The organism is Pseudomonas mosselii, assembly GCF_003205295.1.
Taxonomy (GTDB): domain Bacteria; phylum Pseudomonadota; class Gammaproteobacteria; order Pseudomonadales; family Pseudomonadaceae; genus Aquipseudomonas; species Aquipseudomonas mosselii_B.
On record NZ_QJRP01000004.1, the window covers coordinates 1 to 57,671 of the forward strand.

The 57,671-nt window shown below is 63.7% G+C and carries 38 protein-coding genes and 1 pseudogene (1 of these 39 running past the window's edge); 17 read left to right on the plus strand and 22 right to left on the minus strand.

Translation table 11 applies throughout. From position 1 onward, the window contains the following. The first annotated feature begins 144 nt into the window (after positions 1-144). Positions 145-5,502 (plus strand): dermonecrotic toxin domain-containing protein, encoded by a 5,358-nt coding sequence (locus DMX06_RS05005; RefSeq protein ID WP_309147756.1) that lies wholly within the window; start codon positions 145-147, stop codon positions 5,500-5,502. 36 nt (positions 5,503-5,538) lie between these two features. Here DMX06_RS05005 and hutG read toward each other — a convergent pair whose 3' ends face one another. The 7 genes from hutG to hutC all read right to left on the minus strand — a co-directional run bounded on the left by hutG (position 5,539) and on the right by hutC (position 13,946). Further along, positions 5,539-6,342 carry an N-formylglutamate deformylase gene (hutG, locus tag DMX06_RS05010; protein ID WP_110735194.1) on the minus strand — a complete coding sequence of 268 codons (804 nt, stop codon included), beginning with the start codon at positions 6,340-6,342 and terminating at the stop codon, positions 5,539-5,541. Positions 6,343-6,352: 10 nt separating this feature from the next. Further along, positions 6,353-7,558, minus strand: a complete 1,206-nt coding sequence (gene hutI, locus DMX06_RS05015) for an imidazolonepropionase (RefSeq protein ID WP_110735197.1) — start codon at positions 7,556-7,558, stop codon at positions 6,353-6,355. A gap of 18 nt (positions 7,559-7,576) precedes the next feature. Then, positions 7,577-8,980 carry an amino acid permease gene (locus DMX06_RS05020; protein WP_110735200.1) on the minus strand — a complete coding sequence of 468 codons (1,404 nt, stop codon included), beginning with the start codon at positions 8,978-8,980 and terminating at the stop codon, positions 7,577-7,579. A gap of 135 nt (positions 8,981-9,115) precedes the next feature. Next, on the minus strand, positions 9,116-10,648 hold the full coding sequence (gene hutH / locus DMX06_RS05025; RefSeq protein ID WP_110735203.1) for a histidine ammonia-lyase: 1,533 nt from the start codon (positions 10,646-10,648) through the stop codon (positions 9,116-9,118). Between the two features lie 87 nt (positions 10,649-10,735). Next, positions 10,736-12,409, minus strand: coding sequence for a urocanate hydratase (hutU, locus tag DMX06_RS05030; protein WP_028688392.1), 1,674 nt, complete (start codon positions 12,407-12,409; stop codon positions 10,736-10,738). A gap of 257 nt (positions 12,410-12,666) precedes the next feature. Further along, the gene (locus DMX06_RS05035; RefSeq protein WP_110735205.1) at positions 12,667-13,239 is read right to left on the minus strand and encodes a HutD/Ves family protein; all 573 of its coding nucleotides are present in this window, start codon (positions 13,237-13,239) and stop codon (positions 12,667-12,669) included. Further along, the gene (gene hutC / locus DMX06_RS05040) at positions 13,236-13,946 is read right to left on the minus strand and encodes a histidine utilization repressor (protein ID WP_181427786.1); all 711 of its coding nucleotides are present in this window, start codon (positions 13,944-13,946) and stop codon (positions 13,236-13,238) included. Before hutC ends, DMX06_RS05035 begins: the two co-directional genes overlap by 4 nt. A gap of 144 nt (positions 13,947-14,090) precedes the next feature. Between hutC and DMX06_RS05045 the strand changes: the two genes are divergently transcribed. After that, positions 14,091-15,455: a formimidoylglutamate deiminase gene (locus DMX06_RS05045; RefSeq protein WP_110735209.1), complete on the plus strand. Its 1,365-nt coding sequence runs from the start codon at positions 14,091-14,093 to the stop codon at positions 15,453-15,455. A 162-nt stretch (positions 15,456-15,617) separates the two neighbouring features. On the opposite strand, the gene DMX06_RS05050 is transcribed toward DMX06_RS05045, so the two are convergent. Then, positions 15,618-16,190: a lipocalin family protein gene (locus DMX06_RS05050; protein WP_110735212.1), complete on the minus strand. Its 573-nt coding sequence runs from the start codon at positions 16,188-16,190 to the stop codon at positions 15,618-15,620. Next, positions 16,187-16,441, minus strand: a complete 255-nt coding sequence (bamE, locus tag DMX06_RS05055) for an outer membrane protein assembly factor BamE domain-containing protein (RefSeq protein WP_028688397.1) — start codon at positions 16,439-16,441, stop codon at positions 16,187-16,189. The genes DMX06_RS05050 and bamE overlap by 4 nt, the downstream gene beginning before the upstream one ends. A 223-nt stretch (positions 16,442-16,664) precedes the next feature. Here bamE and DMX06_RS26735 point away from each other — a divergent pair. Further along, a pseudogene (locus DMX06_RS26735) lies at positions 16,665-17,702 on the plus strand (HAMP domain-containing protein); the annotation flags it as partial. 129 nt (positions 17,703-17,831) lie between these two features. After that, positions 17,832-18,557, plus strand: coding sequence for a methyl-accepting chemotaxis protein (locus tag DMX06_RS26740; protein ID WP_371263164.1), 726 nt, complete (start codon positions 17,832-17,834; stop codon positions 18,555-18,557). 122 nt (positions 18,558-18,679) lie between these two features. On the opposite strand, the gene DMX06_RS05065 is transcribed toward DMX06_RS26740, so the two are convergent. From DMX06_RS05065 to DMX06_RS05075, 3 genes are all read right to left on the minus strand, one after another. Next, positions 18,680-19,276, minus strand: coding sequence for a DUF924 family protein (locus tag DMX06_RS05065; RefSeq protein WP_110735218.1), 597 nt, complete (start codon positions 19,274-19,276; stop codon positions 18,680-18,682). A 3-nt stretch (positions 19,277-19,279) separates the two neighbouring features. Further along, positions 19,280-20,290, minus strand: coding sequence for a class 1 fructose-bisphosphatase (locus DMX06_RS05070; protein ID WP_110735220.1), 1,011 nt, complete (start codon positions 20,288-20,290; stop codon positions 19,280-19,282). 223 nt (positions 20,291-20,513) lie between these two features. After that, positions 20,514-22,979, minus strand: a complete 2,466-nt coding sequence (locus tag DMX06_RS05075; RefSeq protein ID WP_110735222.1) for a glycogen/starch/alpha-glucan phosphorylase — start codon at positions 22,977-22,979, stop codon at positions 20,514-20,516. Positions 22,980-23,177: 198 nt separating this feature from the next. Between DMX06_RS05075 and DMX06_RS05080 the strand changes: the two genes are divergently transcribed. Beyond that, positions 23,178-23,582: a YkgJ family cysteine cluster protein gene (locus DMX06_RS05080; protein WP_110735224.1), complete on the plus strand. Its 405-nt coding sequence runs from the start codon at positions 23,178-23,180 to the stop codon at positions 23,580-23,582. A gap of 26 nt (positions 23,583-23,608) precedes the next feature. Here DMX06_RS05080 and DMX06_RS05085 read toward each other — a convergent pair whose 3' ends face one another. The 3 genes from DMX06_RS05085 to thiI form a co-directional block, all read right to left on the minus strand. Next, the gene (locus DMX06_RS05085; protein WP_110735227.1) at positions 23,609-29,161 is read right to left on the minus strand and encodes an NEL-type E3 ubiquitin ligase domain-containing protein; all 5,553 of its coding nucleotides are present in this window, start codon (positions 29,159-29,161) and stop codon (positions 23,609-23,611) included. 175 nt (positions 29,162-29,336) lie between these two features. Further along, a complete protein-coding gene (typA, locus tag DMX06_RS05090) occupies positions 29,337-31,157 on the minus strand; it encodes a translational GTPase TypA (RefSeq protein ID WP_028688403.1) in 1,821 nt (606 codons plus the stop codon). A gap of 127 nt (positions 31,158-31,284) precedes the next feature. After that, complete coding sequence (gene thiI, locus DMX06_RS05095) at positions 31,285-32,739, minus strand: tRNA uracil 4-sulfurtransferase ThiI (protein ID WP_110735230.1); 1,455 nt, start codon at positions 32,737-32,739, stop codon at positions 31,285-31,287. Positions 32,740-33,153: 414 nt separating this feature from the next. Between thiI and glnA the strand changes: the two genes are divergently transcribed. From glnA to ntrC, 4 genes are all read left to right on the plus strand, one after another. Continuing rightward, positions 33,154-34,560, plus strand: coding sequence for a type I glutamate--ammonia ligase (gene glnA / locus DMX06_RS05100; RefSeq protein WP_008095432.1), 1,407 nt, complete (start codon positions 33,154-33,156; stop codon positions 34,558-34,560). A gap of 145 nt (positions 34,561-34,705) precedes the next feature. Then, positions 34,706-35,248: a chorismate mutase gene (locus DMX06_RS05105; protein ID WP_110735232.1), complete on the plus strand. Its 543-nt coding sequence runs from the start codon at positions 34,706-34,708 to the stop codon at positions 35,246-35,248. 254 nt (positions 35,249-35,502) lie between these two features. Beyond that, a complete protein-coding gene (glnL, locus tag DMX06_RS05110) occupies positions 35,503-36,588 on the plus strand; it encodes a nitrogen regulation protein NR(II) (protein ID WP_110735235.1) in 1,086 nt (361 codons plus the stop codon). Then, entirely contained in the window at positions 36,585-38,021 is a 1,437-nt protein-coding gene (gene ntrC / locus DMX06_RS05115) for a nitrogen regulation protein NR(I) (protein ID WP_110735238.1), read from the plus strand. The genes glnL and ntrC overlap by 4 nt, the downstream gene beginning before the upstream one ends. 316 nt (positions 38,022-38,337) lie before the next feature. Here ntrC and DMX06_RS05120 read toward each other — a convergent pair whose 3' ends face one another. Continuing rightward, positions 38,338-38,775 carry a hypothetical protein gene (locus tag DMX06_RS05120; RefSeq protein WP_110735241.1) on the minus strand — a complete coding sequence of 146 codons (438 nt, stop codon included), beginning with the start codon at positions 38,773-38,775 and terminating at the stop codon, positions 38,338-38,340. Here DMX06_RS05120 and trmL point away from each other — a divergent pair. Next, positions 38,774-39,229: a tRNA (uridine(34)/cytosine(34)/5-carboxymethylaminomethyluridine(34)-2'-O)-methyltransferase TrmL gene (trmL, locus tag DMX06_RS05125; RefSeq protein ID WP_110735244.1), complete on the plus strand. Its 456-nt coding sequence runs from the start codon at positions 38,774-38,776 to the stop codon at positions 39,227-39,229. The two genes, DMX06_RS05120 and trmL, sit on opposite strands and share 2 nt — an antisense overlap. Positions 39,230-39,344: 115 nt before the next feature. On the opposite strand, the gene secB is transcribed toward trmL, so the two are convergent. From secB to DMX06_RS05140, 3 genes are read right to left on the minus strand one after another with little or no spacing between them, the layout of a single operon-like run. Continuing rightward, the gene (gene secB, locus DMX06_RS05130) at positions 39,345-39,827 is read right to left on the minus strand and encodes a protein-export chaperone SecB (RefSeq protein ID WP_011531802.1); all 483 of its coding nucleotides are present in this window, start codon (positions 39,825-39,827) and stop codon (positions 39,345-39,347) included. A gap of 39 nt (positions 39,828-39,866) precedes the next feature. Then, on the minus strand, positions 39,867-40,121 hold the full coding sequence (gene grxC, locus DMX06_RS05135; protein WP_003249204.1) for a glutaredoxin 3: 255 nt from the start codon (positions 40,119-40,121) through the stop codon (positions 39,867-39,869). Between the two features lies 1 nt (position 40,122). Then, the gene (locus DMX06_RS05140; protein WP_028688411.1) at positions 40,123-40,536 is read right to left on the minus strand and encodes a rhodanese-like domain-containing protein; all 414 of its coding nucleotides are present in this window, start codon (positions 40,534-40,536) and stop codon (positions 40,123-40,125) included. A 206-nt stretch (positions 40,537-40,742) separates the two neighbouring features. Here DMX06_RS05140 and gpmI point away from each other — a divergent pair, with 206 nt between their 5' ends. The 4 genes from gpmI to DMX06_RS05160 all read left to right on the plus strand — a co-directional run bounded on the left by gpmI (position 40,743) and on the right by DMX06_RS05160 (position 46,069). Then, positions 40,743-42,278, plus strand: coding sequence for a 2,3-bisphosphoglycerate-independent phosphoglycerate mutase (gene gpmI, locus DMX06_RS05145; protein ID WP_110735246.1), 1,536 nt, complete (start codon positions 40,743-40,745; stop codon positions 42,276-42,278). Between the two features lie 140 nt (positions 42,279-42,418). After that, a complete protein-coding gene (locus DMX06_RS05150; RefSeq protein ID WP_050707300.1) occupies positions 42,419-43,717 on the plus strand; it encodes a murein hydrolase activator EnvC family protein in 1,299 nt (432 codons plus the stop codon). 249 nt (positions 43,718-43,966) lie between these two features. Then, positions 43,967-45,295, plus strand: coding sequence for a S41 family peptidase (locus DMX06_RS05155; protein WP_062572581.1), 1,329 nt, complete (start codon positions 43,967-43,969; stop codon positions 45,293-45,295). Positions 45,296-45,304: 9 nt separating this feature from the next. Continuing rightward, positions 45,305-46,069 (plus strand): divergent polysaccharide deacetylase family protein, encoded by a 765-nt coding sequence (locus DMX06_RS05160; protein WP_110735249.1) that lies wholly within the window; start codon positions 45,305-45,307, stop codon positions 46,067-46,069. A gap of 3 nt (positions 46,070-46,072) precedes the next feature. Here DMX06_RS05160 and DMX06_RS26265 read toward each other — a convergent pair whose 3' ends face one another. Together DMX06_RS26265 and DMX06_RS05170 are read right to left on the minus strand one after the other, a co-directional pair. Next, positions 46,073-50,734, minus strand: coding sequence for a dermonecrotic toxin domain-containing protein (locus DMX06_RS26265; protein WP_110735251.1), 4,662 nt, complete (start codon positions 50,732-50,734; stop codon positions 46,073-46,075). Positions 50,735-50,867: 133 nt separating this feature from the next. Next, entirely contained in the window at positions 50,868-52,871 is a 2,004-nt protein-coding gene (locus DMX06_RS05170) for a BCCT family transporter (RefSeq protein WP_110735254.1), read from the minus strand. Between the two features lie 479 nt (positions 52,872-53,350). On the opposite strand from DMX06_RS05170, the gene betI reads away from it, so the two are divergent. From betI to betA, 3 genes are all read left to right on the plus strand, one after another. After that, positions 53,351-54,007, plus strand: a complete 657-nt coding sequence (gene betI, locus DMX06_RS05175) for a transcriptional regulator BetI (RefSeq protein ID WP_110735256.1) — start codon at positions 53,351-53,353, stop codon at positions 54,005-54,007. Between the two features lie 38 nt (positions 54,008-54,045). After that, positions 54,046-55,518, plus strand: a complete 1,473-nt coding sequence (gene betB / locus DMX06_RS05180) for a betaine-aldehyde dehydrogenase (RefSeq protein ID WP_046853877.1) — start codon at positions 54,046-54,048, stop codon at positions 55,516-55,518. Positions 55,519-55,594: 76 nt separating this feature from the next. Next, on the plus strand, positions 55,595-57,292 hold the full coding sequence (betA, locus tag DMX06_RS05185; RefSeq protein ID WP_110735260.1) for a choline dehydrogenase: 1,698 nt from the start codon (positions 55,595-55,597) through the stop codon (positions 57,290-57,292). A 100-nt stretch (positions 57,293-57,392) separates the two neighbouring features. On the opposite strand, the gene DMX06_RS05190 is transcribed toward betA, so the two are convergent. Then, positions 57,393-57,671, minus strand: partial view of a dermonecrotic toxin domain-containing protein gene (locus DMX06_RS05190; RefSeq protein ID WP_110735262.1) — the end only. 2,949 nt of this gene lie beyond the right edge of the window; the window shows 279 of its 3,228 coding nt (coding positions 2,950-3,228); its start codon lies beyond the right edge, outside the window; it ends in the stop codon at positions 57,393-57,395.

The window sequence follows — 57,671 nt, forward strand, 5'->3', positions numbered from 1 at the left end:
CCGCCCCGCCCCCTTCATTACACCGCTGTCGAGCGCAAACTGCCCCAGTGGCTGAAGACCGCTTCACCGACGCTTCGCGCGGCAGTCCGCGAACGGCCTAGGCCGCCGGCCTGGCTGGCCCGGGCAATTCAGGAGAAGCCGGCCATCGCCAGGGCCTGGAGCGAAGAGCACGCCCGTCTTCGCGAACACCAGGCGCACGTCGCGAAACTGTTCGAACAGCTCCCGGACCTCGCGACATTCGCCAGGCAGCAGCTGAGCGAGGCCATGACCAGGCGTTTCGGTCTCTCCCTCGATGTGGACACGACCTACCTGGTGGACGCCCGGATGATCGACGCATCGCATGCAATCGATACTCGCCAGGCCGTCGACAGGGCGACGCGCTCGCTGCTGCAGAGCGCCCTGCACAATTTCGATGGCGCCGCCACGGCAACAAACGGCATGGACGCCGCCGATGCCCCGCTGAGGAAGTCCGTCATCCTCGACCATCGCCGGTTCATGGGTAGCCTGCCGATCGGCAATGCACTGGATATCGGCGCCGAGGCATTCGCCGACCTGTGTCGCACGCTGGACATTGGCGGCCAGTATCACGACAAGCTCCACGGCATCTATTACCCGGTGGATGAATCGGGCCAACCCGATGACGCGGCAGCGCTGGCGGTCTATCAGACCCTTGGCCGGGCCGAGGAGTCGGCATTCAGGCACGCCCTGCACTTCGCCCGGCTCAAAGGCGACATAGGCGAGCCCCTGTACAACGCCGCCCTCGCCACCCCACTGGACCAGGACACCCCCTGCGCGGCGACCGGTGCCGTCGAGTTCAGTCTGCTGTCGCTCTGGGAAGTCGAACTGGTCGGCATCGCGCTCGTGGCGCTGCCTGCACAGGCGCAAATGACCATGGCGCTCTACACGCCTGACGACAGCGAAACGCCTTTAAAGGAGTTCGCATCCATGCAGGCCCTGGAAGACGACTTGCGCGACCGGCTTCAGGCGAACCTTCATTATCTGGACAAGCACGTCGCCGAGCGTGACAGGGCCTCGCTGAGCCGCAGGCTCGCGGATCGTCTCACGCCTGTCCGCTGGAGCCGCCGGGGCCTGCAGGAACGCGTGCCGGAGCCACAGGCCGGTCTGGCTCCGGTCGCGCACCCCTTGCGTCATTCGTTTCTCGGCGTCATGGCGTTTCAAAAAGTCGAACGCCACGAGAAAGACGCCATCCACCACGCCGTTGCGACACGTGTCGTCGACCTGCAGGCCGCCAAGGCCCACCATGCGCTGATTGCCACACGGACGCTGACAGCCCTGAACATCGCCGGTTTCTTCGTGCCAGGCCTGGGCGAGGCGATGCTCGCGGTGTGCGTCATGCAACTGGCCTACGAGGTCTACGAAGGCTTCGAGAGCTGGCGCAACGACGAAAAAGACCAGGCCTGCCAGTACCTGGTGGATGTGGCCGAGAACATCGCGATGATGACCGCACTGGCCGCCGTCACCTCGATGGTGCGGGGCTCCACCGCGGCCGAAGGCGGTGCCGCGGCGGAGCCGTCGGTGCCGGAGCGGATCCCCGTGCAGACGCCATCCTTCATCGAGGAGCTCCAGGATATCGAGCTGCCCGATGGCGAGGTCCGCCTGTGGAAACCAGACCTGGCCCCTTATCGCATCGATCAGGCACTGCCCGACGCCGTCGAGCCGGATGAAGACGGCCTGCTGAGCCATCAAGGCAAGCGCTGGCTCGTAATACAAGGCGCCCGCTACAGGGTCGAGAAGGCACCGTCGAGCGCTCGCTATCATCTTGTCCACCCGACCAAGGCATCAGCGGCTCGCCCGGCCGTACGCCACAATGGCGCCGGTGCCTGGCTGCTGCCGCTCGAGCAACCCTTGCAATGGACACGCGAAACCCTGCTGCAACGCATGGACCTCTCGGCCAGCCATTTCAGCGCCGAGACCGCCGGGCACATGCTGCAGGTCAGTGGCATCGAAGACGACGTGCTGCGGCGCGCGCTGGCCGAAAGCGAAGGGTTGCCGGCCGTGCTCCAGGACACGATCGTCCGCTTCAAGCTGGACCAGGCCACCCAACGCCTGCCTGGGACACCGGTCCTGACCACCGAGTTCGAACGGGCCTATGGCCGTCTGCCAGGCAGCCAGGCAACGGGGGCCGCTACGATTCACCGGGTGTACCCGAAACTCCCGACGACGGTCATCGACGAGCTGCTGCGCCACGCCAGCGTCGGCGAGTTGCAGGCACTCGGCGCCGAAAAGGTCCCGCTGCGCCTGGCCGGGGAAATTCGCATCTACCAGCAGCAGATTCGCCTGGCGAGGGCCTACGAAGGGCTGTACCTGAAGTGCGTGCGCAGCTGGGACATCGAGCGCCTGCTCGTGCATACCCTCGAGCGCCTGCCTGGCTGGCCTGCCGACACCAGGCTCGCGCTTTACCAGCACCGCTACTGGCCAAGCGAACACATCGACATAGGCCCGGCGAGTGCGACCTTGCACAGGGCCATCAGCAGCGTCGAGGCCGGCTATCTCGTCACAGGCCTGGGCAGCACGGACGCCGTCCTCACCCCCAGTGCCACGCTCCATGCAGCCTTGTACCGGGCCTTGCCCGAAGCCATGACGCAACTGGGTGTCGCGGACGAAGACGGGCTGCGCCAATTGCTGCGGGAGCACCCACTGCCACGCGCGAGCGTGAGACAGGTGCTGGGGATGCAGGCTGTACGTCCCGGCTACCGCTCGCCCATGCGCCTGGCCGATGGCCGCCTGGGTTATCCCTTGAGCGGCGGTTTGCCGTCGGAGCGGAGCATCACGCGCCAGACCTTGCTCGACACCATCGTCGCGACCGGCCTGGCCGAACATTCCCGAAGATCGGCGCAGGAGATTCTGATGATCATCACCAGCCCTGGCCGCACCCCTTCCCAGGTCCTCGCGCGGCTGCAGACACTGCTCGAACAACGCAGCGAACTGCAGAACAGGCTCGATGACTGGAGCGAAGCCATCTCGCCCAGTTCCGACCAGGCCGCGCAGCAATACGACACCCTGCGCGCCGCCATCATGCAGCACTGGTACGACACCGCCCTGGTGGAGAGTGGCGAGCACACGGCCGAGCTGCTCATTCAAGGGGTAGCCTTGGCCGATATCCCGATGACGTTGCCCGAGTTCTTCACCTCGCGTGTCCACCGGCTGCGCCTGCTCGACCTGCCCCCTGGCAACCTCGCTGGCTGGATGCAGCACGAGCGCTTGCTGCAGCGCCTCCTGCAGCAGCTGCCACAACTCCAGGCACTGGAAGTCAGTCGCCCCTACATGCGCTCGGCCACCCCATCGGCCTTCATGTTCAGCATCCTCAACATCACCGAGCAACTGCCCGACCTGCAGACACTGGCCGTGACCAACCAGAACATCCCACTGTCCTCCAACGACATCGGGCGACTGGCGGAGTTGCGCCAGCTGCGACGCCTCGACCTGAGCGGCAATCGCTTCGCGCAGCACATCAGCCCCGACTTCGCTGGCTTTTCCCTGGAGTACCTGGGCCTGGACGACATGCAACTGGGCCAATGGCCGGTCGGCCTGGGCAGTACCGCGCTGGAGCGAATCGCCCATGTGTCGCTACGCAACAACAACCTCAGGTCACTGCCCTCGTTCCTGCTCGATGCCCCAGGCACCCTGACCAACCTCCCCCTGCTCTCGCTGGAAGGCAACGACATCAACGCACATCACCTGCAGCGTTTGCTGATCAACGAAAGCGGCCCCGTCTCGCGGGTGCGGGCCGACCTGGCAGAGGAAGTCACCGAGCAGGTCGAGCGCGTTCGCCGTGAGCGGCGCCAATTGCAGGACGCGCTCGATGGCTGGCGGGGCGCCTCGAGCTCCTCTGCCCCGCTGACCCAAGCGATCCTGCAGGACCGGCACAACATCGAAGTGGCGATCCGCTCGTTCTGGACGAACCTGGAGCGCGGCCAGCGCTACCTGCGGCTGCGCTTCGAAGATGTGGCGCTGGAGCACTTTCCCCGGCGTCTGCCGGGCTTCTTTGGCGAACGCCTGGAAACACTGGTACTGAACCGGGTGAGCGGCTCGGCCGAACAACTGGGCGAGTTGCTCGGTCGCTTCCCCAACATCACCCGCCTGACCATCGATGCCCACGTAGCCCCTACCGCCGCCCTGGCCTCGGTGCTGCCGCGCCTGACACGGCTCACCCACCTGGAGTTTCGCAACATGGGCCTGGAAATCGACCAGGCCACGCTCGAAGCCTTCGGCCGCTTGCCGCACCTGTCGTCGCTGGACCTGTCCGGGAACCGGGTGGGTGCCATCAGCCAGCTGCCCCGCAGCCTGTCCACCAACCTGACATCGCTCAACCTGAGCAACATGAGCCTGCAGGCCTGGCCGGTCTGGTGCGATAGCCTGCTGCCCCTGGAGTTCCTGGACCTGAGCGCCAACAACATCACGCAACTGCCCGATCACATTCTGGAAACCATCCAGAGCCCGATGCCGATCTCGTCGATCTCGCTGTTCGACAATCCCCTCTCGGCCGACACCATCCAGCGCGTGCGCACCTATTCGGACAGCCAGCACAGCCTGTCCTTCGCCCTGGACATGCCCGACAACCTGATGCTCACCGACTCGTCGGATGACAGCTCGCAGCTCGACCATCATCATTTTCCGATGCCTTTCGCGGCAGACGACACGCCCAGCCGCGAAGACTGGATGCTGGGCAGCGCTGCGCAGAACGAGGCGTTGAACGATGCCTGGGACACGCTCCAGGCGCTCCATGCCGACCACAACCTGTTGCGCCTGGCCGGTCGCTTGCGCAATGCCGCGCCTTATCTCGACCCGACCACGCGAGCCGGCTTCTGCGAGCGCGTGCGCATGATGCTGGTGACGGCGGCCTCCAATGACACCGAGCGCCCCACCATGAGCAGCATCGCCGAGGCCGCCCTGCCTGACCCGGTGTCCGGATCGCAGACCTGCCACGACGGAGCGCTTCAGGAGTTCAACAACATCGAGTTGCTGATGATGAGCAACCGCACGCTGATCGAGGCGGGCGACACCTTGAAAGACCTTCATCAGCGCTTGCGCCAGCTTTACCGCATGGGCCAGCTGGAGCTGCTGGCCAGCAGCCGCACCGGCCCCGGAGATCGCGCATCGGTGCGCCTGGCCTACCGCCGCGAACTCGCGCGGGAGCTTGACCTGCCGATCGCTGACAACCTGCGCTTTCGCGGCGCCGCCATGCTGGTACCCGACGAACTGGCCAGCGTGCTGGCGCAGGTACGGGAGAGGGAAGGCAGTAACGCATTCCTCGAATACCTGCTGGCCAACCACGACTGGACCAGCCGTTTGCGCGGTGAGTATCAGAGCCGCTTCGCCGAGGTCGAGCAGCGCTTTGGCGAAAGGGTCCTGGAGGTAAGCCGGCTCGATGTGCCGTTGAGCGAAGAGCTGATCCTGCAGCAGGACCTGCAGGACGACAGGGAGCGGGAAGAGAAAGCCTTGCTCCTGGAACTGACGATCCTGCACACCAGGCATGACTGACACGGTTCCAGGCCCGCCCAGGCGAGCCTGGAATCATCAGCGACCGTAGCGCTCGTCACCCCAGGCGATCAGTGCTTGCAGCAGCTTGCGCAGGACAGCCTGGGTCGGTTGCGCCAGGTCCTGGCGGTAGGCGAAGGGTTCCACCTCATCCATGTAGGTGCTCTGCGCCAACTCCAGTTGCACCGCATGGACATGGCTGGCCGGATCACCATAGTGCCGGGTGATGTGCCCGCCCTTGAAGCGGCCATTGAGCACGTGGCTGTAGCCCTCGGCTTCGGCACACACGCCCTGCAACCGTTCGGCGAGTTCAGGATCACAACTGGCGCCGTTGAAGGTGCCCAGGTTGAAATCCGGCAGCTTGCCGTCGAACAGGTGGGGGATATGCGAACGGATGGAGTGGGCATCCCACAGCAGCGCATAGCCGAACTCGGCACGCAGGCGCTCCAGCTCGCCGCGAATGGTGTCGTGGTAGGGGCGCCAGATCCGCTCCAGGTAAGTCGCCCGCTCGGCGGCGGACGCCACCTTCCCTTCCCTGAACAGCGGCTCGCCGTCGAACAGCGTGGCCGGATACAGGCCGGTCGTGGCGCCGACATACAGCGGCTTGTCGTCATCCGGTCGATTCAGGTCGATGACGAAGCGCGAATACTCCGCCGCCACCACGCTTGCGCCGAGTTCACGGGCGAAGTCGTACAGGCGCGGAATATGCCAGTCGGTGTCCGGCAGGCTTCGAGCCGGTTCGACCAGGCCATCACGCACGGCGTCCGTCAGCTTCAGCCCGGCATGGGGCATGCTGATCAGCAGGGGCAGACGGCCCTGGTGGAAACTCAATACCTTGTCCATGTCGCCTCGCTCAGTTGGATATCTCGTGGCCCAGGCGCACCACGCGCTTGGGCAGGTCGCCGCCGAGCCAGTAGCTGAGGTCGGCCGGGCGCTCGATCTGCCAGGCGATGAAGTCCGCCACCTTGCCCACTTCCAGCGAGCCGTGGCTGTCGCCCAGACCCAGCGCCGTGGCGGCATGCACGGTGACGCCGGCCAGGGCCTCCTCCGGGGTCATGCGAAAACAGGTGCAGCCCATGTTCAGCATCAGGCGCAACGACAGCCCCGGCGAAGTGCCGGGGTTGAGGTCACTGGCCAGGGCGATCTTCACGCCGTGCCGGCGCAGGGCATCCATCGGTGGCAACTGGGTTTCGCGCAGGAAGTAGAACGCCCCTGGCAACAGCACGGCAACGGTGCCGGCCGCGGCCATGGCGATGGCGTCTTCCTCGGTCATGAACTCCAGGTGATCGGCCGACAGCGCCTGGTAGCGCGCTGCCAGGCTCGAACCATGCAGCGACGACAACTGCTCGGCGTGCAGCTTGACCGGCAGCCCCAGCTCACGCGCCTTGATGAACAGGCGCTCGACCTGGGCCGGGGAGAACGCCAGGTGTTCGCAGAAGGCGTCCACCGCGTCCACCAGATCCTCGGCGGCCAGCGCTGGGAGCATCTGCTCGCAGATATGGTCGATGTAGGCGTCCGCCCTGCCCGCGTATTCCGGCGGCAGGGCGTGGGCGGCCAGGCAAGTGCTGCGCACGGTCACCGGCAGTTCCTCGCCCAGGCGCCGGGCAACGCGCAGCATCTTGCGCTCGTTTTCAAGGTCCAGGCCATAGCCGGACTTGATCTCGATCGTGGTCACCCCATCGCGCATCAGCGCCTGCACCCGCTGGCGGGCACTGGCCAGCAGCTCGTCCTCGCTGGCCGCGCGGGTGGCCCGCACGGTGCTGGCGATACCGCCGCCCTGGGCGGCTATCTCGGCATAGCTGACGCCCTGCAGGCGCTGCTCGAACTCGCCGCTGCGGTTGCCGCCGAACACCGCGTGGGTGTGGCAGTCGATCAGCCCGGGGGTGACCCAGGCGCCACCCAGGTCGACGACCCGGTCGGCTTCGACCGGCGGCACGTCAGCGCGGGGACCGATCCACTCGATCAGGCCAGCGCTGGTGACGATCGCCGCGTCCTCGATGACCGCGTAGCGGCCGTCAGTCATGGTCGCGGCGTGGCAGTGCTGCCAGAGGGTTCTCATCAGGATCTCCTTTCTAATTCAGCGGTGCAGCTCGGCAGGCTCCCGGACCGGCTCGCCACCACCGGCGCGCGGCTTGCACCACAGCAGGTAGGACGCCACCAGGAACACCACCCAGATCACCCCGACGATCAACGCCGCCTGGGTGTCGGGGAAGTAGCCGAGCACACCGAAGATGAACACCATGAAGGCAATGGCCAAGGCCGGGCCATAAGGCCAGAACGGTACCGGGAACTTGAGCTGGGCGACTTCCTCGCGGCTCATGCTGCGGCGCATCGCGACCTGGGTGACCAGGATCATCAGCCACACCCACACGGTGGCGAAGGTGGCGATCGAGGCGATCAGCAGGAACACGTTTTCCGGGATCAGGTAATTGAGCAGCACGCCGATCAGCAGCGCCGCGCCCATCACCACCACGGTCATCCACGGCACGCCGTGTTTCGACAGTTTGCCGAAGCCTCGTGGCGCCTGGCCGTGCTGGGCCAGGCCGTACATCATGCGGCCGGCGCCGAAGATGTCGCTGTTGATCGCCGAGATGGCCGCCGAGATCACCACGATATTGAGCACGGCCGCAGCCGAGCCGATCCCCAGGTTACTGAAGATCTGCACGAACGGGCTGCCCTGGCTGCCGATCTGCGGCCACGGGTACAGGCACATCAGCACGAACAGGGTGAGCACATAGAACAGCAGGATGCGTAGCGGCACGGCGTTGATCGCCTTGGGGATCACGCGCTGAGGGTCTTTCGCTTCACCTGCGGTGACGCCGATGATCTCGATGCCGCCGAAGGCGAACATCACCACCGCGAACGAGGCGATCAGGCCACTGACGCCATTGGGCATGAAGCCGCCGTGGTCGAACAGGTTGCTCACCCCGACCGCGTGCCCGCTGCCCACCTGGCTGAAGCCGAAGGCCATGATGCCAAGGCCCGCGAGGATCATCGCGACGATGGCGCCGACCTTGAGCAGCGACAGCCAGAACTCCATCTCGCCGAACACCCGCACGTTGCACAGGTTCAGGCCGCCGATCAGGAACACGATGCCCAGCACCCAGATCCAGCGGGCGACCTCGGGGAACCAGAAGCCCATGTAGATACCGAAGGCGGTGACGTCGGCGATGGCGACGATGACCATCTCGAAGGCGTAGGTCCAGCCGAGGATGAAGCCGGCCATGGGGCCGAGGTAGGTGCTGGCGTAGTGGCCGAAGGAGCCGGCCACCGGGTTGTGCACGGCCATCTCGCCAAGGGCGCGCATCACCATGAACACGGCGGCGCCACCGATCAGGTAGGCCAGCAGCACGGCCGGCCCGGCCATCTGGATGGCCGAGGCCGAACCGTAGAAAAGCCCGGTACCGATTGCCGAACCGAGCGCCATGAAACGGATATGCCGGGCCGATAGCCCGCGCTTGAGACCTTGAGCTTGTTGCATGTCACGTCCTTATTGTTGTTCTGGTCGTGAATTCGGGAGGGGCTGCTGCAGACAGCCCATCGCGGGGCAAGCCCGCTCCCACGATTGGCGTGGGAGCGGCGATGCGGCGGCCCGACTTGCCCCGCGATTGCGGTGTTACAGGCTAGGCAGGACCCCAGTCGGCAGCAGGCCGGTCAAGGTACCTTTGGCCAGCAGCTCGGACGCCACCTCGATATCCGGCGCAAAGAAACGGTCACGGTCATAGTGCGGCACGTCCTTGCGCAGGGCCTGGCGTGCTTGCTCGAGCTTGACCGAAGTCTTCAGCCCCTTGCGCAGGTCCAGGCCCTGGCAGGCGCCCAGCCATTCGATGGCCAGCACGCCCCGGGTGTTCTCGGCCATTTCCCACAGACGCTTGCCGGCGGCCGGGGCCATCGACACGTGGTCTTCCTGGTTGGCCGAGGTCGGCAGGCTGTCGACACTGTGCGGGTGCGACAAGGCCTTGTTCTCGCTGGCCAGCGCGGCGGCGGTGACCTGGGCGATCATGAAGCCGGAGTTCACACCGCCATTTTCCACCAGGAACGGCGGCAGCTGGGACATGTGCTTGTCCATCATCAGCGAGATGCGGCGCTCGCTCAGCGAGCCGATCTCGGCGATGGCCAGGGCCAGGTTGTCGGCGGCCATGGCCACGGGCTCGGCGTGGAAGTTGCCGCCAGAGATCACGTCGCCTTCGGCGGCGAACACCAGCGGGTTGTCCGACACGGCGTTGGCTTCGATACCCAGCACCTCGGCGGCCTGGCGGATCTGGGTCAGGCAGGCGCCCATGACCTGAGGCTGGCAGCGCAGGGAGTAAGGGTCCTGGACCTTGTCGCAGTTCTTGTGCGACAGCGATACTTCGCTGGCGTCGCTCAGCAGGTCGCGGAAGCAGGCGGCGGTGTCGATCTGGCCGCGCTGGCCACGCACTTCATGGATACGCGCATCGAACGGCGAACGCGAACCCAGCGCCGCTTCCACGGTCAGGCCGCCACAGGCGATGGCCGCGGCGTACAGATCCTCGGCCTGGAACAGGCCGCGCAGGGCGTAGGCGGTGGAGGCCTGGGTGCCGTTGAGCAGGGCCAAGCCCTCTTTGGCGGCCAAGGTCAGCGGCTCCAGGCCGGCGACGGCCAGGGCTTCGGTGGCGGGCATCCATTGGCCCTTGTAGCGGGCCTTGCCTTCACCCAGTAGCACCAGCGACATGTGCGCCAGCGGAGCCAGGTCGCCGGAAGCGCCGACCGAGCCCTTGAGCGGGATGTGGGGGTAGACTTCGGCGTTGACCAGGGCGATCAGCGCGTCGATAACTTTACGGCGGATGCCGGAGAAGCCACGGCTCAGGCTGTTGATCTTCAGCACCATGATCAGGCGTACCAGGCTGTCGTCCAGCGGCGCGCCGATACCGGCGGCGTGGGACAGCACCAGCGAGCGCTGCAGGTTCTCCAGGTCATGGCTGGCAATGCGGGTCGAGGCCAGCAGGCCGAAACCGGTGTTGATGCCGTAGGCGGTGCGGTCTTCGGCGATGATCTGCTCGACGCAGGCGACGCTGGCGTCGATGGCCGGCGCGGCGCTGGCATCCAGCTGCAGGCGCACGGGGGCGGCATGGATGGCGCGCAGTTGAGCCAGGGTCAGGGTGCCGGGCTTGAGGGTCAATTCGGTCACTTCGCTACTCCAATCGCATGGGGCCGCGCAGGGCCCCTTCTTGTTGTTCAGTATCACCCGTACAGGGTGCGATCCAAAGCGCGCCGATCAGCCGGTGATCATCGGCAGGTCCAGGCCCTGCTCCTTGGCGCAGTCGATGGCGATCTGGTAACCGGCATCGGCGTGGCGCATCACGCCGGTCCCCGGGTCGTTGGTCAGGACGCGGGCGATACGCTCGGCGGCTTCATCGGTACCGTCGCAGACGATGACCATGCCCGAGTGCTGGGAGAAGCCCATGCCCACGCCACCGCCGTGGTGCAGCGAAACCCAGGTGGCGCCGCCCGCGGTGTTGAGCAGGGCGTTGAGCAGCGGCCAGTCGGAGACCGCGTCGGAGCCGTCGCGCATGGCTTCGGTCTCACGGTTGGGGCTGGATACCGAGCCCGAGTCCAGGTGGTCACGGCCGATGACGACCGGTGCCGACAGCTCGCCGCTGCGCACCATTTCGTTGAACGCCAGGCCGAGCTTGGCGCGCAGGCCCAGTCCGACCCAGCAGATACGCGCCGGCAGGCCTTGGAAGCTGATGCGCTCGCGGGCCATGTCCAGCCAGCGGTGCAGGTGGGCGTCGTCCGGGATCAGTTCCTTGACCTTGGCGTCGGTCTTGTAGATGTCCTCGGCGTCGCCGGACAGCGCAGCCCAGCGGAACGGACCGACACCGCGGCAGAACAGCGGGCGGATGTAGGCCGGGACGAAGCCCGGGAAGTCGAAGGCGTTGGCTACGCCCTCTTCCTTGGCCATCTGGCGGATGTTGTTGCCGTAGTCAAAGGTCGGGATGCCTTGCTTCTGGAAGTCGAGCATGGCTTTGACGTGCACGGCCATCGATTGCTTGGCGGCTTTCACCACCGCAGCCGGGTCGGTCTGGGCGCGGTCGCGGTACTGTTCCCAGGTCCAGCCGGCCGGCAGGTAGCCGTTGAGCGGATCGTGGGCGCTGGTCTGGTCGGTGACCATGTCCGGGCGCACACCGCGCTTGACCAGCTCAGGCAGGATCTCGGCGGCGTTGCCGTGCAGGGCGATGGAGATGGCCTTGCCTTCGGCGGTGTACTTGGCGATGCGCGCCAGGGCGTCGTCCAGGTCCTTGGCCTGCTCGTCGACGTAGCGGGTTTCCAGGCGGAAATCGATGCGGCTCTGCTGGCACTCGATGTTCAGCGAGCAGGCACCGGCCAGGGTCGCGGCCAGTGGCTGGGCACCGCCCATGCCACCGAGGCCGGCGGTCAGTACCCACTTGCCTTTCAGGCTGCCGTTGTAGTGCTGGCGGCCAGCTTCGACGAAGGTTTCGTAGGTGCCCTGGACGATGCCCTGGCTGCCGATGTAGATCCAGCTGCCGGCGGTCATCTGGCCGTACATGGCCAGGCCCTTGGCATCCAGCTCGTTGAAGTGTTCCCAGTTGGCCCAGTGCGGCACCAGGTTGGAGTTGGCGATCAGCACGCGCGGGGCGTTGCTGTGGGTCTTGAACACGCCGACCGGCTTGCCCGACTGCACCAGCAGGGTTTCGTCGTCTTCCAGGCGGGTCAGGGTCTCGACGATCTTGTCGTAGCACTCCCAGTTGCGCGCGGCGCGGCCGATGCCGCCGTACACCACCAGCTCTTTCGGGTTTTCGGCGACCTGCGGGTCGAGGTTGTTCATCAGCATGCGCAGCGGCGCTTCGGTCAGCCAGCTCTTGGCGGTCAGCTTGTTGCCACGCGGGGCACGGATTTCTACGTCACGGTATTTGTTGTTGTCAGTCACGGGAGAGGTCCTCTGCGGTCGTCCGCGGGCGGGTATGTCGTGGTCAATATACAAACACATCTTTACTTGTATGTACAAGCATGGACAACCAAAAAATTTAGACCTCTCCGCTGAGCGGCTGAAATAGCTGGGGCCGCTTTGCGGCCCTTTCGCGACACAAGGCCGCTCCTACAATGTCCGCGTTTGCCCCGATTGACGCGGTCACCTGTGGGAGCGGCCTTGTGTCGCGAAAGGGCTGCGCAGCAGCCCCGGCTATCTCAACGTGAAATGAGTTCGATCAGGCAGAACCGCCCCTGCACATCCAGCTCCAATAACCCCTCATTACCATCGATCCGCAGGCAGTCATACCGCCCAAGATGCTGCGCCCCCTCCCCGGCCAACCCCACCTCGACATGATTGCCAGCGGCAAACAGCAACAGTGTCGACGCCGAACTGAACACCCGGTTGCCGCCATCGAACCACTGCAATCGCGCCCGATACCGCTGCGGCGCATAGATCAGGTTGAAATCGCGAATCGCCCCACCCAGCAGCTTGCAGCTGACCTGGCTCTCGCCACTGAAGGCAAATGCATCGAACGGCAGCAGCAGCCGGCTGGCCTGGCCATCGACCAGCAACCGCATGCCATCGCCCTGCAACACGGTGATGACCCGCTGATACCCGGCAAAGGTGGAAAAGCCTCCGGACTCCCCGATATCGGCAATCGACAGGCGCCAGCCGAAACCGTCCAGGCTGTCGCCGGCATCGCGGGTGATCTCTTCGGTGAAGCCACCACCGTTCTTCCAGGGCATGCGCGGATAATCCCGCGCACGCAACAGCTGCAACTGAGTCATTTGCTGAATCGTCCTTCCAGACGGTGACGGGAACCGGGATGGATCAGGCGCGCGGCGGTCACCGGCTGGCGCCCGGACCAGGTGCGGCGGCGAATCAGCAGGCACGGCTCGCCCCGCTCGATCTGCAACAGCGTGCATTCTTCAGGCTCGGCAAGGATGGCCTCGACCACGTGCTCGCCTTCGGTGAGCGGCGCGACCTGCGAGAGGTAGGCGTAGGGCGTCTGCCGGGTGAAATCCTGCTTGAGGTAGTCCGGGGCGATGGCGGCGTTGACGTAGCGGTCCTCGATCTGCACCGGCACGCCGTTCTCGTAATGCACGATCAGCGAATGGAACACCCGCTGGCCTTCGCGCATGTCCAGCGCCAGGGCGCGCTCGGAACCTGCGGCCTCCTCGGCCAGGGTGATCACCTGGCAGCTATGCTGGTGGCCACGGCCGGCGATCTCGTCGGCGATGTTGTTGACCTCGAACAGCGCCGAGCGGCTCTTGGGTTCGGCGACGAAGGTGCCGACGCCCTGCATGCGTACCAGCAGGCCTTCGGCGGTCAGTTCGCGCAGCGCGCGGTTGATGGTCATGCGGCTGAAACCCAGCTCGCTGACCAGTTCGCTCTCCGAGGGCACCCGGTGATGAGGCGGCCAGGTGCCGCTCTCGATCTGCTGGATGATCATCTGTTTCACCCGGGCGTAGAGCGGCGCCGGCCCTTCGCCCATCTGGGCAACCAGCGCGGAGACAGGAGGTGTCGGCACGGCGTTGAATCCTTGTGCGGTTGGAGTGAACGGTAGCTTGCCGGAGTTTACCCGGCAGGCAAACGGCTGTATATGTATATACAAGTTAACAATAACAGGATTTCACCGATGTCCGCCTACTTCGCCGAACGCGCCCTGCTGCCCTCGGGCTGGGCCCGCAATGTCCGCCTGGAGGTCGCCGTCGATGGCCGGCTGACCTCGATCGAAGCCGATGCCAGCGCCGATGGCGCCGAGCGCCTGGCCGGGCCGTTGCTGCCGGGCATGCCCAACCTGCACTCGCACGCGTTCCAGCGAGCCATGGCGGGGCTGGCGGAAGTGGCCGGCAATCCCAACGACAGCTTCTGGACCTGGCGCGAGCTGATGTACCGCCTGGTCGGCCGGATCACCCCGGAGCAGTTGCAGGTGATCGCCCGCCAGCTGTACATCGAGATGCTCAAGGCCGGCTACACCTCGGTGGCCGAGTTCCATTATGTCCACCATGACCAGAACGGCCAGGCGTACGCCGACCCTGCCGAGCTGTCGCGCCGCATCAGCGCCGCCGCCAGTGCCAGCGGCATCGGCCTGACCCTGCTGCCGGTGCTGTACAGCCATTCCGGCTTCGGCGGCCAGCCCCCCAACGACGGCCAACGGCGCTTCATCAATACCACCGAGCAGTACCTGCGCCTGCAACAGCAGCTTGCCCCCTTGCTGGCGCAACAACCGGCACAGGCGCTGGGCCTGTGCTTCCACTCCCTGCGCGCGGTGACGCCGGGGCAGATCGCCGATGTGCTGGGCGCCGGCGATGCGGCCTGCCCGGTGCATATCCACATTGCCGAGCAGCAGAAGGAAGTCGATGACTGCCTGGCCTGGAGCGGCCGCCGTCCGCTGCAGTGGCTGTACGAACATGTCGAAGTCGACCAGCGCTGGTGCCTGGTCCACGCCACCCACGCCGAAGCCTACGAGGTCGCCGCCATGGCCCGCAGCGGCGCGGTGGCCGGGCTGTGCCTGACCACCGAGGCGAACCTGGGCGACGGAATCTTCCCGGCGGTGGACTACCTGGCCCAGGGCGGACGGATGGGCATCGGCTCGGACAGCCATGTATCGCTCAGCGTGGTCGAGGAGCTGCGCTGGCTGGAGTATGGCCAGCGCCTGCGTGACCAGCGGCGCAACCGGCTATATCGCAGCGACCAGCCGATGGTCGGCCGCACTCTCTACGATTGCGCCCTGGCGGGTGGCGCCCAGGCGCTGGGGCAGCCGATCGGCGAACTTGCCGTGGGCAAGCGCGCGGACTGGCTGGTGTTGGATGGGCAGGATCCGTATCTGGCCGTGGCTGACGGCGATGCCATCCTCAACCGCTGGTTGTTTGCGGGCGGCGATCGCCAGGTGCGTGATGTGATGGTCAACGGGCAGTGGGTGGTGCGTCAGGGGCGGCATGATCAGGAAGAGGAAAGCGCGGTGGCGTTTGTCGAGGTGTTGCGCCAGCTATTGGGATGAAACGCTGGCTCTGTGGGAGCGGCCTTGCGTCGCGAAAGGGCCGCAAAGCGGCCCCAGCAACATCTGCATCGACATCGGAATCCCGGGGGCGCTGTGCGCCCCTTTCGCGACGCAAGGCCGCTCCCACAGGGGGCAAGGCCTGTCTCTAGATGTTGAGCAGGCTCAATGCCGCGCGACGATATCTCTGTCGGGCGTCCGCCAGATCAGCCTGTTGGTGTCATACCCCTGCTGCCGCGCCTTGGCCAGCAGGTTCTCGCGCTCCCAGGCCGGCAACGAAGGCGTGCGCGACAAAATCCACAGGTACTTGCGATCCGGGCTGCCGACGATCGCCGTGCGGTAGCGCTCGTCGACGAACAGGATCCAGTAGTCGCCCCTGGCCACGCCCGGCACCAGGCGGGTGAACCAGTTGTCGAACTCCACCCACAGCTTGTCGGTGTGCCCGGTCTCCTGAGGCGTGGCATGGCCTTCGGCGCGTAGCCACTCGTCACCCAGGGTGCGGCAGCGATTGAGCACGCCGACCGTGCCATCGGGCTTGAGGTTGTAGTGGGCTTCGGATTGGGCGCAGCCATCCTGGTACTTCATTGGCAGGCGCGCCAGCTCGAACCATTTGCCCTGGTAACGCTTGAGGTCGACCGCACCTGCGGTCTTCGGCGCCAGCGGGTCGGTGGCCGAGGTGGCGCAGCCACCCAGCAGCATCACCAGGCACACGCCCAGCAGCAGGTGCAGACGCCTCATTTGAGGCCCTGCCCGGAATACATCAGGACCTTGTCCGCCGCGTACTGCACGCTGATGAAGCTCTTCTCGTCACCCCAGGTGCAGCTGCTCATGCCCAGCGCGCCGGAGCACTCCTTGGGCGAACCGAGCAGTTGCTCGACCTCGGCCTTGTTCATGCCGGCCTTGAGCTTGGAATAGTTTTCCTGGTTGATCTTGCTGCAGGCGGTCAGGACGACACACAAGGACAACAGGGCGAGGGAACGCAACGACATGAAGGGACACTCCTGGAGGTGGATACGCAGGTACGAGGGCCTGCAGGGAGCTTAGAAGGGAAAAAGGCTCCGCGGTTCCCTGCCGGGCCAGGTTTCGTTGTGCGCCGTTGGTCGCCTGGCGCGCAAACGATTAATGTTTTATTCCTGCGCGTCGACATAGAGCGGTGGTGTGGCCTTTTGCCGCACCCCTCCCCTTCGTGCCCGTGCGCAGATTCCAAGAAAAATGACCAAGAACCTCAAGTTCAGCCACAAGATCCTGCTGGCCGCCGCCCTCGTGGTGGCCGTCGCCTTCACTTGCTTCGTCCTGTTCAACGACTACCGCCAGCGCCAGTCGCTGCGCAGCGACACCGAATCGACGTTGCAGTCACTGGGCAACCTGACCGCGGGCAACATCCGCACCTGGCTCGACAGCCGCATCCAGCTGGTGAACTCGGTGGCCCAGCAGATCGCCGTCGACGGCCCGGCCAAGAACAGCCTCGACCGCATCCTGGCGTTGCCGGTATACAGCGGCAACTTCATCCTCACCTACTTCGGCGGCCAGGACGGCAGCATGCAGTCGGTGCCGGTGGGCAACCGCGCCGCCGACTACGATCCGCGCGTGCGCGGCTGGTACAAGGCAGCCAGCGCGGCGGGCCAGACCATCGTCACCGAGCCGTATATCTCGGTTTCGGCCGGCAAGCTGGTGATCACCCTGGCCACCCCGGTACAGCAGGGCGGGCGCATGATCGGCGTGAGCGGTGTCGACACGGACCTGCAGACCATCAGCAACCTTATCAACACCCTCGACTTCGGCGGCCACGGCCATGCCTTCATCGTCAACGGCGAAGGCAAGGTGCTCATCCATCCCAAGGGCGAGCTGGCGCTCAAGACCCTGGCCGATGTCTACCCCGGCAGCGACCTGCGCATCGGCAGCGGCCTGAAAGAGGTCGAGGTCGATGGCCGCCGGCAGTTCATCAGCTTCACCCACGTCGACGGCGTGCCGTCGGCGGACTGGTACGTGGCGCTGGTGCTGGACCAGGACGCGGCCTTCGCCATGCTTGGCGAGCTGCGCACCTCGGCGGTGGTGGCGACGCTGATCGCGGTGCTGGTGATCATCGCCCTGCTCGGCCTGCTGATCCGCGTGCTGATGGAGCCGCTGCACGTCATGGGCCGCGCCATGCGCGACATCGCCGAGGGCGAGGGCGATCTGACCCGACGCCTGAACATCCACGCCCAGGACGAGTTCGGCAGCCTGGCGCAGTCGTTCAACCGCTTCGTCGAGCGAATCCACGAGTCGATCCGCGAAGTGGCCTCGGCCACCGGCCAGGTGAATGCCGTGGCCAGCCAAGTGGTCAACGCCTCCAACGCCTCGATCCACAACGCCGACCAGCAATCGAGCCGCACCAGCAGCGTGGCCGCGGCGATCAACCAGCTGGGCGCCGCCGCCCAGGAAATCGCCCAGAACGCCGCCCTCGCCTCGCAGCACTCCAGCGCCGCCCGCGGCCTGGCCGAGGAAGGCCAGCAGGTGGTCGGCGAGACCATCGACGTGATGAACCAGCTGTCGGCACGCATCAGCGATGCCAGCGGCAATATCGAGACGCTGAACAACCACACGGCGAACATCGGCCAGATCCTCGATGTGATCAGCGGTATCTCGCAGCAGACCAACCTGCTGGCGCTCAACGCCGCCATCGAGGCCGCACGCGCCGGTGAGGCCGGACGCGGCTTCGCGGTGGTCGCGGACGAGGTGCGCAACCTGGCCCACCGTACCCAGGACTCGGCGCAGCAGGTGCAGCGCCTGATCGAGGAGCTGCAGGCCGGCGCCCAGGTGGCGGTCAGCACCATGAACCAGAGCCAGCAGCACAGTGACCGCAGCGTGGGCATCGCCAACCAGGCCGGCGAACGCCTGGGCAGCGTCACCCAGCGCATCGGCGAGATCGACGGCATGAACCAGTCGGTGGCCACCGCCACCGAGGAACAGACGGCCGTGGTCGAGTCGATCAATGTCGACATCAACGAGATCAATACGTTGAACCAGGAAGGGGTGCACAACCTGCAGAGCACGTTGCGTGCCTGCACCGACCTTGAGCATCAGGTCGAGCGGTTGAAGCATCTGGTGGGCAGTTTCAGGATCTGATTCGAAGGCCCTGGGGGCCGCTTTGCGGCCCATCGCGGCACAAGGCCGCTCCTACAGGGGGATGCGATTCCCTGTAGGAGCGGCCTTGTGCCGCGAAAGGCCTGCGCAGCAGGCCCGGCTGTTCAGAAGCGGGAACCAGGCTCCAGCAAGAAATCCATCTCCTCGCTGGTGCTCGGCCGCTCCAGCACCAGATTACGGTGCGGGAAGCGCCCGAAGCGGGCAATCACCCGCTGGTGCTGCTCGGCATAGTCGAGGAAGCCTTCGAACAACCGGCGGTTGGCCTCGGGCTGTTCAGCCAGCAGCATCTGGTAACGCTCGACACACAGGTTCTGCCAGTCCAGCACCTCGGCGTGCTCCAGCACCAGCAGCACGAACACCCGCTGGATCGGCAGCAACTGGTAGTCCCAGCCCTTTTGCAGGCCCTGCATGGCCACCACCTGCGCCCGCCGGTCGCCCTCGAAGGCGCGCGGCGTGTCGCGGTGGATCATGCGCGGCAACTGATCCAGCAGGATCAGCAGGCCAAGCCAGCCCTGCGGGCTCTGCTGCCACTCGTCGAGCCCGCCCGAGAGGGCCTGCTCGACCAGGTGGCCGAACTGGGCCTGGGCTTCGGCGTCATGGTGCTTGCCGAACCACAGCGTGTTCTTCTCGTCAGCCACGGCCTGGGCACTGCTGCCCCAACCGAACCACCACTCCAGCAACGGCTGCCAAGGTGCGAGCATGACTTACTCCTTGTGGTAGGCGGTGACGCGCTCGACCTCTTCCTTCGAGCCGAGGATCACCGACACGCGCTGGTGCAGGCTCTCCGGCTTGATGTCGAGGATGCGCTCGTAACCGTTGGTGGAGGCGCCACCAGCCTGTTCGATGATGAACGACATCGGGTTGGCTTCGTACATCAGGCGCAGCTTGCCCGGCTTGCTCGGCTCGCGGGCGTCGCGCGGGTACATGAACAGGCCGCCACGGGTCAGGATACGGTGCACGTCGGCGACCATCGAAGCGATCCAGCGCATGTTGTAGTTCTTCTTCAGCGGACCGGTCTCACCGGCCAGCAGCTCGCCCACGTAGCGCTGCACCGGGGCTTGCCAGTGACGCTGGTTGGACATGTTGATGGCGAACTCGGCGGTGGTTTCCGGGACGCGGATGTTTTCGTGGGTCAGGACGAAGCTGCCCAGTTCGCGGTCCAGGGTGAAGCCCTTGACGCCGTTGCCCAGGGTCAGGATCAGCATGGTCTGCGGGCCGTAGATGGCATAGCCGGCAGCGACCTGCTCGGTACCTGGCTGCAGGAACGCTTCTTCGTTCAGGCTTTCGTTCTGGCTCAGGTACTGATTAGGGCAACGCAGTACCGAGAAGATGGTGCCGACCGAAACGTTGACGTCGATGTTCGACGAGCCGTCCAGCGGGTCGAAGACCAGTAGGTAGGCGCCTTTCGGGTACTTGCCCGGGATCTGGTAGGCGTTGTCCATTTCCTCGGACGCCATGCCGGCCAGGTGGCCGCCCCACTCGTTGGCCTCGAGCAGGATGTCGTTGGAGATCACGTCGAGCTTCTTCTGCACTTCGCCCTGCACGTTTTCGGTGCCCATGCTGCCCAGCACGCCGCCGAGGGCACCCTTGGACACGTGGTGGCTGATCTCCTTGCACGCACGCGCCACCACCTCGATCAGGAAGCGCAGATCGGCAGGGGTATTGTTGCTGCGGGTCTGCTCAATCAGATAGCGACTCAGGGTAACGCGGGACATGTAAGGCTCCGAAAGGAATAGGGGGAGAAAAACCCCCGCAGTTTACAGGGAGAGTTGCGGGCTAGCGAGCAAAGAGACTCGTCGGGTGGGGTTGAGTTCAGCAAGCAGCCGGCCGGTGGTCGGTTTAAGCCATCGCGGGGCAAGTCGGGCCGCCGCATCGCCGCTCCCACGCCAACCCGCCCTGGAGCGTCGTTGTGGGAGCGGGCTTGCCCCGCGATGGACCTCAATCCAACACCTTCCAGATCTCGGTCGCATACTCACGAATGGTCCGGTCCGACGAGAACCAGCCCATCCGCGCGGTATTGAGCACTGCCATGCGCCACCAGTCCTGCGGCGCGTGCCACAGCTCCTCGACCCGCCGTTGAGCGTCCCAGTAGGCATCGAAATCGGCGCATACCAGGAAGCGGTCATAGGCGATCAGCCCGTCCACCAGCCCGGCGTAGCGCGCCGGGTCGTCCGGCGAAAACACGCCGCTGCGGATCGCCTGCAGCACATCGCCCAACCGATGGGAGGCGGCAATCGCCGCAGCGGCGCCGAAATCGCCGCTGCGCTTGCGCGCCTCCACCTGCTGGGCGGTCAGGCCGAAGATGAACATGTTCTCGGCGCCCACCTGCTCGCACATCTCGACATTGGCGCCATCCAGGGTGCCGATGGTCAGCGCGCCATTGAGGCCGAACTTCATGTTGCTGGTACCGGACGCCTCGTAGCCGGCGGTGGAGATCTGCTCGGACAGGTCCGCCGCCGGGATGATGCTCTCGGCCAGGCTGACGTTGTAGTTGGGCAGGAACACCACCTTGAGCAGGCCACGCACCGTGGGGTCGTTATTGACCACCCGGGCGATATCGTTGGCCAGCTTGATGATCAGCTTGGCCTGGTGATAACTGGCCGCCGCCTTGCCGGCGAAGAGCTTCACCCGCGGCACCCAGTCGGTGCCGGGGTCGTTGCGCATCGCCTGGTACAGCGCCACCGTGTGCAACAGGTTGAGCAATTGGCGCTTGTACTCGTGGATGCGCTTGACCTGGACATCGAACAGCGCCTCCGGATTGACCGTCACCCCCAGCCGGTCCTGGATGATGCTGGCCAGGGCGCGCTTGCTGTGCAGGCGCTGGGCGGCGAATTGCTTGCGGAAGGTGGCCTTGTCGGCAAAAGGCGCCAAGGCCTTGAGCTTGCCTTCCGGGTCGTCCAGCACCTGCGCCCCCAGCGCCTCGATCAGCATCGCCGTGAGCTGCGGGTTGGACTGGTACAGCCAGCGACGGAAGGTGATGCCGTTGGTCTTGTTGTTGATCCGCTGCGGGTAGAGCTTGTGCAGCTCGGCGAACACCGTGCTCTTCATCAGCTTGCTGTGCAGCGCCGACACGCCGTTGACGCTGTGCGAACCGAGAAACGCCAGGTTGCCCATGCGCACCCGCCGGCCATTGTCCTCCTCGATCAGCGACACCGCGCGCAGCACGTCGAAGTCGTGCAGACCTTTGGCCCGCAGGGCATCGATATGGTAGGCGTTGATCAGGTAGATGATCTGCATGTGCCGCGGCAACATGCGCTCCATCAGCGCCACCGGCCAGGTTTCCAGGGCCTCGGGCAGCAGGGTGTGGTTGGTGTAGGCCAAGGTTCCGACGGTAAGCTCCCAGGCCTTGTCCCAGGGGATTTCGTGCTGGTCCACCAACAGGCGCATCAGCTCGGCCACGGCGATCGACGGGTGGGTGTCGTTGAGCTGGATCGCCGCGGCATCCGGCAGGTTGAGCAGGTCCTTGTGCATGTTCAGGTGGCGGCGCAGCAGATCCTGCAGCGAGGCCGAGACGAAGAAGTATTCCTGGCGCAGGCGCAGCTCCTGGCCGGCCTCGGTACTGTCGGCCGGGTACAGCACCCGCGAGATGCTCTCGGCGCGGGCCACCTCGGCCACCGCGCCCAGGTGGTCGCCGGCATTGAAGCGCTCCAGGTGCAGCTCTTCCAGCGCCCGGGCCCGCCACAGGCGCAGGGTATTGACGCTGGAACCGCGCCAGCCGACCACCGGCGTGTCGTAGGCCACCGCCCGCACCGTCTCGCCCGGCCACCAGACCTGGCGCTGCTGGCCATTGCCCTCGTGCACGGTTTCAACACTGCCGCCGAAACTGATCGGGTAGATCACCTCGGCGCGCTCGAACTCCCAGGGGTTGCCAAAATCCAGCCAGTTCTCGGTCTGCTCCTGCTGCCAGCCATCGACCACCGCCTGACGGAACAGACCATGTTCGTAGCGGATGCCATAGCCATGGGCGGCGATGCCCAGGGTCGACATGCTCTCCATGAAGCACGCCGCCAGACGCCCGAGACCTCCATTGCCCAGCGCCGCGTCGGGCTCGAGCAGGCGGATGCGTTCCAGGTCCACGTCCAGGCCTTCGAGGGCCTCGCGGGCGATCTCCAGGTAGCCAAGGTTGCTCAGGCTGTCGTACAGCAGGCGGCCGATGAGGAACTCGAGAGAGAGGTAATAGACGCGCTTCTGACTACGTCGGTAGGCCTGCCGGGTATGGTCCATCCAGTGATCGACCATGTGGTCGCGAGCGGCCAGGGCGATGGCTTCGAACCAGTCGTGGTCGAAGGCGTGTTCCGGGTCCTTGCCGACCGCGTAGGTCAGCTTGGCCAGCACGGCGGCGCGGAAGGCCGCCACCTCTGCACTATGGTCCTTTTCGTCACGGGCTTCGGTTTCCTGGGACATGAGGCATCCTCGGGCAAATGGGCGAAAGCGCAGGGAGATTGTTCAGCCTAGACGCTCTGACACGGAGCGACAGCGACGGTTCGCGGTTTTCATCCACCGCTGGCGAAACCGGCAAAAGGTTGTTCACAAATTGAACAACTCCGGTATCATCGCGCGCCCCAAAACCGTGATTTCCCTTGCAAGAATAAAACCGCAACCATGAAACCGACCCTGATCGCCGCCGCCGAAGTCGACCGCCTGGAGACCTGGCAGCGCTATGCCAGCCACATGTGCGGTGGCTGCCACTCGACCTGCTGCACCCTGCCGGTGGAGGTGAAGATCAAGGATCTGATCCGCATTGGCGTGGTGGACGAGTTCGAGAAAGACGAACCGCCGAAGAACATCGCCAAGCGCCTGCAGAAGGACGGCATCATCGAACGCTTCAACCAGAAGTCGGGGATCTTCACCCTGACCCGGATGAGCAACGACGACTGCCTCTATCTGGACCGCAAGAGCCGGCTGTGCACCATTTATGACAAGCGTCCGGATACCTGCCGCAATCATCCCAAGGTCGGACCGCGGCCCGGGTATTGTGCATACAAGCCAAAGGCCGCAGTGCGCTAAGCCCACGGCCCTTGAACCTGGCGGCACTAACCTGGCAGGTGCGCGTGCCCCTCCATAATGGTGAGCTCGCGAATCAGACGCAGCACTTGCTCGCCGTACTCGACCTGCAGGCGATCGTAAATCGGCTGCAGTTGCTCGATCGTTTGCCCGGGATGCTCATCGGGGATTGCCAGCACGCGCTGCTGATAATCCTGCTCCAAGGCCGCGAAGCGGTCAGCGTGGACTTCTTTCAAGTAATCGACCCAATAGTCACGCCTAACGGCGTAGTCAATGAAAGGGGTGCCATGCTCGCCACGCTGCACCTGGGCCAAGGCTTCAGCCAGCTCACCCCGCCGCAGGTTGGCAGAGCTGCGGAACAGCATGCTGCTTGGCGGCAGAGGTAGGTCCAGCTCTTTCGCCCAGTGCAGACGGTAGGCCAGACGGACTTCCGCCTCATCCCTCGAACCTGCCTTTGCTCGCGCAATGTCGTCCAGCTCTTGCAGGCGGTACAACCGCACGGTCAGTCGGTAGAGCGCTGCACCGCGCGAAAGTGCGGGGGCATCTCGCACTGCCTGCTCGGTGAAGACACGAATCTCCATCTGATTAAGCAGCAGCCAGGCACCGTCCGCGCAAGTACCTACCGCTTGATGGGCGATCACGTTGAACAGTTGACGCTGCTCCGTGCTGGCAGCGGCAATCTCCAGGACCTGCCAGACCCTGGTCGCAAAAGCTGCACGGGTGCTGCTGGTTCGATAGGGCGCGGCCTCGGTCAGGCGTCCGACGAGCCCCAGCAGGTCCTGAGCATCATCGGCTGCCAGCAGTGCCTGCCAGGTGGTGCGGTGTGCCGCGTTCTCCTCACCACCACCCAGCAGCCACGGCTCGATGTCAGGGATGCCTTGCACGAAGGCAGTCGGCGGACTATGGATATGCCCTTCGCTCTGCGAGCCGCTTTCGGAGCCATCCTCGGACTCTGTATCTGAATCATGCCTGTCCCGCGACTCGTCGTTGGCAATCGAATCCGGCAGGTCCATGTTGAAGGTGTAAGAGCGTTCGTAACGTTCGGAGGCGTGGGCTTGCTGCATGGTGTACTCGCTCAGCGGATTGCCCAGCAGGGAGATCTCCGTCTGCCCTTCCGGATTGCGAGGGTTGTAGAGGATACGCTCGGGCAAGTCGATGATCTGGTTGTTGTCCAGACCCAGTGTTTCGAGGGGAAACAGGACTTCCACCCAGGCGGGCCATGCTTCAAGCCCAGTATTGATCAATGAAAGCGACCGCAGGCGCCCGGATAGCCGGGAAGCATCGGTGATCACGCCGATGAGATTGCCATCCAGCGCCAGCGATTGCAGCCTCGGCATGCGAGCCAAGGCTGCGACCGTTTGCTGGTTCACCTGCAGGCCCAGGTCATACAGGTTCAATTGCTGCAATTCAGGAAGTGCCACCAGTGCCTCGGGCAGCACGTGCGATATTAGGGCAAAGCCCTCCAGGGTCAGCGTTTGCAGCTCCTGAAACCGGCCGAGAAATGTATTCAGTTGCTCGGCGCTGGCGCTGATGCGGACCAGATGCAGGTCTTGAATTTGAGTCAAGTAGCGCTCAGGCAGATTGGAAGGAAAGTCAGCTAGATCAATCGCCTCGATAAACAAAGGAGCACGCCGCTCGCCCATTTGCAGGTCGTGCAGATGCGTAAGCAGCGTATCACTGATCATTGCCCTGGCAGTGCTGCTGTCGGAAGTGCTTGGCGCCTGTTGCCAGCTGTCGAGGATCCGACGCAGTTCGCTGTGAAGCCCCCGGTTTTCATCGAAAAGGCTCCGGGTCGAGGGGGACACATCGACTTCGAAGGCAAACCGTGCGCCGGCCGAGTTATCGCCAAGCATGACCCGCATGAGGTGGCATGGTTGGATCGGATTACCCTGTAGCGAAATCATGGTTTGAGGTGGGGCTGTTCGAACATCGCTGACCAGAGTGTCAGGCAAGGACTGCAGATAATTGTCACGCATTGATAGGCGCTGCAGGGATGACAGTACCTGGCCGTCAAGCCACATTGGCCACGTACTCAGGCCCATGCGGTCGAGCCCCAGAACGCGCAACGACAGTCCATGCATCAGATCTTGCCCTGTGGGTACATCGAGGCGGTTGCCACTCAGGTCGAGATGCTCAAGATTGCTCAGGCCACGTAGCCGACCCGCTTCGATTGAAGTGAAGGTAATACCTTGATTGCGCAGGCTCAACACTCGAAGCCGTGGCAAGTACTGGTCGATACGAGAAAGCGTCACGACCGTAAGCTCTCGTGAACTCAAGGTCGCGTGGCCTTGGCCGAGGTCCAGTGAGGTCAGTTGCGTAAACCCTTGGTAGAAGTCGCCAAGGGTACGCGAGTCCGCTACCGCCTGATCGAAGCCGGCCGCAAGCCCGCTGATTTGCGCGCCTATGAGCTGCAGGTTTTGCACACGCGACAGGAAGAAATCGGGCAGCCCGGAAGGAAAGTCGATCAGAAAGACCTGTTCCAGGCGTAGTGTCGCATTGGAATGTCCAAGCTCAGGTAAGTGGGTGTCGGACCAGTGTTGCCAAATCGCCTCAAGAATACGTCCTCGGCTGGCCGCACGCCGATCGAGATCGACAATCGCGTTGGATGCATCGCCCCAGGCGTCGAGCCGAGCGCTCAAGGTCGTGCGCTCTGTGAGCAGCTCGCAAAGGCGGGCATGAATCTGTTGACGATTAAAGCCAGCGGCTTCCAACTCACCGAGCAACTGTTCTGCGCACGCCACCTGACGCGGCAACCCGACCAGACGAATCATGTCGAGCAACGTCTCCCTGACGATGTACTCGCTGGTTACACCTCTGCCGCCCAGGGGATAACCGATACGACCATCGGCCAAGCGCATGGGAGAACGCCAGGCAGGATGGCTGGGTTGCATCTTCAGCAGCTCCCGCAGCGCGGATCGCGGCAACAGCGGTCCCCCCTGAAGCTTGGCCTTGAGCTGCTCCCCCTCCCAGGAGCCAGGGAACCCCAGGTTTGCGCGGGGAGCATCGGGCAATGCATGCAATACTGCCGCACACAGACTGTCGCGCCCGTGCAGATGCAACCCATCGCTGTCAAACGCCTCGAAACCATCGCCCGTGCGAACCAGTACCTTGCGAATTCCGGCATTTTCGACGCCGATGCTATCGAGCAACCTGCCGCCGAACCACCTGTCGCGCAACTCGATGCGCACCTCGGAAGACCAGCCAGCCAGGCGCTCGATGCTGTGCAGGATCAGCGTATCGGTATCGGGGTTGCGCACCGACTCCAGGTAAAGCCCTTCGTATGCCCGTTGCAGGCGCAAGTGTTGCCGATAGATGCGAATTTCTTGCGAAAGGCGCAAAGGGACCTTGCCGGCTTGCAATTGCAGCAGTTCGTCCGCGTTGGCGTTGCGGGCAAGCTCCTCGGCGATGCTGCCGGGAAGACTGGGATAGGCAGCGCGAATAGCCCTGACAGGGCCTTGTGGGTTGGCGTGAAGTGCCTGATAGCGAGTTTCGAATGCAGTAGTTCGCGTTGTGGCATTGGCCGAGGGCAGTTCGCTGACCACTTGCTCATCGAGCCTAAAGCGCTCCAGAGTGTCCTCGAATAGCGCAGGGGGACGCAGGTTATCGCTGTACATAGCCCGCAGGACGGTTTCCGAGGTACCGCTAACCCACAGAACATGCTGCGCGGTGGTAGCGTCGATGCCTGCCGCATGCAGATTCACACGCCGAACCAGCGTGTGCCCCTGCCATTCGAGAGGTTGATCCAGTTCATGTTGCCAGGTACCGGCACCGTTATGGCGGGCGATCGGTGGGTAACGGTCAGCATCGGTGGGGTGTTCGAGCCGATACTCGTCACCAGCCCCTGCTGGTCTGACCGAATAGACCTTGTCCTCGAGCGCAAGCCAGGTCTTGCCTTGATAGTGATAAAGCCCGAGCTCGTCTGGTTTCAAGTCGGCGGGCAAGATTACATCGTGGGCAAAGGGGGCTAGATCGGGGTACCAGAGGCGGGTTTTGCCATCGGGCATCTCCACAGGCTTGAGCTCTTCGATGAACGAGGGCGTCTCTACCGGGACTCTTTCTACCGCGGGGGTACCGGCGCCCGCTCCCGCTGCGCCCAGGGCAGCGAACAACGCCACGTTCTCCAGTACATCCACCAGGTATCCCAGTGCCTGCTCACGGTCATCGTTGGCCCAACTTTCCAAGCCGTCAAAAACTTCGAAACCAATCTGGAAAGCAGTCACGCCCATCATCACCGGCCCCAGCCCCGGCACGAAAAACGCCGCGACATTGAGCACTTGTAAGGCCGTCTGAATGAAGTAAGCCTTGCGCTTTTGCGCAGTCATCTCATCTTCAGATGCGGTGGAAACAGCATGAAACGCTGCATCATCCTTAAGGCGGGCTTTTTTGTTGGCCACCAGCTCATCGAGGAACGGCAACTCAAAGTAGTGCATGCCCAAGGGCATTTCCGCTGCTGGGTCAGGCCGCACCCGGTAAAACTTCGCCTCCGGATCCCACTTCATGGGAATCAACCGGTGCTGCAGCTTACCCATGAGTTCTTCTTCATAGCGAGCCGGCAGCAGGCGCCGCAAGCTACCCACCTTGAGATCCAGCAGTTGCCGTGGCAGCTCTGCGATCAGCGCATCGATCGACGGGTGCTCCACCAAAGGCGTGGAGGCGCCAGGCAAATAGCACACCAGTCGCTCCCTGTAAGGGGCAACACCGATGATCAAGGCCCCGGTGAGCTGGCGCGTCCACAGCGTAATGAAGTTGCACTGCAAGCGGCTGCCCTGATAGCTGGCTTTGTTGTTGAGCGATAGCTCCAGCAACGCCTCGTACATGGACTCACTAAGTTTTTCATGCATATACGCAAGGTGAGCATGAACCCTGAATGCATAGCGCTCGCTGTCGCTTAGCAGCTGCGCAGGCGCGGATTGCCAGGTCGCGTCGATCAACGCCTGGTACTGGCCACCGATGTCCAGCTCCCGCGACAAGGCCGCGAACTGATCAGCCGCGACGGGCAGCCTGTTCCCTGTCGCGCGGGTGAGGACGAAGTCATCACTGTCGAGAATGACAGCCTGCATCGAGTCAGCGTCCATACCGCCAGGCTGCGCTTCCGATGCCTCGAAATTCTGCATGGCGCAACGCAGCAGTGATTGAGTGGCCAATTTCAACGCACGCTGAGCATCGGTGACCGGATCTCGATCGAAGCTCAGCTTGAATTCCACGGCCTTGCGGGCATTCACCAGATAGGTTTTCGACATATCCAGGTCGAGTCCGAAGCGCTCCTTGAAGGCCGGACCCAGGATTTTCGAGGCGAACGCGTCCAAGTCTGGCAGCGGAGCAAGCAATGCGGCTAGATCGGCTTCGCACTGCCGATGCGCAGAGTAGTCATCGCCAAGCGTGCGAGCGACCTGCGGGTACAACAATCGCGCTTGCAAGAACCAGGACGGTGGAGATTCGATCGCATTGCGCAGATCCTGATGGTCTACAGGCTCCGCCGTCGATATCCAGGCGGGCAGTTTGCTTTCGATCACACGCTGGCGAGCAAAGCTATTGTGCTTGGTAGACGCTGCTTCATCGGAAGCAGATGAGGAAGAGGTCATGGGCGAGGCTCCTTGGATGGAACGCTCGATGCTAAGTGCCACTCACCGTCGGCAAGCGTTAGCATGTTCTACGCGACCGGCCTGTTTGCCCTTGGGCCGAGGCATGGCGCTCGCAAAAAGAAAACGCCCCCGGCCTTTCGACCGGGGGCGTTTTCATTCAGCCTGAACTAATGACTCAGTTCTTGGCTTTCTTGGCAGCGCGGGTACGCTCGCCTTCGTCGAGGATCTTCTTGCGCAGACGGATCGACTTAGGCGTGACTTCGCACAGCTCGTCGTCCTGGATGAATTCCAGGGCCTGTTCGAGGGTGTGGCGAACTGGCGGAACCAGGGCGATAACTTCGTCCTTGCCCGAAGCACGCATGTTGTCGAGCTTCTTGCCTTTGGTCGGGTTCACGCCCAGGTCGTTGTCACGGCTGTTCAGGCCGATGATCTGACCGTTGTAGATCTCCTGGCCGTGTTCAACGAACAGCTTGCCGCGAGCCTGCAGGGTTTCCAGCGAGTAGGTCAGTGCCTTGCCGGTCTCGACCGATACCAGGACACCGTTCAGGCGGCCGGACATCTGGCCCGACTTCATGGTGTCGTAGCGATCGAAGATCGAGGTCAGGATGCCTGCACCGTTGGTCAGGGTCAGGAACTGGTTACGGAAACCGATCAGACCACGGGCCGGGATGTTGTACTCAAGGCGCACACGGCCCTTGCCATCCGGAACCATGTTGGTCAGGTCGCCTTTACGCAGGCCCATCTCTTCCATGACCTTGCCCTGGGATTCTTCAGGGATGTCGATGGTGACGTTCTCGAACGGCTCCTGCTTGACGCCGTCGACTTCGCGGATGATCACTTCAGGACGGCCTACGGCCATCTCGAAGCCTTCACGGCGCATGGTTTCGATCAGTACCGACAGGTGCAGCTCGCCACGGCCCGATACCTTGAACTTGTCAGGGGAATCGGTTTCCTGAACACGCAGGGCAACGTTGTACAGCAGCTCTTTGTCCAGACGGTCCTTGATGTTACGGCTGGTGACGAACTTGCCTTCCTTGCCGCAGAACGGCGAGTCGTTGACCTGGAAGGTCATCGAAACGGTCGGCTCGTCAACGGTCAGCGGCTTCATCGCTTCGACGGTATCCGGGGCGCACAGGGTGTCGGAGATGAACAGCTCGTCGAAACCGCTGATGCAGACAATGTCGCCAGCCTGGGCTTCTTCGACGTCGACACGGTGCAGGCCGTGGTGGCCCATCAGCTTGAGGATACGACCGTTGCGCTTCTTGCCTTCGGTGTCGATGGCGACAACCGGGGTGTTCGGCTTGACGCGACCACGGGCGATGCGGCCAACGCCGATAACACCGAGGAAGCTGTTGTAGTCCAGTGCCGAGATCTGCATCTGGAACGGACCGTCACGGTCAACAGACGGTGCGGGTACGTTGTCGACGATCGACTGGTACAGCGCGGTCATGTCCTCACCCATTTCGGTGTGGTCCAGGCCGGCGATGCCGTTCAGGGCCGAGGCGTAGACGACTTTGAAGTCCAGCTGTTCGTCGGTGGCGCCGAGGTTGTCGAACAGGTCGAAGATCTGGTCCAGAACCCAGTCAGGACGCGCGCCCGGACGGTCGACCTTGTTGATCACGACGATCGGCTTCAGGCCGGCTTCGAAGGCCTTCTTGGTCACGAAGCGGGTCTGCGGCATCGGGCCGTCCTGGGCGTCGACCAGCAGCAGCACGGAGTCGACCATCGACATTACACGCTCGACCTCGCCACCGAAGTCGGCGTGGCCGGGGGTGTCGACGATGTTGATGTGGTAGCCGTTCCAGTTGATGGCGGTGTTTTTCGCCAGAATGGTAATGCCGCGCTCTTTTTCCTGGTCGTTGGAGTCCATGACGCGCTCGTCGTTGAGCTCGTTACGCTCCAGGGTGCCGGACTGGCGCAGGAGTTTGTCGACCAGGGTGGTTTTACCATGGTCAACGTGGGCGATGATGGCGATGTTACGCAGATTTTCGATCACAACTGTATCTCGATCAGAGGATTCGGTTGCCGCCAGTGTAGGCGGCCAATATGTACTGTTTAAGGCTCAGCGGGCCCGGCGGTCGGGAGGGCGATGGCGGATGCTGCCGCCATACAGCCCTGGCGTCTTATGTCGGACGATAAACACGCACATTGGCATGTCCCTCACTGAGCAGGTGGTGTGCGTGCAGACGGCTCATCACACCCTTGTCGCAATACAGCAAGTACTGGCGCGAAGGGTCCAGATGCTTGAACTTGCTGTTGATCGCATAGAACGGCATGGCCTGGACTTCGATACCTTCCAGCGCCAGGGGTTCGTCTTCCTGGGCATCAGGGTGACGAATGTCGATGACGATCTGACCGGGCAGCGCCTCGGCCACTTCCTCGACTTCGATGTCCTTGCCCAGTTCATCGATCACATGGTCGATGGAAATGAACTTGGCGCGCTCCAGGGCACGCTCCAGCACTTCCATCTCGAACTGCTTCTCTTCGTGCTCCATGCGGTGACGCTTGGCATGGGTGGTCGGGTTCACCGAGATCACGCCGCAGTACTCGGGCATGTGCTTGGCGAAATCGGCGGTGCCGATTTCGGTGGCCTGGTCGATGATGTCCTGCTTGTGGCTGGCCAGAAGCGGGCGCAGTACCAGCTTGTCGGTGGCCGAGTCGATGATCGACAGGTTGGGCAGGGTCTGGCTGGAGACCTGGGAGATCGCCTCGCCAGTGACCAGGGCGTCGATCTGCAGGCGGTCGGCCATGCGGGCGGCCGCGCGCAGCATCATGCGCTTGAGCGTGACGCCCATGTAGCTGTTATCGACCTTGTTGAGGATTTCGCCGACCACTTCCTCGAACGGCACGCTGATGAACAGCACGCGCTGGCTGCTGCCGTACTTCTTCCACAGGAAGTGGGCCACTTCCATCACGCCCAGTTCGTGGGCACGACCACCAAGGTTGAAGAAGCAGAAGTGGGTCATCAGGCCGCGGCGCATCATCTGGTAGGCCGCCACGGTGGAGTCGAAGCCGCCGGACATCAGCACCAGGGTCTGTTCCAGGGCGCCCAGCGGATAACCGCCGATGCCGTTGTGCTGGTTGTGGATCACGTACAGGCGCTGGTCGCGGATCTCGATGCGCACCAACACCTCTGGCTTCTTCAGCTCGATTCCGGCGGCGCCGCACTGCTGGCGCAACTGGCTGCCGACGTAGCGGTCGACGTCCATCGAGGTGAAGTCGTGGTGGCCGCCGCGCTTGCAGCGCACGGCGAAGTGCTTGCCGGCCAGCAGGTGGCCGAAGTGGTGCTTGCACTTGGCGACGATGTCGTCGAAGTCGCCCAGCGGGTACTCCTCGACCTGCAGGAAATGGGTGATCCCTGGGGTGCAGGTGAGGCGCTCGATCATTTCGCGCTGGATCTTCTCGTCCTCGACGCGGGTGACCACCTCGAGGTTGTCCCAGACACCATCAACCGCGAGCTCGGGATCCAGGTCCTTGAGCACGTTGCGGATGTTCTTGGCGAGCTGGCGGATGAAGCGCTTGCGCACCGGCCGGCTCTTGATGGTGATCTCTGGGAAGACTTTGACGATAAGTTTCATTGGTTTAACAGCGCGCGCAGGGCCTGCCGAAAATAGGGGGCGCGAATTATAGCGGAAATCGCTCAAGGTTTGAGCAACTTTTGTACAGAAGGTGCGATTTAAGTTGGCCGTACCACCCCTCGTCGGCCTGCTGCGTGGGAGCGGGCTTGCCCCGCGATAAGGCCTGCACTGACACAGACGCACCATAATGATGCATAAAAACCAAAATACGCATCTTATGAGTGCAAGACTACACTCCACATCTTCATGAAATGCCCGCCAACGCCCCCTTTCATCCCACGCTCGCCATTTTTGGGCACTGGCATGCAATTTGCTCCCTTGTGAGGCAGGTACGCTTGGCCGACTATCCGCGCCCAGCGACACCCTTTTTCCAGGGCAGCGGCCAACTGCGCCCTAGACCATCCGGAGGACAACATGTCGAAGTCGGTTCAACTCATCAAAGATCATGACGTCAAGTGGATTGATCTGCGTTTCACGGACACCAAGGGCATTCAGCATCACGTGACCATGCCGGCGCGCGATGGCCTGGACGAAGACTTCTTCGAAGTCGGCAAGATGTTCGACGGTTCCTCCATCGCTGGCTGGAAAGGCATCGAAGCCTCCGACATGATCCTGATGCCGGTCGACGACACCGCCGTACTGGACCCGTTCACTGAAGAACCGACCCTGATCATCACCTGCGACATCGTCGATCCGTCGAGCATGCAGGGCTACGATCGCGACCCGCGCGGCATCGCCAAGCGCGCCGAAGAGTACCTGAAGAGCACCGGCATCGGTGACACCGTATTCGCAGGCCCGGAGCCGGAGTTCTTCATCTTCGACGAAGTGAAGTTCCAGTCGGACATCTCCGGCTCGATGTTCAAGATCTTCTCCGAGCAAGGCTCGTGGATGACCGGCGCTGATGTGGAAGGCGGCAACAAAGGCCACCGTCCAGGCGTGAAAGGCGGCTACTTCCCGGTTCCGCCGTTCGACCACGACCACGAAATCCGCACTGCCATGTGCAATGCCCTGGAAGAAATGGGCCAGACCGTCGAAGTCCACCACCACGAAGTGGCAACCGCCGGCCAGAACGAGATCGGCGTCAAGTTCAACACCCTGGTCAAGAAAGCTGACGAAGTACAGGCCCTGAAGTACGTCGTGCACAACGTTGCCGACGCTTATGGCCGTACCGCCACCTTCATGCCCAAGCCTCTGTACGGCGACAACGGTTCGGGCATGCACGTGCACATGTCGATCTGGAAAGACGGCAAGAACACCTTCTCCGGCGAAGGCTATGCCGGCCTGTCCGATACCGCCCTGTACTTCATCGGCGGCATCATCAAGCACGGCAAGGCCCTGAACGGCTTCACCAACCCTTCGACCAACTCCTACAAGCGTCTGGTCCCAGGTTTCGAAGCCCCGGTGATGCTGGCCTACTCGGCGCGCAACCGCTCCGCCTCGATCCGTATTCCTTACGTCGGCAGCCCGAAAGCCCGCCGTATCGAAGCACGCTTCCCGGACCCATCGGCCAACCCGTACCTGGCCTTCGCGGCCCTGCTGATGGCAGGCCTGGACGGCATCCAGAACAAGATCCACCCAGGCGATGCCGCCGACAAGAACCTGTACGACCTGCCGCCTGAAGAGGCCAAGGACATCCCGCAGGTGTGCGGCAGCCTGAAGGAAGCCCTGGAAGAGCTGGACAAGGGCCGTGCGTTCCTGACCAAGGGCGGCGTGTTCTCCGACGACTTCATCGATGCCTTCATCGAGCTGAAGAGCGAAGAAGAGATCAAGGTCCGCACCTTCGTGCACCCGCTGGAATACGAGCTGTACTACAGCTGCTGATCTGATCGGCGCCCCGCGTCGATGACATCAGGACGGCCTCCCTCGGGAGGCCGTTTCTTTTTCATACCCCCATCATCGGACAACACCTATTAGCCGCCGCAACGCCAAAGGCGACACTCGTGGCTTCATTCCCAAGGAGATCGCCATGCGTGCCACCACCTTCGCCCTGACCTGTTGTGTCGCCCTCTCGGGCTGCACAACCTCAACCAGTACCGTGCCCACTCTCGACCAGTTGCTGACCACCATCGATCGCCGCCTGGACCTCGCCGAAGCGGTCGCCCTGCACAAGTGGGATCACCAGCAACCGGTGCAGGCCAGCGCACGCGAGCACCAGGTATTGGCCAGCGCACGCCAGGCCGCCGTCGCCCACCATCTGGACCCCGCCCGTGTCGAGGCCTTCTTTGCCGACCAGATCGAAGCCAACAAGCTCCTGCAGTACCACCTGCTCGACACCTGGCATCGCGCCCGACAGGCGCCAGCCATACCACGCCGCGACCTGGCCAACGACGTACGCCCTGAACTGGACCTGCTGCAGGAACAGCTGTTGAGCGCCCTCGCCCGCTTTGACCAGAGCTCGCCGGACAATTGCGCCAACCACTTGGCCGACGCCCTGCAACAACGCACCCAGGACACCACGCGCCACCTCGCCCTGGTTCGCGCCAGCGCCCAGCTGTGCAAAATGCGCTGACCGCCCTATGCTCCATATTGGTGCATGAGCGCGCAAGACGCCCCATCATGCATCCCAATTTGGGTCACAAGAATCGATAAACCAGGGCTTTCTGGCTCGAATTCGCGCAATTCCAGGTCTTTATCCGGAATTTCCGCTTCTTTTCGGAGCCTTGGTTTGGTTCTTGCATTTTCACCGCATCCAGCACCTTCCCGTGCGCGCCCCAGGTCCGAGCCCTTGGGTGCCACTGTGCCAAAAGAGGTCAACGACGCCTTATGACCATCAGCGATGCACAGCACCGTCTGCTTCTGGACAACCTGACCACGGCCACGCTCCTGCTCAACGCCGAACTGCGCCTTGAGTACATGAACCCGGCCGCGGAGATGCTGCTGGCCGTCAGCGGCCAGCGCAGCCACGGGCAGTTCATCAGCGAGCTGTTCACCGAATCGACCGAGGCGCTCAATTCGCTGCGCCAGGCGGTCGAGCAGGCGCACCCATTCACCAAGCGTGAAGCGCAGCTGACCTCGCTGACAGGCCAGACCATTACCGTCGACTACGCCGTCACCCCCATCCTGCACCTGGGCCAGACCCTGCTGTTGCTGGAGGTGCACCCGCGTGACCGCCTGCTGCGCATCACCAAGGAAGAGGCCCAGCTGAGCAAGCAGGAGACCACCAAGATGCTGGTGCGCGGCCTGGCCCACGAGATCAAGAATCCCCTCGGCGGCATCCGTGGCGCGGCCCAGTTGCTGGCCCGCGAACTGCCGGAAGAAAGCCTGCGCGACTACACCAACGTGATCATCGAGGAAGCCGACCGCCTGCGTAACCTGGTCGACCGCATGCTCGGTTCGAACAAGCTGCCGTCGCTGGCCATGACCAATATCCACGAAGTGCTCGAGCGGGTGTGCAGCCTGGTCGAGGCCGAGAGCCAGGGCTGCATCACCTTGGTGCGCGACTACGACCCGAGCCTGCCGGACGTGCTGATCGACCGTGAGCAGATGATCCAGGCCGTGCTCAACATCGTGCGCAACGCCATGCAGGCCATCGGCGGGCAGAACGAGCTGCGCCTGGGCCGCATCACCCTGCGCAGCCGTGCCGTGCGCCAGTTCACCATCGGCCATGTGCGCCACCGCCTGGTCGCCAGGATCGAGATCGTCGACAACGGCCCCGGCATCCCCGCGGAACTGCAGGACACCCTCTTCTATCCCATGGTCAGCGGCCGCCCGGACGGTACAGGGCTGGGCCTGGCCATCACCCAGAACATCATCAGCCAGCACCAGGGTCTGATCGAGTGTGAAAGCCACCCCGGCCACACCACTTTCTCGATCTACCTGCCCCTGGAACAAGGAGCCACCGCCCCATGAGCCGAAGTGAAACCGTCTGGATCGTCGATGATGATCGTTCCATCCGCTGGGTCCTGGAAAAGGCCCTGCAGCAGGAAGGCATGACCACCCAGAGCTTCGACAGCGCCGACGGCGTCATGGGCCGCCTGGCCCGCCAGCAGCCGGACGTGATCATCTCGGACATTCGCATGCCCGGCGCCAGCGGCCTGGACCTGCTCGCCCAGATCCGCGAACAGCACCCGGGGCTGCCGGTGATCATCATGACCGCCCACTCCGACCTGGACAGCGCCGTGGCGTCGTACCAGGGCGGCGCCTTCGAGTACCTGCCCAAGCCGTTCGATGTCGACGAGGCGGTGTCGCTGGTCAAGCGTGCCAACCAGCACGCCCAGGAGCAGCAGGCCCTGGAAGTGCCCCAGGCGCTGGCCCGCACGCCCGAGATCATTGGCGAGGCGCCGGCGATGCAGGAGGTGTTCCGCGCCATCGGCCGCCTCAGCCACTCCAACATCACCGTGCTGATCAACGGTGAGTCCGGCACGGGTAAAGAGCTGGTGGCCCACGCCCTGCACCGTCACAGCCCGCGTGCGGCATCGCCGTTCATCGCCCTGAACATGGCAGCGATCCCCAAGGACCTGATGGAATCCGAGCTGTTCGGCCATGAGAAAGGCGCCTTCACCGGCGCCGCCAACCTGCGTCGCGGCCGCTTCGAGCAGGCCGACGGCGGCACGCTGTTCCTCGACGAGATCGGCGACATGCCCGCCGACACCCAGACCCGCCTGTTGCGGGTGCTGGCCGATGGTGAGTTCTACCGGGTCGGCGGCCATGTGCCGGTAAAAGTGGATGTGCGCATCATCGCCGCCACCCACCAGAACCTGGAGTCGCTGGTGCAGGCCGGCAAGTTCCGTGAAGACCTGTTCCACCGCCTCAACGTGATCCGCATCCATATCCCGCGCCTGGCGGACCGCCGCGAGGACATTCCGGCCCTGGCCCGCCACTTCCTCGGCCGCGCCGCCCAGGAACTGGCGGTGGAACCCAAGCTGCTCAAACCCGAGACCGAGGAGTTCATCCGCAACCTGCCGTGGCCGGGCAATGTGCGCCAGCTGGAGAACACCTGCCGCTGGATCACCGTGATGGCCTCCAGCCGCGAAGTGCTGGTCGGCGACCTGCCGCCGGAACTGCTCAACCTGCCCCAGGACACCGCGCCGGTGACCAACTGGGAGCAGGCCTTGCGCCAGTGGGCCGACCAGGCCCTGGCCCGTGGCCAGTCGAGCCTGCTCGACAGCGCCGTGCCCAGTTTCGAGCGGATCATGATCGAGACCGCACTCAAGCACACTGCCGGGCGTCGTCGTGACGCAGCTCTGCTGCTGGGGTGGGGACGCAACACGCTGACGCGCAAGATCAAAGAGTTGGGGATGAAGGTCGATGGCGGGGACGACGACGAGGGCGAGGAGCACTGATCACAGCGCTTGAAAACATCGCGGGGCAAGTCGCATCGGAGCGGCGGTGCGCCAATGCGACTTGCCCCGCGATGCTTTGATGCACCGAACCTGTGCCATCTGCACCGTGTGAAGGCAAAAAAACCATCAAATCCTGGCTAAACCGCCTTCAACGCCAGGATTTCCGGGCAATGAGAACCTGGCACGCCCCCTGCTATAGAGACTGCATCTCCAGTTTCGGGGGCCTCGGTACAGGCAGGCCGGGATACCCCCTCTTTACTTTGCAATCGCGCAGTTTCGGGGACCCTGGTACAGGCAGGCCGGGATATCCCCTCTTTTATTCGTGCAGCCTCACCTGCACCCGCCAGCGCCCCGCCTCCTCCGTTGCGTTCCACTCGCCGCGCAGGGGGCGGGCAGCCACCACGGTCAGCACCAGCCCCGCTTCGCTCTTCTGCAGGCGCCAGCCCACCGGCTTGTCCTGCAACGTCAGCTGACCCCGCTGGGTCTTGCCCTGGGCCTCGAACACGATGGCCACGGTGCCCTGGACGTTCTCGCCATGCAGTTTGGGCTCTTCGTTGAACCACAGGTCCAGGCCATCCTGCACCACCTGCACCTGCTCGAGCACCCGTTCCTGCGGGGTGGTCAGGCGGCCGATCATCATGCCGACCATCAACCCGACAATCGCCAACGACAGGATCACCCGCGGGAAGGCCTTCGAACGCGGGTCGGGTTCGGGGGTAGAATGCCCGTCATCTTCATGCTTGGAGCCGTGCATGTTTCACGTCATCCTTTTTCAACCAGAAATTCCGCCGAATACCGGCAACATCATCCGCCTGTGCGCCAACAGCGGCTGCGACCTGCACCTGATCGAGCCGATTGGCTTCGAACTGGACGACAAGCGCCTGCGCCGGGCAGGGCTGGACTACCACGAGTATGCCACGCTCAAGCGCCATCAAAGCCTGGCCGACTGCCTGGAAAGCCTGAACCAGCCACGGCTGTTCGCCTTTACCACCAAGGGTTCGCACCCGTTCCATGAGGTCGAGTACCAGCCTGGCGACGCCTTCCTGTTCGGGCCTGAAAGCCGCGGCCTGCCGGCCGAGGTGCTGGACAACCTGGCGCCCGAGCAGCGCCTGCGCCTGCCGATGCGGCCGGGGTGCCGGAGCCTGAACCTGTCCAATACCGTGGCGGTGACGGTGTACGAGGCGTGGCGACAGCAGGGGTTTGCCTGAAAGGGCCTATCGCGGGGCAAGTCGCATCGGCGCACCGCCGCTCCCACGAAGCTAAGCCTTGCTAAAAGACGAACAAAAAAAGGGCGACCGAAGTCGCCCTTTCTTGTTACAGCGATTACTGCACGGTCGGCACTTCGCCGGCTTCCTGCATGCGCTGCATCTCTTGCGCGTACAGGGCGTCGAAGTTGACCGGCGACAGCATCAGCGCTGGGAACGAGCCACGGGTCACCAGGCTGTCCAGGGTCTCGCGGGCGTAAGGGAACAGGATGTTCGGGCAGAACGCGCCGAGAGTGTGGCTCATCGAGGCCGCGTCCAGATTGGCGATCAGGAAGATGCCGGCCTGCTGCACTTCAGCGATGAAGGCCACTTCGTCGCCGTTCTTGACGGTCACCGACAGGGTCAGCACGACCTCGTGGAAGTCGCCTTCCAGGGCCTTCTGACGGGTGTTCAGGTCCAGCGAGACGCTCGGCTCCCACTGCTGGCGGAAGATCTGCGGGCTTTTCGGGGCCTCGAACGACAGATCGCGCACGTAGATGCGCTGCAGGGAGAATTGCGGGGCGTTGGCGTCAGTGGCGCCGTTGGTCTGTTGCTCGGTCATGGCAGATCCTTTTCCTAATGTTCTTGAATGCAGTGCGAATCAGGCCGCCAGCAGCGCGTCGAGCTTGCCCGCGCGCTCCAGGGCATAGAGGTCATCGCATCCACCGACGTGCGTGCTGCCGATCCAGATCTGCGGCACCGAGGTACGGCCGGCCTTCTGGCTCATTTCGGCGCGAACCTGGGGTTTGCCGTCGACCTTGATCTCCTCGAACGCCACGCCCTTGCTCTCGAGCAGGTACTTGGCGCGCATGCAGTAGGGGCAGTAGTCGCTGGAATAGACGATGACGGGCTTCATATCACTTCACCAGGGGCAGGTTATCGGCTTTCCAGCTGGAAACGCCACCGCTGAGCTTGGCGGCGGTGTAACCAGCCTTGAGCAGCTCGCGGCACAGGGTGCCGGACTGCTGGCCCATCGCGTCGACGACGATCAGGGTCTTCTCTTTGTGTTTTTCCAGCTCGCTCATGCGGCCGGCCACTTTGTCCTGGGGAATGTTCAGCGCACCGACGATATGCCCGGCCGAGTATTCCTTGGCGGTACGGATATCGATCACCACGGCCTTGTCGGCGTTGACCAGCGCGGTCAGCTGGCCGTTGCTCAGGCTCTGGCCGCCACGGCGGACTTCGTTGATCAGCAGCAGGACCAGCAGGACGACGAAAATGGCCACCAGGATGTAGTGATCTGTCGCGAATTGAATCAGGTGAGCAACCATCAGGGGTGTTCCAGGCGATTGAAAATGGCGGCCAGTATACACAGCGCCCCATGACCGCCAAAGCCCACCGGGCTGGCCGCCAACACGACTTCATGCTGCATGCCTGACCGCGCCGGTCGGACTATGGGAGGAATATTCGCCGCCGCTGGCGGATTTGCCCTAAAATGCGTGTCTTTATCATCTTTGAACAACCGTGAGTTTGATTGATGACGAGTACGCCTAAACCCCTGGTCCTGATCATCCTGGATGGCTTCGGTCACAGCGAAAGCCCCGAATACAACGCCATCTTCGCTGCCAACACGCCGGTCTACGACCGCCTGCGCGCCACCCAGCCGCATGGCCTGATCTCCGGCTCCGGCATGGACGTGGGGCTGCCCGACGGGCAGATGGGCAACTCCGAAGTCGGTCACATGAACCTCGGCGCCGGCCGCGTGGTGTACCAGGACTTCACCCGGGTGACCAAAGCCATCCGTGACGGCGAATTCTTCGAAAACCCCGTGCTCGGCGGCGCGGTGGACAAGGCCGTCGGCGCCGGCAAGGCCGTGCACATCCTCGGCCTGCTCTCCGACGGCGGCGTGCACAGCCACCAGGACCACCTGATCGCCATGGCCGAACTGGCCGCGCAGCGTGGCGCCGAGAAGATCTACCTGCACGCCTTCCTCGACGGCCGCGACACCCCGCCGCGCAGCGCCCAGTCGTCCATCGAGCTGCTCGACGCCACCTTCGCCCGCCTGGGCAAGGGCCGCATTGCCAGCCTGATCGGCCGCTACTACGCCATGGACCGCGACAACCGCTGGGACCGCGTCAGCGCCGCCTACAACCTGATCGTCGACAGCGCCGCCGAATACACCGCCGACAACGCCCTTGCCGGTCTGCAAGCCGCCTACGCCCGCGAGGAGAACGACGAGTTCGTCAAGGCCACGCGCATTGGTGAGGCCGTCAAGGTCGAGGATGGCGACGCGGTCATCTTCATGAACTTCCGCGCCGACCGCGCCCGCGAGCTGTCGCGTGCGTTCGTCGAAGCGGACTTCAACGAATTCCCACGCGCACGCCTGCCCAAGCTGGCGGCGTACATCGGCCTGACCCAGTATTCGGCGAAAATTCCGGCACCTGCCGCCTTTGCCCCGTCCAGCCTGGACAACGTCCTGGGCGAATACCTGGCGAAAAACGGCAAGACCCAGTTGCGCATCGCCGAAACCGAGAAGTACGCGCATGTCACGTTCTTCTTCTCCGGTGGCCGTGAAGAGCCGTTCGAAGGCGAAGAGCGCATCCTGATCCCGTCGCCGAAAGTCGCCACCTACGACCTGCAGCCGGAAATGAACGCTCCCGAGGTGACCGACCGCATCGTCGAAGCCATCGAGCAACAGCGCTTTGATGTGATCGTGGTCAACTATGCCAACGGCGACATGGTCGGCCATACCGGCGTGTTCGAAGCGGCGGTCAAGGCCGTCGAGGCCCTGGACGCCTGCGTCGGCCGTATCGTCGAGGCTCTGGACAAGGTCGGCGGCGAAGCGCTGATCACCGCCGACCACGGCAACGTCGAGCAGATGGAAGACGAATGCACCGGCCAGGCACACACTGCCCACACCAGCGAGCCGGTGCCGTTCATCTATGTCGGCAAGCGCCAGGTCAAGGTCCGCGAAGGCGGCGTGCTGGCCGATGTGGCGCCGACCATGCTCAAGCTGCTGGGGCTGGAAAAGCCGGCGGAAATGACCGGAACCTCGATCCTGATCGATGCATGATTGGTGTACTGGGGCCGCCTTGCGGCCCCGAAATACCTGAATTCCAGACCAACGCCCCGCCGCACACGCCGCGGGGCGTTTTTTTTGCAGGCCCGCAAGGGCATACTAGGCCAGTCTCCATCCCCGGTACGCCAAACCCCATGCTCCGCGCCCTCTTCTTACTAGCCCTGTCATGCCTGCTCACCCCGGCCTTCGCCGACGAGCGCGCGCAGACCCAGCAGCAGCTGGACGCCACCCGCCAGGACATCGCCGAGCTGAAGAAGATGCTGGGCAAGCTCCAGGAGGAGAAAGCCGGCGTGCAGAAAGACCTCAAGTCCACCGAGACCGACATCGGCACCCTCGAGAAACAGGTGGAGGCACTGCAGCAAGAACTAAAAAAGACCGAGGGCGAGCTGGAGCGCCTTGATCACGAGAAAAAAAAACTCCAGAGCGCCCGCGTTGAACAGCAACGCCTGATTGCCATCCAGGCCCGTTCGGCCTACCAGAACAATGGCCGCGAGGAATACCTCAAGCTGCTGCTGAACCAGCAGAACCCCGAGAAGTTCGCCCGTACCCTCACCTATTACGACTACCTCAGCAAGGCGCGCACGGACCAGTTGCGCGCCTTCAACGAGACCCTGCGCCAGTTGGCCAACGTCGAGCAGGACATCGCCCGCCAGCAGGAACAGCTGCTGACCCAACGCGCCGACCTCGACGGTCGCCGCCAGGCGCTGGTGGCCGAGCGCGACAAGCGCCAGCAGGTGCTGGCCAAGCTCAACAGCGACATGAAAGAGCGCGACCAGAAGCTGCAGAGCCGCGAGCAGGACCAGGCCGACCTGGGCAAGGTGCTCAAGACCATCGAGGAAACCCTGGCCCGCCAGGCCCGCGAAGCCGAGGAAGCACGCCAGCGCGCCCTGCTGGCCAGGCAGGAAGAAGAGAAACGCCGCAAGGAGCAGGCCCTGGCCGCAGCCGCCCGTGCCCAGGAGCCCGAGGAAGCGCCGAAAAAGGCCCGCACCACCCTCGGCCCGGTGGTTTCCAGTGATGGCGCCAGCTACGGCGGCGCTTTTTCTGCGGCCCGGGGCAAACTTCCCTGGCCGGTCAATGGTCGATTGCTGGCACGCTTCGGCGATACCCGTGGCGGCGACGCCAGGGCCAAGTGGGATGGGGTGATGATCGGCGCCAGCGCCGGCACCCAGGTGCGCGCCGTGCATGGCGGGCGCGTGGTGTTCGCCGACTGGTTGCGCGGCGCTGGACTTCTGGTGATTCTCGACCATGGTAATGGCTACCTGAGCCTGTACGGTCACAACCAGAGCCTGCTCAAGAGCGCCGGCGACATCGTCAAGGCCGGCGATGCCATCTCAACCGTCGGCGACAGCGGTGGCCAGGACAACGCCGGCCTGTACTTCGCGATTCGCCAGCAGGGCCGGCCCACCGACCCCGCGCAATGGTGCCGAGGCTAGTGTCCTGTCTCGGAAATACGTTCTCTTTTGGCGAGTGGCTTGGGTGTTCGGGCAAGGCGCCGCGACGAGTCATAGCAGGGCTATGGCGAGGAGCGGCAACGCCGGCCGGGCGCCCAAGACGCCGCCAAAAGTGAACAGCTTATTTCCGAGACAGGACACTAGATAATGCTACTTTTACGGCGCTGCCCACGAAACGGCGGCGCCGATGCTCCCGAAGGGAGCACCAACAGGATCAGGAGTTCGTTCGACATGCTGCACTCGCCTCGCCTCACCCAGCTGGCCCTGACCATCGCCCTGGTCATCGGCGCGCCCCTGGCCGTTGCTGCCGAGCCGGCCAAGCCAGCGGCCAAGCCGGCTGCGGTGCCGGCCACCGAGGTGACCGCCAAGGCGCCGCTGCCGCTTGAAGAGCTGCGCACCTTCGCCGAGGTCATGGACCGCATCAAGGCCGCCTATGTGGAGCCTGTGGACGACAAGACCCTGCTGGAGAACGCCATCAAGGGCATGCTAAGCAACCTCGACCCACACTCGGCCTACCTCGGCCCCGAGGATTTCCAGGAGCTGCAGGAAAGCACCAGCGGCGAATTCGGCGGCCTGGGCATCGAAGTGGGCATGGAAGACGGCTTCGTCAAGGTGGTTTCGCCCATCGACGACACCCCGGCTTCCCGCGCCGGCATCGAGGCCGGCGACCTGATCGTCAAGATCAACGGCGCGCCGACCCGCGGCCAGACCATGACCGAGGCCGTGGACAAGATGCGCGGCAAGATCGGCGAGAAGATCACCCTGACCCTGGTGCGCGACGGCGGCACGCCGTTCGACGTGACGCTGGCCCGCGCGGTGATCCAGGTCAAGAGCGTCAAGAGCCAGTTGCTGGAGAACGACTACGGCTACATCCGCATCACCCAGTTCCAGGTCAAGACCGGCGACGAGGTGGGCAAGGCCCTGGCCAAGCTGCGCAAGGACAACGGCAAGAAGCTGCGCGGCGTGGTCCTGGACCTGCGCAACAACCCCGGCGGCGTGCTGCAGTCGGCGGTGGAAGTGGCCGATCACTTCCTTACCAAGGGCCTGATCGTCTACACCAAGGGCCGCATCGCCAACTCCGAGCTGCGCTACTCCGCCGACCCGGCCGACGCCAGCGAAGGCGTGCCGCTGGTAGTGCTGATCAACGGCGGCAGCGCCTCGGCCTCGGAAATCGTCGCCGGCGCCCTGCAGGACCAGAAGCGCGCCGTGCTGATGGGCACCGACAGCTTCGGCAAGGGCTCGGTGCAGACCGTGCTGCCGCTGGCCAACGACCGTGCGCTCAAACTCACCACCGCGCTGTACTTCACCCCCAACGGTCGCTCAATCCAGGCCCAGGGCATCGTCCCGGACATCGAAGTACGCCCGGCCAAGCTCACCGCCGAGGCCGACAACGACAACTTCAAGGAAGCCGACCTTCAGGGCCACCTGGGCAACGGCAACGGCGGCGCCGACCGCCCCAGCGGCAGCAGCAAGCGCAAGGATCGCCCGCAGGACAACGACTTCCAGCTGAGCCAGGCCCTCAGCCTGCTCAAGGGCCTGAACATCACCAAGGGCGACTGACCGCTTCCCATGCGTTTGCTGCTGTCTACGCTGTTCTGCCTCATGCTCGGTACCGCCCAGGCGGCGCCGGGCAAGGCCTACATGAGCATCATCATCGACGACCTGGGGCAGAGCAGCGAGCGTGACAGCCGTACCCTCGCCCTGCCTGGGCCGGTCACCATGGCGATCATGCCCGACACCCCGCACGCCACCGACTTCGCCCGCCAGGCCCACAAGGCCGGCAAGACGGTGATCCTGCACATGCCCATGGATCCGGCCACCGGCCCCTACGCCTGGCACCCCGGTACAGCGATCGAAGAGCTGGCTCGACGCCTGGAGGCATCCTTGGCCAAGGTGCCCTATGCCGCCGGCATCAATAACCACATGGGCAGCCGCATGACTGCCCAGCGCGAGCCAATGCGCTGGTTGATGGAGGAACTGCAACGCCGGCATCTGTTCTTTGTCGACAGCCGCACCAGCGCAGCCACTGTCGCCGCCGCCGAAGCCCAGGCAGTCGGCCTTGCGCATGTATCGCGGGATGTGTTCCTCGATGATGTACGCACACCAGAGGCGATCACCGCACAGTTGCAGCAAGGTATTACCCTGGCGCGCCAGCACGGCTCGGCGGTGCTGATCGGCCACCCTTACCCTCAAACGCTGGCCGTGCTTGAGCGACAGATACCCCGGTTGAAGAACCAGGGTATCGAATTGATCAGCCTTCGCCAGATGATCGGTGAACGGGGCAATCTGGCCATGCCTGCCCACGGCCGCGAGGGCCGCTACACCAACCGCTGAACATCAGGTCAATGAAATGATGCCTGCGATGTCTGCGCGCACCAGGGGCCCGCGATGCACTCGCTCGCCGCTGGCGACTTCATATGCATGGCCCTGGAAGCGTTGGGACCAGAGCTTGAGATGAGCGAACGTGAAGTCTTCCAGGTGAGCGGTCTGTGACCCCAGGTGGAAATGCGCCGCCCAGATTGGCCGTTCTCTTCTCACCGCCGCCGGATTCAGCAGGGTGATCTTGAACTCGTCGAACGGACTGGTGCTTCGCGAGGTGTCACGTCGGACATAGTCCACCCTGAGCAGGTTGCGTTCATACAAAAAGCGCAAGGCCGCGGCAGTGGGGTACTTCGTGTTGCTGTACAGCGCCGTCAGCAGTTCATTCCGTTGCGTCGACAGTGCATCCAATGCACCCTGCAGCTCGGCGGCCAACGCCTCACTGCCGCCCTGAAGGGCCGCGGCGGCCCGACGCAGTTTCTCGCCCTGCTGAGTCAGCAAACGGTCCAGCGCTTCACCGCTGACATAGGAACGGGCCATTTCCAGGATCTCGGCATGCTCCTGTAACAAGACTTGCACCTGCGCCCCCGCCTCCGTGGGCGAGTCATCCAACAGGTTCGAGCCCTCCTCCTCTCTTTCACGCTCGAGCCAACGCCCATTCCTGAGCTCGAAAACCTGTACCACCCGCTTGGTGACCGGTGCGCGAACCTCCAGCACGGTATTGCCATCGGCGTCCTGCACTTCGGTCGCGATGACCAATTGCCCGTCCCGATTGCGCACAGCCCGCTGGACCTCGACGGAAACCGGATAGACCGCCTCTGCGGTTTTCACCGCTCCGCCTTCCTGTTCGGCGATGGCCTCCAGCAACCGCCTGCCGGCGTCTTCCTTCAGCAGCTCCATTTGTCCCCGGTATCGCTTGAGCATGGCCACTTCGACCAGGTTGCCGCCGGTACGCTCTATATGGAGGCTGTTGACGATGGCTGTCGCATACTCATCCCATGCCTCCTGCAGGATGGTGATCCTGTCGGTCATGGCGAGGTTGGACATCAGTAACTCGCCATGAGCACCTGCCGCACTTGTGAGCCGCACGTTCGACAGGCCTGCCTTGAATCGCGCCAGCTGCCGCTGCCCCTGCGCGGCGTCTAGGCGAAGCGCCAGGTCCGCGAGATTCAGGGCATGGTGATAGCGCAGATCGACGACCGAAAAGGTGCGGCCTGCGACCAGCTCGGCAACCGTTCGGCTCGTCCCGCCGAGACCGATATCCAGACTCCTCGGCGCATCGCTCAGCAGCGAGTCCAGCGTCCCCTGGGCGACCAGCATACGCTCCTGATACTCGACGACGACCGCGAGCTCGCCACGCAACTGCCTGTAGGCCGGGCGCGCCTCGGCCAGGGAAAGCCCTTCGACGCTATGAGCCAAGTCGTTGATGCGTGGGTACTCCGCTATCCGCCAGAGTTCGCTCATGATGAAATCGGTACTTCGAATAATGGCGGTCCTAAGTTCAGCCTGTTGCGCCTGGATGTCCGCCTCGAACCCGCCTTTCCTGTAGCCCCCATACTTGGGTTCAAGCATTGTTTTCAGAATATCGAGCTGTTGCTTGTCATGGCGTACCGACGCTTCGATATGATCGATCGACTGCAGACGCTGCTGCTTCACCTGCGGCCCAAGCTCGGCGAGCCGCTCCTGATAGCCCTTCAGCACGCGCTCGGAGGCCGCCCAGTCCATGCTGGCATCCTCGCTTTCTCTGGCTGCGTCACGCCTGGCATTCTCTCGGCTCACCAGTTGCTCCAGGGCTTCAACCTTCCCCTGCAACTGCAGGACGCCTGCCGCGGCCTTGGTGAACGCCACGGAATCCTGATTGGCAGCAGCAGAAAGTCGTCCGGCGGAGCGTTGCAACTTGGTAAAGCGTTGGAACATCGCATCACCCGGCATTCCACCGACCAGCCGCAACCGCGCATCGATACGCCACACTCCGTGCTCCAGCACCAGCCAAGGCCCTGCCTGCCCTTCCCGCCCCTTTATGCGCACGCCCTCGGGCAGCACGCTGACCGCAAAACTCTCACCCAGCATCGAGGCATACTGGTTGCCTGCGACCTCGTACAGCCCCCCAGCCGAGGCTTGCAAACCTTCAAGCGCAACCTGCGAACGCATGGCCATGAGGTTTGCGCGCTGCTGCATGGAAAGCCAGTTGAAACCTTGAGCTCCCCGCCAGCTGAAGTCGACATTGACGTGCATCGCATCCGCGACCGGCTTAAGCGGCCCTGGCATTCCTACCTTGCCCTGGCTCGGCACAACCCTGGCAGCGGCATAGCCGCCATCCTGCGCGGGTGGCCCGTCGAACGTTGCATAAACCGCCAGCGATTGCCGCGTCACGGCAACGCGCTTGGGCAGCCGGGCGTGCAACAACGCCATCCCCATGTTGAGGATGAGATCAACCGTTGCCGCGCACCGCTCCTCGCTCGTTCCCTGATCGAGGGCTACAACGTCGGCGTCGACACTTCCAATGGCCTGCAAGAGCCAGGCGACGGTCGCAACCGGCCCTTTGAGCAGCAACGCGACAACATCAAACAGCAACCAGGCACCCTGTCTGAGCAGTGCCCAGCGACTTTCGACATCAGAAACGCTTTGCCAGTCGCCCAGTCGAACCAGAAGCTCACGGTTGGCGATGTACAACTTTTCATCAACCTCGGTTTGCCATGACTGCACCATGAGCTCGGCCCCCCGCGGTCTCTGCGGGATGTCATAGGGATCGATGCCCACGCTGCTGACATGAGGCTCGGCGAACCCGCCGTTGTCATAAACGTGCCGCACGGCCGGATCCATCCATGCCAGCATGCTCTGCTGCAGCCCTTGATCCGTTCGGATCGACGCCATCATCATTTCGATGCTCGCGTACTCTCGCAACGGATCGCCGCCATAGAGGGGCCGATACAACAGCACCACGCCTGGCTCGGTACCCGACAGCACATACATGCCCCCTACCAAGTCCTGTTTTGCCGAGGCAGGTTGCCGCTTGAAAATCAGTGGAAGCAAGGTGATTGTCGGCGACCGGTTGTCGATGTGACCACGACAGAAGTCCACCACACACTGCAGGCCGGCCTGAGTGATCCTGCGATCGAGTTTGGCCGACAAGGCAGCGAACACCAACGACTGGCGCCACTCCCGGGCAAAACGACGGTTGCGTGCCGGACGCGTGGCGGTATCGTCGAGCGCCTGCGCCACATAGTCCGGGTAACGTCCGCCGATATCGACGCTCTGGACCAACGACTTGATGTAGTCCGCCGTCATCCACGGCATGATCAACTGGTCGTCGCGATGCCGTATCCCCAAGATGCCGGCCCCCCCAAGCGACACCAGATTGCCCAAGGCGAACTCGGTCAAGGTCTTTTCTCCCGCGGGCTCGAGTGGCTCGCCGCCGCCGCTGCCGACCCCCGCCCCTCCCGGAACACCACGTGCGATCGCCAGCTCGATGATCAGATCATCGGGATAATAATTGGCTTCCAAAGGGTGATCCGCGAGCATCCGCTCCCGCAAACGCTGCCGGGCATATCCATGCAGGTCCAGGATGCCGTCCAGTGCCGCCACGCCCTCGGACTCGGCCTGTGCCAGGGCTACGTCCAGCAATGCCTCCTGAAATTCGAAGTTGTCCTGACCCGGCGCGAAGTCCACACCCGGCGGCGTCGCCAGGCGGGTGTACTCCTCGAGATAGTAGCCATCGATGAACCATCGGGCCGGGTCGCTCAGCGCGGCGAAACATTCCTCCAGCCGAGCCAAGCCAAGCCCGCCGCTGTGCAGGCGGGCCATGTCGTCCAGCATGAGTGACAGCAGCAACGCGCTTTGCTGTGCAAATACATTGCCTTCCAGCTGATGGCGGTCCCAGGTCATGACATCGAAATCGAAACGCAGGGCAAGCTCGTCACGCAGTGCCAGGGCAAAGTCCTCCAGCGAAGCGAAGGCCCGGACCTGGCTTGAAGGCGCGCACCACAGCACGACCTCTCGCTCGTCCCACTCCCCTACCACCAGCAGCCCGGCCTGCATCATCCTGAACTGCCGCTCACCCAGACCAAGGTTGGCTTGCACGACAAAAACTGGCGGTTGCTCCGCCCCCCCCTTGATCAGGCCGCGGACGCACGCCTGCTGCTGGCGATCCAACGCCTGCAGAGGCAGATTGCGCAGCAATGCCATCTTCAACAGCAGCTGCAGCCAACGATCACGGCTCTGCCCGCAGCTGCCTGGGGCCTCCCAATAATCGACCTGAGCCTGATAGAAGTGCTCCGGGAGCCGCCCCAGAAGTGCGTTGAGGGCTGCGCTCCCGCCTGTCAGGCGTCGCGTATCGAACTCGCTGCTGGACCCCGCGAAACGATGGGTCGCTAACAGTCCCAGGTTGCAGTGCCGCTCACCCAGCGGCTCCAGCGTCAACGGTTTGCCATCGAGCATTGCCTGCAGGACCACATCTACGAAGGGCGCAGTGGTCCAGTAGCCGGTGTCTGGATCAGGGCTATCCAGCATCAGCGGATCAGCAGACTCCAAAGCAGGCTGGACATGGGCCAGCCAAGGCAGCTGTTCGAGCAGAACGCTGAGCAACTGCCTGCTTGCAATCTGGCGAAGCGTGGGGCGGCCTGCGAATTCCCGGGCGACGGCGGTCTTGAAATCGAAAATCGGTAGCGATGCTGAGTTCATGGTCTTACCTGCTCGTTGATGAGCTGCCACCATGCCTCCACCCGTAACCCGTATCGGCACTACATATTTTGCAACCCATAACGAAAAGGGCCCGACGCTCACGCGCCAGGCCCTTCGTTACTACCAGCCTCGATCAGCTGTACACACGCCCCAGCAACTGGCGGTGGCTTTCGAACTGATCCAGCACGTCACGCACGATCTGCTCGCGAGTGAAGCCCATCAGGTCGTATTCCTGGCTGCCGTCGTGCAGGTACACCTCGGCACGGTAGAAGCGCTGGCGCACTTCCGGCTCGCCTTCGACCGGCGCCTCGCTCGGCGCGGCCATGTAGCCGTCCAGGCTGGCTTCGTAGACGAACGGGTTGCCCTCCTCCATCATCACCCGCAGGCCCATCATGTTGCGCGACTGGCCAACACGGGTCTCGACTTCGAAGCCCAGGGTGCGCAGCTGCTCGGCGGCTTCCTTGAGCGCCGGGCTGACCTGCTTGTCCATGAAGCGCTGGACCACGGCCTGGGTCGGTTGCAGGTCCAGCTGGCTCAGGCGCTCGCTGAAGCCGCGACGGCCACGGGCAGCCAGTTCGGCGCGCTCGCTTTCGACCGCGACGTCCTGCTTCATAGCCTTCATCAGGCCGAACATGAACAGCACCAGGACCACCGAGAACGGCAGGCCGGCCAGTACCACCATGGTCTGCATGGCTTCGAAGTTACCAGCAAACAACAGGCCAATGGTGACCAGGGTGATGACCACCGACCAGAACACTACCATCCAGTGCGGGGCGTCCTCGTCGACCTTGCCGCCTTTGCACGACAGGTTGGCCATCATCACCGCGCCGGAGTCGGCCGGGGTCAGGAACAGCACGAAGCCGACGAACACCGCCACACCGATGACGATCTTGGCCGCCGGGAAGAACTCCAGCAGCTGGTAGATCGACATCGACGGCTGTTCGAGCGCCGTCTTGCCCAGCTCCACGGCGCCCTGGTTGATCACCAGGTCCAGCGCGGTGTTGCCGAAGATCGACAGCCAGGCCAGGGTGAAGCCCAGCGGGATCAGCAGCACGCCGCTGACCAGTTGGCGCACGGTACGGCCCTTGGAGATGCGGGCGATGAACATGCCGACGAACGGGCCCCAGGAAATCCACCAGGCCCAGTAGAACACGGTCCACAGGCCCAGCCAGCGCTCGGATTTGTCGTTGTCGCCCTCATAGACATAGAGGTCGAAGGTCTTGAGCACGACACCGTTGAGGTAGTCACCGATGTTCTGCACGAAGCCGTTGAGCAGGTGCAGGGTGTTGCCGGCCAGCAGCACGAAGATCAGCAGGCCGCTGAACAGCAGGATGTTCAGGTTGGACAGGCGACGGATGCCGTTCTCCACGCCCGACACCGCGGCCACGGTGGCAACGCCGGCCATGACCAGGATCACCACCAGCAGGTTGGTCTTGCTGTGGTCCATGCCGAACAGGTATTCCAGGCCCGAGGCCACCTGCATCGAACCGATACCGAGGTTGGTCACCAGACCCAGCAGGGTGACGAACATGCCGAAGATGTCCACGGCATGGCCGGCACCGCCCTTGACCCAACGCTCACCGACCAGCGGGTACAGTGCCGAGCGCAGCGCCAGCGGCTGGTTGTGACGGTAGGCGAAGTAACCCACGGCAAGGCCGACCAGGGCGTAGATCGCCCAGCCGTGCAGGCCCCAGTGCAGGAAGGTCAGCTGCAGGCCCTGGCGCGCGGCCTCGAGGCTGGCAGGGGTGCCCTCTGGTGGGTTGAAGTAGTGGTCCAGCGGCTCGGAGGCGCCGAAGTACAGCAGCGAGATACCGATGCCCGAGGAGAACAGCATGCCGGCCCAGGCGCCGTAGCTGAAGTCGGGGGTGTCGTCCTTGCCGCCAAGCTTGAGCTTGCCGTAGTCGGAGAAGGCCAGGTAGACGACGAACAGCAGGTAACCGCAGATTACCAGCATGTAGTACCAGCCGAAGGTACGGGTCAGCCATTTCTGGGCGACGCCCAGCACTTGGCCAGCGGCATCGGGGACAGCGATCAGCAGGGCAGTCAGAACAAGGATCATCAGCGCCGAGGTGTAGAACACCACGCGGTTGACCCGTACCCGCTCGGCGGGGGGGGTTGTCAGGGAGGCAGAACTCATTGCACGAATGCTCCGGGCAGTGCGGCAGTGGAGGCTATACAGTTATTTCCCGCGCAATTGGTGCAATAGCCCTACTGCGCAAGGTGTTATAAAAGGCACCTGGAAACCGTGATCCCGAATCGAAACGCTGCAAAAAAAACAGACCGGCCGTCTGTCGCCTTGCCACGCACTCAGCAGAAGGTGCGCGCATTCGCCACAGACCACCTGGCCCGCTCCAAGGGCCGACCGCGCAGTCCATGACCGCTCGGCAGAATCTGTCCTTTGCATCGCTCATGCCCGTCAACGCCTTGTATTCCGGGGGTTACACGATTTCCTGGGGTGTCGATTCGTGCCCTCTTGACCGTCCTGAAAACTGTCAATGGCACAAATTGTCGCAGAGCTTATTCTTTATTGATTGAACGTTCAATCAAAACAAAATAGACTGGCCTTCGCCGAGGCAGCCGCTTGTCGTCTGCCCGCAGGCCTGAGGAGATAGCAAGATGCCCAAGGTCGGTATGCAACCCATCCGCCGCCAGCAGTTGATCGAAGCCACATTGCAGGCAGTCGATCAGGTCGGACTGGGCGATGCCAGCATTGCGCTGATTGCCCGTTTGGCCGGTGTGTCGAACGGCATCATCAGTCACTACTTTCAGGACAAGAACGGCCTGATCGCAGCGACGATGCGCTACATCATGAACATGCTCAACGAGGGTGTGATCGCGCGTCGTCAGGCACTCACGGACGACAGCCCGCGTGCCCATCTGAAGGTGATCATCGAAGGCAACTTCGATGCGAGCCAGGTGAATGGCCCGGCAATGAAAACCTGGCTGGCCTTCTGGGCCTCCAGCATGCACCAGCCGTCTTTGCACAGGTTGCAGCGGATCAACGATCACCGCCTGTATTCCAACCTGTGCTGCCAGTTCCGCCGCGTCCTGCCGCTCTACCATGCGCGCAAGGCCGCCCGCGGGCTGGCAGCCCTGATCGACGGCCTGTGGCTGCGTGGCGCCCTGTCGGGAGATGCATTCGACACCGACCAGGCAATACGCATCGCTTACGAATACATGGATCTACAACTGGCGAAACAGCAGTCCCTGGGCACAACCGACCAGGCCTCTGAACAGCCGCGCGCAGCGACCAGCCAACCGGCAGGAGCGTGACGCGGCAGCCAACCACACACTGCACTTGCGAGGACACTATGGCCCGTTTCGGAACGCAAAAACTCTACATTGATGGCGCTTACGTCGACGCTGGCAGCGACGCCACCTTCGAAGCCATCAACCCGGCCACCGGCGAAGTCCTCGCTCACGTGCAGCGCGCGACCCAAGCCGACGTCGAGAAGGCCGTCGAAAGCGCCGAGCGTGGCCAGAAAGTCTGGGCCGCAATGACCGCCATGCAGCGTTCGCGCATCCTGCGCCGCGCCGTCGACATCCTGCGCGAGCGCAACGACGAGCTGGCCATGCTGGAAACCCTGGACACCGGCAAGTCGTACTCCGAAACCCGCTACGTCGACATCGTCACCGGCGCCGACGTGCTGGAGTACTACGCAGGCCTGGTACCGGCCATCGAAGGCGAGCAGATCCCGCTGCGCGAATCGTCCTTCGTCTACACCCGCCGCGAGCCACTGGGCGTGACCGTCGGTATCGGCGCCTGGAACTACCCGATCCAGATCGCCCTGTGGAAATCCGCCCCGGCCCTGGCCGCCGGCAACGCGATGATCTTCAAGCCGTCGGAAGTCACCTCGCTGACCACCCTGAAACTGGCCGAGATCTTCACCGAAGCCGGCCTGCCGAACGGCGTGTTCAACGTCCTGACCGGCAGCGGCCGCGAAGTCGGCACCTGGCTGACCGAGCACCCGCGCATCGAGAAAGTCTCCTTCACCGGCGGCACCACCACCGGCAAGAAAGTCATGGCCAGCGCCTCCAGCTCCTCGCTGAAGGAAGTGACCATGGAACTGGGCGGCAAGTCGCCGCTGATCATCTGCGACGACGCCGACCTGGACAAGGCCGCCGACATCGCCATGATGGCCAACTTCTACAGCTCGGGTCAGGTCTGCACCAACGGCACCCGCGTGTTCATCCCAGCCGCGATGAAGGCCGCCTTCGAAGCCAAGATCGCCGAGCGCGTCGCCCGCATCCGTGCCGGCAACCCGGAAGACGAGAACACCAACTTCGGGCCGCTGGTCAGCTTCCAGCACATGGAAAGCGTGCTGTCGTACATCGCCAAGGGTAAAGAAGAAGGCGCCCGCGTACTGTGCGGCGGTGAGCGTCTGCTGGACGGCGACTTCGCCAAGGGCGCGTTCGTGGCCCCGACCGTGTTCACCGACTGCACCGACGACATGACCATCGTCAAGGAAGAGATCTTCGGCCCGGTGATGAGCATCCTCAGCTACGAGACCGAGGAAGAAGTCATCCGTCGCGCCAACGACACCGAATACGGCCTGGCCGCCGGCGTCTGCACCAACGACATCAGCCGCGCCCACCGCATCATCCACAAGCTCGAGGCCGGCATCTGCTGGATCAACGCCTGGGGCGAGTCGCCGGCGGAAATGCCGGTTGGCGGTTACAAGCAGTCGGGCGTCGGCCGTGAGAACGGTGTCAGCTCGCTGGCTCAATACACTCGCATCAAGTCGGTCCAGGTCGAGCTGGGCGGCTACAACTCGGTTTTCTAAACCCCGTTTAGCCACGCCCGTGCCTTCGCGCACGGGCGTTTCCGCTCCCTGACCACCGCCAACGAGGGTACTTTTCATGTCCCAAGAATTCGATTACATCATCGTCGGTGCCGGCTCCGCCGGTAACACCCTGGCCACCCGCCTGACCGAAGACGCCAGCGTCACCGTGCTGCTGCTGGAAGCCGGCGGCCCCGACTACCGCTTCGACTTCCGCACCCAGATGCCGGCCGCCCTGGCCTTCCCGCTGCAGGGTCGCCGCTACAACTGGGCCTACGAGACCGATCCGGAGCCGCACATGGACGGTCGCCGCATGGAATGTGGCCGCGGCAAGGGCCTGGGTGGCTCGTCGCTGATCAACGGCATGTGCTACATCCGCGGCAACGCCATGGACTTCGACGGCTGGGCGGAACTGCCAGGCCTGGAAGACTGGACCTACCTGGACTGCCTGCCGTACTTCCGTAAAGCCGAAACCCGCGACATCGGCCCGAACGACTACCACGGCGGCGAAGGCCCGGTCAGCGTGGCCACGCCGAAAGCCGGCAACAACCCGCTGTTCCACGCCATGGTCGAGGCCGGCGTGCAGGCCGGCTACCCGCGCACCGAAGACCTCAACGGCTACCAGCAGGAAGGCTTCGGCCCGATGGACCGTTCGGTCACCAAGAACGGCCGTCGCTCCAGCACTGCCCGCGGTTACCTGGACCAGGCCAAGAAGCGCCCGAACCTGACCATCGTCACCCACGCCCTGAGCGACCGTGTGCTGTTCGACAACAAGCGCGCCGTTGGTGTGACCTACCTGGTCGGTGACAGCGAAGAGCGCGTCGAAGCCCGCGCCCGCAAGGAAGTGATCGTTTCCTCCGGTGCCATCGCCTCGCCGCAACTGCTGCAGCGCTCCGGCGTCGGCCCGCGTGCCCTGCTAGAAAGCCTCGACATTCCGGTGGTCCACGACCTGCCGGGCGTCGGCGAGAACCTGCAGGACCACCTGGAACTGTACCTGCAGTACGCCTGCACCCAGCCGGTATCGCTGTACCCGTCGCTGCTGTGGTGGAACCAGCCGAAAATCGGTGCCGAGTGGCTGTTCAACGGCACCGGCATCGGCGCCAGCAACCAGTTCGAGGCCGGCGGTTTCATCCGTACCCGTCCTGAGTTCAAGTGGCCGAACATCCAGTACCACTTCCTGCCGGTCGCGATTAACTACAACGGCTCCAACGGCGTGAAAGAGCACGGTTTCCAGGCGCACATGGGCTCCATGCGCTCGCCGGCCCGTGGTCGCATCCAGGCCAAGTCGAAGAACCCGCGCCAGCACCCGAGCATCCTGTTCAACTACATGTCCACCGAGCAGGACTGGCAGGAATTCCGCGACGGCATCCGCCTGACCCGCGAAATCATGGCCCAGCCGGCGCTGGACGCCTTCCGCGGCCGCGAAATCAGCCCGGGCGCCCACGTGCAAACTGATGAAGAGCTGGACAAGTTCATCCGCGAGCACGCCGAAACCGCCTTCCACCCGTCCTGCTCGTGCAAGATGGGCACCGACGACATGGCAGTGGTCGATGGCGAAGGCCGCGTGCATGGCATGCAGGGCCTGCGTGTGGTCGACGCCTCGATCATGCCGCTGATCATCACCGGCAACCTCAACGCCACCACGATCATGATCGCCGAGAAGATCTCGGACAAGATCCGTGGCCGCAAGCCGCTGCCGCGCAGCACCGCCAAGTATTACGTGGCGGGCGATGCCCCGGTGAAGGGCAAAGCCATGCGTGAAGTGAAGCAGGGCTGATACACGCACGGGGCGCAAGCCGCCCCGTTCGAGGTACACGACAAAGGCACTGCCCGCGACTCTGCGGGCGGTGCCTTTTTCATACGCGCGCACCGACGCTTCAAGTGTGCTGCCAAGAGTGCTCGGCGCCCAGCTTCACGACATTGCGCAATGGGAAGTAGTAATCCAGCACGTCCTTGCGCAATTCGTCATACGCCTGCGCCTTCACCTGGACCTGCGGATAACCCCAGGGGAACGACATGTAGTCTGGGCGCAGCCGGCGCATGGTACTGCTCATGCCGATAGGCCCCGTGACACTGAAGATCTTATCGATGTAGGCCTCGTCGTCGGAGTCCATGCGACCAAAGCTGAACTTCGGCCGCGGTCCGGACAGGAATGA

Bases quoted from the DNA above. Each gene is read 5' to 3' on its own strand.
- trmL (WP_110735244.1), top strand. From the start codon at position 38,774: ATGTTTCACGTCATCCTTTTTCAACCAGAAATTCCGCCGAATACCGGC.
- betB (WP_046853877.1), top strand. From the start codon at position 54,046: ATGGCCCGTTTCGGAACGCAAAAACTCTACATTGATGGCGCTTACGTC.
- DMX06_RS05020 (WP_110735200.1), bottom strand. From the start codon at position 8,980: ATGCAACAAGCTCAAGGTCTCAAGCGCGGGCTATCGGCCCGGCATATC.
- ntrC (WP_110735238.1), top strand. From the start codon at position 36,585: ATGAGCCGAAGTGAAACCGTCTGGATCGTCGATGATGATCGTTCCATC.
- secB (WP_011531802.1), bottom strand. From the start codon at position 39,827: ATGACCGAGCAACAGACCAACGGCGCCACTGACGCCAACGCCCCGCAA.
- bamE (WP_028688397.1), bottom strand. From the start codon at position 16,441: ATGTCGTTGCGTTCCCTCGCCCTGTTGTCCTTGTGTGTCGTCCTGACC.
- DMX06_RS05065 (WP_110735218.1), bottom strand. From the start codon at position 19,276: ATGCTCGCACCTTGGCAGCCGTTGCTGGAGTGGTGGTTCGGTTGGGGC.
- DMX06_RS05150 (WP_050707300.1), top strand. From the start codon at position 42,419: ATGCTCCGCGCCCTCTTCTTACTAGCCCTGTCATGCCTGCTCACCCCG.
- DMX06_RS05035 (WP_110735205.1), bottom strand. From the start codon at position 13,239: ATGACTCAGTTGCAGCTGTTGCGTGCGCGGGATTATCCGCGCATGCCC.
- betI (WP_110735256.1), top strand. From the start codon at position 53,351: ATGCCCAAGGTCGGTATGCAACCCATCCGCCGCCAGCAGTTGATCGAA.
- DMX06_RS05170 (WP_110735254.1), bottom strand. From the start codon at position 52,871: ATGAGTTCTGCCTCCCTGACAACCCCCCCCGCCGAGCGGGTACGGGTC.
- DMX06_RS05075 (WP_110735222.1), bottom strand. From the start codon at position 22,979: ATGTCCCAGGAAACCGAAGCCCGTGACGAAAAGGACCATAGTGCAGAG.
- DMX06_RS05105 (WP_110735232.1), top strand. From the start codon at position 34,706: ATGCGTGCCACCACCTTCGCCCTGACCTGTTGTGTCGCCCTCTCGGGC.
- DMX06_RS26265 (WP_110735251.1), bottom strand. From the start codon at position 50,734: ATGAACTCAGCATCGCTACCGATTTTCGATTTCAAGACCGCCGTCGCC.
- gpmI (WP_110735246.1), top strand. From the start codon at position 40,743: ATGACGAGTACGCCTAAACCCCTGGTCCTGATCATCCTGGATGGCTTC.
- hutG (WP_110735194.1), bottom strand. From the start codon at position 6,342: ATGGACAAGGTATTGAGTTTCCACCAGGGCCGTCTGCCCCTGCTGATC.
- DMX06_RS05140 (WP_028688411.1), bottom strand. From the start codon at position 40,536: ATGGTTGCTCACCTGATTCAATTCGCGACAGATCACTACATCCTGGTG.
- glnA (WP_008095432.1), top strand. From the start codon at position 33,154: ATGTCGAAGTCGGTTCAACTCATCAAAGATCATGACGTCAAGTGGATT.
- grxC (WP_003249204.1), bottom strand. From the start codon at position 40,121: ATGAAGCCCGTCATCGTCTATTCCAGCGACTACTGCCCCTACTGCATG.
- DMX06_RS05050 (WP_110735212.1), bottom strand. From the start codon at position 16,190: ATGAGGCGTCTGCACCTGCTGCTGGGCGTGTGCCTGGTGATGCTGCTG.
- DMX06_RS05045 (WP_110735209.1), top strand. From the start codon at position 14,091: ATGTCCGCCTACTTCGCCGAACGCGCCCTGCTGCCCTCGGGCTGGGCC.
- DMX06_RS05160 (WP_110735249.1), top strand. From the start codon at position 45,305: ATGCGTTTGCTGCTGTCTACGCTGTTCTGCCTCATGCTCGGTACCGCC.
- DMX06_RS05080 (WP_110735224.1), top strand. From the start codon at position 23,178: ATGAAACCGACCCTGATCGCCGCCGCCGAAGTCGACCGCCTGGAGACC.
- hutC (WP_181427786.1), bottom strand. From the start codon at position 13,946: ATGGGCGAAGGGCCGGCGCCGCTCTACGCCCGGGTGAAACAGATGATC.
- DMX06_RS05070 (WP_110735220.1), bottom strand. From the start codon at position 20,290: ATGTCCCGCGTTACCCTGAGTCGCTATCTGATTGAGCAGACCCGCAGC.
- thiI (WP_110735230.1), bottom strand. From the start codon at position 32,739: ATGAAACTTATCGTCAAAGTCTTCCCAGAGATCACCATCAAGAGCCGG.
- DMX06_RS05120 (WP_110735241.1), bottom strand. From the start codon at position 38,775: ATGCACGGCTCCAAGCATGAAGATGACGGGCATTCTACCCCCGAACCC.
- DMX06_RS05085 (WP_110735227.1), bottom strand. From the start codon at position 29,161: ATGACCTCTTCCTCATCTGCTTCCGATGAAGCAGCGTCTACCAAGCAC.
- betA (WP_110735260.1), top strand. From the start codon at position 55,595: ATGTCCCAAGAATTCGATTACATCATCGTCGGTGCCGGCTCCGCCGGT.
- glnL (WP_110735235.1), top strand. From the start codon at position 35,503: ATGACCATCAGCGATGCACAGCACCGTCTGCTTCTGGACAACCTGACC.
- hutI (WP_110735197.1), bottom strand. From the start codon at position 7,558: ATGAGAACCCTCTGGCAGCACTGCCACGCCGCGACCATGACTGACGGC.
- DMX06_RS05155 (WP_062572581.1), top strand. From the start codon at position 43,967: ATGCTGCACTCGCCTCGCCTCACCCAGCTGGCCCTGACCATCGCCCTG.